The organism is Streptomyces sp. NRRL F-525, assembly GCF_000716605.1.
In the GTDB taxonomy this organism is placed as follows: Bacteria; Actinomycetota; Actinomycetes; order Streptomycetales; family Streptomycetaceae; genus Streptomyces.
The window spans coordinates 229,959-287,290 of the sequence record NZ_JNXE01000007.1 but is presented as its reverse complement, the minus strand read 5'-3'; the positions used below and the strand labels follow the sequence as shown (position 1 = coordinate 287,290).

Annotated in this window: 48 protein-coding genes (2 of these 48 cut by a window edge); 26 read left to right on the top strand and 22 right to left on the bottom strand. The window is 70.8% G+C overall.

What is annotated here, in order from left to right:
- Positions 1 to 973: the 5' portion of a LacI family DNA-binding transcriptional regulator gene (locus tag OO69_RS13615; RefSeq protein ID WP_033280815.1), read on the bottom strand. It extends 65 nt beyond the left edge of the window; 973 of the gene's 1,038 nt are visible here — the first part of the coding sequence; the start codon lies at positions 971 to 973; its stop codon lies off the left edge, out of view.
- 172 nt (positions 974 to 1,145) lie between these two features.
- Here OO69_RS13615 and OO69_RS13610 point away from each other — a divergent pair, with 172 nt between their 5' ends.
- On the top strand, positions 1,146 to 1,931 hold the full coding sequence (locus tag OO69_RS13610; RefSeq protein WP_033280814.1) for a TIM barrel protein: 786 nt from the start codon (positions 1,146 to 1,148) through the stop codon (positions 1,929 to 1,931).
- Between the two features lie 3 nt (positions 1,932 to 1,934).
- On the opposite strand, the gene OO69_RS13605 is transcribed toward OO69_RS13610, so the two are convergent.
- Entirely contained in the window at positions 1,935 to 2,816 is an 882-nt protein-coding gene (locus OO69_RS13605) for a universal stress protein (RefSeq protein WP_033280813.1), read from the bottom strand.
- A gap of 50 nt (positions 2,817 to 2,866) precedes the next feature.
- Here OO69_RS13605 and OO69_RS13600 point away from each other — a divergent pair, with 50 nt between their 5' ends.
- The 5 genes from OO69_RS13600 (at position 2,867) to OO69_RS13580 (ending at position 9,861) form a co-directional block, all read left to right on the top strand.
- A complete protein-coding gene (locus OO69_RS13600; protein ID WP_033280812.1) occupies positions 2,867 to 3,220 on the top strand; it encodes a VOC family protein in 354 nt (117 codons plus the stop codon).
- A 120-nt stretch (positions 3,221 to 3,340) separates the two neighbouring features.
- Entirely contained in the window at positions 3,341 to 5,017 is a 1,677-nt protein-coding gene (locus OO69_RS13595; RefSeq protein ID WP_033280811.1) for an FAD-dependent oxidoreductase, read from the top strand.
- On the top strand, positions 5,014 to 6,471 hold the full coding sequence (locus OO69_RS13590) for an ATP-binding protein (RefSeq protein ID WP_033280810.1): 1,458 nt from the start codon (positions 5,014 to 5,016) through the stop codon (positions 6,469 to 6,471). Before OO69_RS13595 ends, OO69_RS13590 begins: the two co-directional genes overlap by 4 nt.
- Positions 6,468 to 6,818, top strand: a complete 351-nt coding sequence (locus OO69_RS13585; RefSeq protein ID WP_033280809.1) for a UBP-type zinc finger domain-containing protein — start codon at positions 6,468 to 6,470, stop codon at positions 6,816 to 6,818. Before OO69_RS13590 ends, OO69_RS13585 begins: the two co-directional genes overlap by 4 nt.
- A 79-nt stretch (positions 6,819 to 6,897) precedes the next feature.
- Complete coding sequence (locus tag OO69_RS13580) at positions 6,898 to 9,861, top strand: helix-turn-helix transcriptional regulator (protein WP_033280808.1); 2,964 nt, start codon at positions 6,898 to 6,900, stop codon at positions 9,859 to 9,861.
- A 3-nt stretch (positions 9,862 to 9,864) separates the two neighbouring features.
- Here the strand turns inward: OO69_RS13580 and OO69_RS13575 are convergent, their stop codons facing one another.
- The 4 genes from OO69_RS13575 to OO69_RS13560 are packed head-to-tail and all read right to left on the bottom strand — an operon-like array spanning position 9,865 to position 16,539.
- Positions 9,865 to 11,121 (bottom strand): SGNH/GDSL hydrolase family protein, encoded by a 1,257-nt coding sequence (locus tag OO69_RS13575; RefSeq protein ID WP_033280807.1) that lies wholly within the window; start codon positions 11,119 to 11,121, stop codon positions 9,865 to 9,867.
- Positions 11,118 to 13,493, bottom strand: coding sequence for a glycosyl hydrolase family 95 catalytic domain-containing protein (locus OO69_RS13570; protein ID WP_033280806.1), 2,376 nt, complete (start codon positions 13,491 to 13,493; stop codon positions 11,118 to 11,120). The genes OO69_RS13575 and OO69_RS13570 overlap by 4 nt, the downstream gene beginning before the upstream one ends.
- A gap of 20 nt (positions 13,494 to 13,513) precedes the next feature.
- Positions 13,514 to 15,310, bottom strand: a complete 1,797-nt coding sequence (locus OO69_RS13565) for an alpha-galactosidase D (protein WP_033280805.1) — start codon at positions 15,308 to 15,310, stop codon at positions 13,514 to 13,516.
- Positions 15,311 to 15,366: 56 nt separating this feature from the next.
- Complete coding sequence (locus OO69_RS13560; RefSeq protein WP_033280804.1) at positions 15,367 to 16,539, bottom strand: ROK family transcriptional regulator; 1,173 nt, start codon at positions 16,537 to 16,539, stop codon at positions 15,367 to 15,369.
- Positions 16,540 to 16,674: 135 nt separating this feature from the next.
- On the opposite strand from OO69_RS13560, the gene OO69_RS13555 reads away from it, so the two are divergent.
- Positions 16,675 to 17,415 carry a hypothetical protein gene (locus OO69_RS13555; RefSeq protein ID WP_033280803.1) on the top strand — a complete coding sequence of 247 codons (741 nt, stop codon included), beginning with the start codon at positions 16,675 to 16,677 and terminating at the stop codon, positions 17,413 to 17,415.
- Positions 17,416 to 17,463: 48 nt separating this feature from the next.
- Here OO69_RS13555 and OO69_RS13550 read toward each other — a convergent pair whose 3' ends face one another.
- Positions 17,464 to 19,266 (bottom strand): M4 family metallopeptidase, encoded by a 1,803-nt coding sequence (locus tag OO69_RS13550; RefSeq protein ID WP_033280802.1) that lies wholly within the window; start codon positions 19,264 to 19,266, stop codon positions 17,464 to 17,466.
- Positions 19,267 to 19,573: 307 nt separating this feature from the next.
- On the opposite strand from OO69_RS13550, the gene OO69_RS13545 reads away from it, so the two are divergent.
- From OO69_RS13545 to OO69_RS13515, 7 genes are all read left to right on the top strand, one after another.
- Positions 19,574 to 20,833 (top strand): serine hydrolase domain-containing protein, encoded by a 1,260-nt coding sequence (locus tag OO69_RS13545; protein ID WP_033280801.1) that lies wholly within the window; start codon positions 19,574 to 19,576, stop codon positions 20,831 to 20,833.
- A 163-nt stretch (positions 20,834 to 20,996) separates the two neighbouring features.
- On the top strand, positions 20,997 to 22,358 hold the full coding sequence (locus OO69_RS13540; RefSeq protein ID WP_033280800.1) for a CAP domain-containing protein: 1,362 nt from the start codon (positions 20,997 to 20,999) through the stop codon (positions 22,356 to 22,358).
- Between the two features lie 66 nt (positions 22,359 to 22,424).
- Complete coding sequence (locus OO69_RS13535; RefSeq protein ID WP_033280799.1) at positions 22,425 to 23,102, top strand: AIM24 family protein; 678 nt, start codon at positions 22,425 to 22,427, stop codon at positions 23,100 to 23,102.
- 89 nt (positions 23,103 to 23,191) lie between these two features.
- Positions 23,192 to 24,151 carry a threonine/serine dehydratase gene (locus OO69_RS13530; RefSeq protein WP_033280798.1) on the top strand — a complete coding sequence of 320 codons (960 nt, stop codon included), beginning with the start codon at positions 23,192 to 23,194 and terminating at the stop codon, positions 24,149 to 24,151.
- Between the two features lie 340 nt (positions 24,152 to 24,491).
- A complete protein-coding gene (locus tag OO69_RS13525) occupies positions 24,492 to 26,129 on the top strand; it encodes a protein kinase domain-containing protein (RefSeq protein ID WP_033280797.1) in 1,638 nt (545 codons plus the stop codon).
- A gap of 124 nt (positions 26,130 to 26,253) precedes the next feature.
- The gene (locus tag OO69_RS13520) at positions 26,254 to 27,276 is read left to right on the top strand and encodes a hypothetical protein (protein WP_033280796.1); all 1,023 of its coding nucleotides are present in this window, start codon (positions 26,254 to 26,256) and stop codon (positions 27,274 to 27,276) included.
- Between the two features lie 105 nt (positions 27,277 to 27,381).
- The gene (locus OO69_RS13515) at positions 27,382 to 28,029 is read left to right on the top strand and encodes a DUF2238 domain-containing protein (RefSeq protein ID WP_033280795.1); all 648 of its coding nucleotides are present in this window, start codon (positions 27,382 to 27,384) and stop codon (positions 28,027 to 28,029) included.
- Here the strand turns inward: OO69_RS13515 and OO69_RS13510 are convergent.
- Positions 27,962 to 28,450 (bottom strand): DUF6328 family protein, encoded by a 489-nt coding sequence (locus OO69_RS13510; protein ID WP_199810935.1) that lies wholly within the window; start codon positions 28,448 to 28,450, stop codon positions 27,962 to 27,964. The two genes, OO69_RS13515 and OO69_RS13510, sit on opposite strands and share 68 nt — an antisense overlap.
- Positions 28,451 to 28,509: 59 nt before the next feature.
- Positions 28,510 to 29,493: an aldo/keto reductase gene (locus tag OO69_RS13505; RefSeq protein WP_033280794.1), complete on the bottom strand. Its 984-nt coding sequence runs from the start codon at positions 29,491 to 29,493 to the stop codon at positions 28,510 to 28,512.
- A 136-nt stretch (positions 29,494 to 29,629) separates the two neighbouring features.
- Here OO69_RS13505 and OO69_RS13500 point away from each other — a divergent pair, with 136 nt between their 5' ends.
- A complete protein-coding gene (locus tag OO69_RS13500) occupies positions 29,630 to 31,363 on the top strand; it encodes a cholesterol oxidase substrate-binding domain-containing protein (protein WP_051800988.1) in 1,734 nt (577 codons plus the stop codon).
- Positions 31,364 to 31,405: 42 nt separating this feature from the next.
- The gene (locus OO69_RS13495; protein ID WP_033280792.1) at positions 31,406 to 32,329 is read left to right on the top strand and encodes a phytoene/squalene synthase family protein; all 924 of its coding nucleotides are present in this window, start codon (positions 31,406 to 31,408) and stop codon (positions 32,327 to 32,329) included.
- Here the strand turns inward: OO69_RS13495 and OO69_RS13490 are convergent.
- The 4 genes from OO69_RS13490 to OO69_RS13475 form a co-directional block, all read right to left on the bottom strand.
- A complete protein-coding gene (locus tag OO69_RS13490; protein ID WP_033280791.1) occupies positions 32,326 to 32,913 on the bottom strand; it encodes a TetR/AcrR family transcriptional regulator in 588 nt (195 codons plus the stop codon). The two genes, OO69_RS13495 and OO69_RS13490, sit on opposite strands and share 4 nt — an antisense overlap.
- On the bottom strand, positions 32,910 to 34,403 hold the full coding sequence (locus tag OO69_RS13485; protein ID WP_033280790.1) for an MFS transporter: 1,494 nt from the start codon (positions 34,401 to 34,403) through the stop codon (positions 32,910 to 32,912). Before OO69_RS13485 ends, OO69_RS13490 begins: the two co-directional genes overlap by 4 nt.
- Before the next feature lie 120 nt (positions 34,404 to 34,523).
- On the bottom strand, positions 34,524 to 35,735 hold the full coding sequence (locus OO69_RS13480) for an FAD-dependent monooxygenase (RefSeq protein WP_199810934.1): 1,212 nt from the start codon (positions 35,733 to 35,735) through the stop codon (positions 34,524 to 34,526).
- Positions 35,736 to 35,862: 127 nt separating this feature from the next.
- Positions 35,863 to 36,558, bottom strand: a complete 696-nt coding sequence (locus tag OO69_RS13475; RefSeq protein WP_033280788.1) for a ribonuclease H family protein — start codon at positions 36,556 to 36,558, stop codon at positions 35,863 to 35,865.
- Between the two features lie 118 nt (positions 36,559 to 36,676).
- Here OO69_RS13475 and OO69_RS13470 point away from each other — a divergent pair, with 118 nt between their 5' ends.
- A complete protein-coding gene (locus OO69_RS13470; RefSeq protein WP_033280787.1) occupies positions 36,677 to 37,609 on the top strand; it encodes an SDR family NAD(P)-dependent oxidoreductase in 933 nt (310 codons plus the stop codon).
- A 17-nt stretch (positions 37,610 to 37,626) separates the two neighbouring features.
- Positions 37,627 to 38,841 (top strand): low temperature requirement protein A, encoded by a 1,215-nt coding sequence (locus OO69_RS13465; RefSeq protein ID WP_033280786.1) that lies wholly within the window; start codon positions 37,627 to 37,629, stop codon positions 38,839 to 38,841.
- A 13-nt stretch (positions 38,842 to 38,854) separates the two neighbouring features.
- Here the strand turns inward: OO69_RS13465 and OO69_RS13460 are convergent, their stop codons facing one another.
- Positions 38,855 to 39,328: a nuclear transport factor 2 family protein gene (locus tag OO69_RS13460; protein ID WP_051800972.1), complete on the bottom strand. Its 474-nt coding sequence runs from the start codon at positions 39,326 to 39,328 to the stop codon at positions 38,855 to 38,857.
- Between the two features lie 49 nt (positions 39,329 to 39,377).
- Here OO69_RS13460 and OO69_RS49395 point away from each other — a divergent pair, with 49 nt between their 5' ends.
- Positions 39,378 to 39,998, top strand: a complete 621-nt coding sequence (locus tag OO69_RS49395; protein WP_051800971.1) for a TetR/AcrR family transcriptional regulator — start codon at positions 39,378 to 39,380, stop codon at positions 39,996 to 39,998.
- A 13-nt stretch (positions 39,999 to 40,011) separates the two neighbouring features.
- On the opposite strand, the gene OO69_RS13450 is transcribed toward OO69_RS49395, so the two are convergent.
- Positions 40,012 to 40,806, bottom strand: coding sequence for a VOC family protein (locus tag OO69_RS13450; protein WP_033280785.1), 795 nt, complete (start codon positions 40,804 to 40,806; stop codon positions 40,012 to 40,014).
- A 121-nt stretch (positions 40,807 to 40,927) separates the two neighbouring features.
- Here OO69_RS13450 and OO69_RS13445 point away from each other — a divergent pair, with 121 nt between their 5' ends.
- The 4 genes from OO69_RS13445 (at position 40,928) to OO69_RS13430 (ending at position 45,567) form a co-directional block, all read left to right on the top strand.
- Positions 40,928 to 41,938, top strand: a complete 1,011-nt coding sequence (locus OO69_RS13445; protein WP_199810940.1) for a zinc-binding alcohol dehydrogenase family protein — start codon at positions 40,928 to 40,930, stop codon at positions 41,936 to 41,938.
- 210 nt (positions 41,939 to 42,148) lie between these two features.
- Positions 42,149 to 43,591 carry a family 2B encapsulin nanocompartment shell protein gene (locus OO69_RS13440; protein WP_033280783.1) on the top strand — a complete coding sequence of 481 codons (1,443 nt, stop codon included), beginning with the start codon at positions 42,149 to 42,151 and terminating at the stop codon, positions 43,589 to 43,591.
- Positions 43,592 to 43,607: 16 nt separating this feature from the next.
- The gene (locus OO69_RS13435) at positions 43,608 to 44,642 is read left to right on the top strand and encodes a family 2 encapsulin nanocompartment cargo protein terpene cyclase (RefSeq protein WP_033280782.1); all 1,035 of its coding nucleotides are present in this window, start codon (positions 43,608 to 43,610) and stop codon (positions 44,640 to 44,642) included.
- Between the two features lie 49 nt (positions 44,643 to 44,691).
- Complete coding sequence (locus OO69_RS13430; protein WP_033280781.1) at positions 44,692 to 45,567, top strand: geranyl diphosphate 2-C-methyltransferase; 876 nt, start codon at positions 44,692 to 44,694, stop codon at positions 45,565 to 45,567.
- A gap of 3 nt (positions 45,568 to 45,570) precedes the next feature.
- Here the strand turns inward: OO69_RS13430 and OO69_RS13425 are convergent, their stop codons facing one another.
- Entirely contained in the window at positions 45,571 to 46,017 is a 447-nt protein-coding gene (locus tag OO69_RS13425; protein WP_234444428.1) for an STAS domain-containing protein, read from the bottom strand.
- 232 nt (positions 46,018 to 46,249) lie between these two features.
- Between OO69_RS13425 and OO69_RS13420 the strand changes: the two genes are divergently transcribed.
- The 3 genes from OO69_RS13420 (at position 46,250) to OO69_RS13410 (ending at position 49,590) form a co-directional block, all read left to right on the top strand.
- A complete protein-coding gene (locus tag OO69_RS13420) occupies positions 46,250 to 46,924 on the top strand; it encodes a response regulator transcription factor (protein WP_033280780.1) in 675 nt (224 codons plus the stop codon).
- Between the two features lie 8 nt (positions 46,925 to 46,932).
- Complete coding sequence (locus OO69_RS13415) at positions 46,933 to 48,597, top strand: ATP-binding protein (protein WP_033280779.1); 1,665 nt, start codon at positions 46,933 to 46,935, stop codon at positions 48,595 to 48,597.
- A gap of 81 nt (positions 48,598 to 48,678) precedes the next feature.
- A complete protein-coding gene (locus OO69_RS13410) occupies positions 48,679 to 49,590 on the top strand; it encodes an SGNH/GDSL hydrolase family protein (protein WP_033280778.1) in 912 nt (303 codons plus the stop codon).
- Here OO69_RS13410 and OO69_RS13405 read toward each other — a convergent pair.
- The 6 genes in view from OO69_RS13405 to OO69_RS13380 are tightly spaced (at most 2 nt apart) and all read right to left on the bottom strand, a layout consistent with a single transcriptional unit that may run on beyond the window.
- Positions 49,553 to 50,245: a TetR/AcrR family transcriptional regulator gene (locus OO69_RS13405; RefSeq protein WP_033280777.1), complete on the bottom strand. Its 693-nt coding sequence runs from the start codon at positions 50,243 to 50,245 to the stop codon at positions 49,553 to 49,555. The two genes, OO69_RS13410 and OO69_RS13405, sit on opposite strands and share 38 nt — an antisense overlap.
- Positions 50,212 to 52,218, bottom strand: coding sequence for a CocE/NonD family hydrolase (locus OO69_RS13400; protein ID WP_033280776.1), 2,007 nt, complete (start codon positions 52,216 to 52,218; stop codon positions 50,212 to 50,214). Before OO69_RS13400 ends, OO69_RS13405 begins: the two co-directional genes overlap by 34 nt.
- Positions 52,215 to 53,945, bottom strand: a complete 1,731-nt coding sequence (locus tag OO69_RS13395) for a dipeptide ABC transporter ATP-binding protein (protein ID WP_033280775.1) — start codon at positions 53,943 to 53,945, stop codon at positions 52,215 to 52,217. The genes OO69_RS13400 and OO69_RS13395 overlap by 4 nt, the downstream gene beginning before the upstream one ends.
- Positions 53,945 to 54,832, bottom strand: coding sequence for an ABC transporter permease (locus OO69_RS13390; protein ID WP_033280774.1), 888 nt, complete (start codon positions 54,830 to 54,832; stop codon positions 53,945 to 53,947). The genes OO69_RS13395 and OO69_RS13390 overlap by 1 nt, the downstream gene beginning before the upstream one ends.
- A complete protein-coding gene (locus OO69_RS13385; protein ID WP_033280773.1) occupies positions 54,829 to 55,785 on the bottom strand; it encodes an ABC transporter permease in 957 nt (318 codons plus the stop codon). Before OO69_RS13385 ends, OO69_RS13390 begins: the two co-directional genes overlap by 4 nt.
- A gap of 2 nt (positions 55,786 to 55,787) precedes the next feature.
- Positions 55,788 to 57,332, bottom strand: partial view of an ABC transporter substrate-binding protein gene (locus tag OO69_RS13380; RefSeq protein WP_033280772.1) — the 3' portion only. It continues 39 nt past the right edge of the window; only the last 1,545 of its 1,584 coding nucleotides appear in the window; its start codon lies beyond the right edge, outside the window; the stop codon is at positions 55,788 to 55,790.

Genomic DNA, 57,332 nt, shown 5'->3' with positions numbered 1-57,332 from the left:
CCTCCGCCACAGCCTCCCCGTCCAGGCGGGCGATCGCGCGGCCGACGGCGAGTTCCGCGAGGCGCGGGACGTCCTGGGCGACGGTGGTCAGGTCGATGTGGGCGAGCCGGGACAGGCTGGTGTCGTCGAAGCCGACCACGGAGATCTCGACGGGCACGGAGACACCGGCGCGCAGGAGGGTGTCCAGGACCCCTGTGGCGCAACGGTCGTTGAAGGCAAGTACCGCGCTGGGCCGGGCAGTTGGGGCTTCGGCAAGCAGGGTGCGGGCGCCTCGCGCTCCGTCGTCCTCGGTGGGTCCGCCGGGCAGCACGTGGACGTGGTCGCCGAGGCCGTGGCGGTGCATCGCGGTGCGGTAGCCGCGGCGGCGGTCGGCGGCGCCGGGTGCCTTGCCGCCGTCGATGTGGGCGATGGCGCGGTGGCCGAGCGCGACGAGGTGGTCCACGGCCTGCCGGGCGCCCTCGTCGTCGGCGGTGCGGACGACGTCCACGGCGGGCGGGGCGGGCCGTAGCCGCCGGGCCACCGAGACGACCGGGACCTGGGTCGCGAGCTGCGCGAGGCGGGCGGCCGGGACCTCGGGGCCGAGCAGGACGAGGGCCTCGCACCGGTCGGCTAGCAGCGCCTCCACGGCCTGCCGCTCACCGCGCGAGGGGGCGACCGCGCTCAGGGCGACCTGGTAGCCGGCGGGCTCGGCGGCGGCGTAGATGCGCTCCACCAGGTCGGTGTGGAAGGGGTGGCGCAGGCCGAACTGCACGCCGAGGAGGCGGGAGCGGTTACTGCGCAGCACCCTGGCCCGGGTGTCGGGGCGGTAGCCGATCTCCTCGGCGGCCTTCAGCACGCGCTCGCGGGTGGTCGCGCTCGCGCCGTAGGCCCCGCGCATCACGATGGAGACCAGCGCGACGGACACGCCCGCCCGGGCCGCGACATGGGCCAGGGTGGGCCGCTTTCCGTCGGGGACCGCGGGGGTGGTCGGCACGGGGGTCCTTCCGGTCGAGGGGGCGTTCCGTTCCGGGATGGTAGCCGCTCCAAAGGTGCTGGTCCGAAGGTACTGCAACGTTCTAGAAACATGCCCGTCGAAGCCTTGACACGGGAATGCAGCAATGGCGTACTACTGCCATCTAGAACGTTCTAGAAGAGGGCGAGCAGTCATGTACACGTTGGCGGTCTGTGCCGAGATGGTCTTCCGGGATCTGCCGATCCACGAGCGGGCGCGGCGCATCCACGAGACCGGTTTCCAGGTCGAGATCTGGGACTGGACCCGGCACGACCTGGACGCGCTGACGCGAACCCCGGCCGAGTTCTCGTCGATGACGGGCTACATCCGGGGCAGCCTCACCGACGAGGACGGCGCCGCCGAACTCCTGCGCACCGCCGAGGAGTCGGTGAAGGCAGCCGATCAACTGGGCTGCCCCCGGCTGAACTTGCACGGCACGGGCCTCGACTCCGAGGGTCTGCCGGTGGTTCCGGTGACCGGCGAGCCCACGGGCGCGATGTGGATCGCCGCCCACCGCACCCTGACCCGCCTCGCCGAACTGGGCGAGAGCGCCGGGGTCACCTTCACGCTGGAGAACCTGAACGCCGCGGTCGACCACCCTGGCGTACCGTTCGCGACGGCGGCCGACACCCTGGCCCTGGTCCAGGCGGTGGACCGGCCAGGCCTGCGGATGAACCTGGACCTCTACCACGCGCAGATCGGCGAGGGGAACCTCATCGAACTCGTCCGCAAGGCCCACGAGTTGGACCTGATCGGCGAGATCCAGGTGGCGGACGTCCCCGGCCGCCAGGAGCCGGGCACCGGCGAGATCAACTACCCGGCGATCGCCCGTGCGTTGGCCGACATCGGCTACGACGGCACGGTCGCGATGGAGGCGTGGGCCTCGGAGGGCGACAGCGAACGCGCCCTGGACCGCTTCCGCACCGCGTTCACGGTCTGACCCTCAGGAGACCTCCGGCGCCGGCACCACGGCCACCGGGCACTCCGCGTGGTGCAGCACCCCGTGCGCGACCGAGCCGATCCGCGCGCCCACCGCCGTACGGTGGGCGCGCCGCCCCACGACCATCAACTGGGCCCGCCCCGCGACCGACAGCAGCACCTGCCCCGCGCTGCCGATCTCCACGTGCTCGACCACGGGCACGTCGGGGAAGCGCTGCCGCCACGGCTCAAGCGCCTCGGCCAGGCCCTTCTTCTCGTACGGCTCCAGGCCTCCGGCGTCGTCGAGGAGCTTCATCGAGGCGGGGCTGTAGGCGAACACCGGCGGCAGGGTCCACGCCCGTACGGCACGGACCGTGGCGCCGCGTGCCGCCGCCGTCTCGAAGGCGAAGCCCAGTGCGGCGGCGCTGTCCTCGGGGTTCCCGTGCTGGCCCACGACGATCTCGCGCCCGGCGACCTCTCCGGCGGCTTCGTCACCGGCGCGCACGAGCACGACGGGCCGTACGGAACCGGCGATCACCTGCTGGCCTACGGAACCGAGCAGGAAGCCGACGACGGGCCCGTGACCGCGCGAGCCGAGGACCAGGAGTTCGGCGTCGGCAGCGGCGGCGGTCAGGATGTCGACGGGGTCGCCCTCCAGGACGTCGGTGGTGATGTCCAGACCGGGGTGGCGTTCGGCGACCGTCCGGGTGGCCTCGGCGGCCGCGTCCCGTACCCAGCGGTCCTGGGTGTCCCGGTCCCCGGCATCGACGGCCTGATGCTCCTCGTACCGCCAGACATGCACGACCCGCAGCGCCAGCCCCCGCCGTACGGCCTCCCGGCCCGCCCAGGCGAGTGCGGCGAGACTCTCCGCCGATCCGTCGACCCCTGCGGTGATCGGGCGTGTCATTCGGTGGCCTCCCTGTGGTGCGATCACGTGCGTCGGCCTCAGTCTTCACTATGACCTTGGAGTGGGAGCAGGTAGTGGTGGACTCCTCCGACCCCGTCACGCTGGGGCGCTGGTGGGCCGAGGCGCTCGGGTGGGTCGTGGTGGGCGAGGCGCCGGACGAGTTCGAGATCCGGCTGGAGCCCGAGCGGCTGCCGGGGCTGCTGTTCGTGCCGGTGCCCGAGGGCAAGACGGTCAAGAACCGGCTGCATCTGGACTTCCGGCCCGATGACCAGGAGGCCGAGGTGATCCGGCTGCTGGCCCTGGGGGCACGGACGGCTGACGTCGGACAGGGCGAGGTGTCGTGGGTGACGCTGATGGATCCCGAGGGGAACGAGTTCTGCGTGTTGCGCTCCCGCCGCCCCTGAGGCCCCCGTATCAGGCGTAGCGGAGCGGACCGCGGCGATCGACCATACGATGGTGGGGAGCCGGCGCGGTGACAACGGCGCCGCCGTGCCGTGAAGCCGACCACTCGGGGTGGGAGACGTATGGCACAGGCCGCCGAAGCCGCGCGGACCGTCATCATGACCGTGGACGACGATCCGGGAGTGTCCCGTGCCGTCGCCCGTGACCTGCGGCGGCGCTACGGCGAGTCGTACCGGATCGTGCGCGCGGAGTCCGGGGAGTCCGCGCTGGACGCGTTGCGCGAGCTGAAGCTGCGCGGGGATCTCGTGGCCGTGATCCTCGCCGACTACCGGATGCCGCAGATGAACGGCATCGAGTTCCTGGAGCAGGCCCTCGACGTCTATCCGGGCGCGCGCCGGGTGCTGCTGACCGCGTACGCGGACACGGACGCGGCGATCGACGCGATCAACGTCGTCGACCTCGACCACTATCTGCTGAAGCCCTGGGACCCGCCGGAGGAGAAGCTCTACCCGGTCCTGGACGACCTCCTGGAGGCCTGGCGGAACAGCGACTACCGGCCCGTGCCCGCCACGAAGGTGGTCGGGCACCGCTGGTCGGCGCGCTCCTCGGACGTGCGGGAGTTCCTGGCCCGCAACCAGGTGCCGTACCGCTGGTACTCGGCCGACAGCCCGGAGGGGCTGCGGCTGCTGTCCGCCGCCGGGCAGGACGGGCAGCGGCTGCCGCTCGTGATCACCGCCGAGGGGAACGTGCTGGTCGAGCCGGAGGCGACCGAACTGGCCGCCGAGGTCGGGCTCGCGACCACACCGACCGCCGACTTCTACGACCTCGTCGTCATCGGCGGCGGCCCGGCGGGACTCGGCGCGGCCGTCTACGGGGCTTCGGAAGGCCTGCGGACCGTTCTCGTCGAGCGGTCGGCGACCGGCGGTCAGGCCGGGCAGAGTTCGCGCATCGAGAACTACCTCGGGTTCCCCGACGGGGTGTCCGGGGCCCAACTCACCGACCGGGCACGGCGGCAGGCCGGAAAGTTCGGCGCCGAGATCCTGACGGCCCGCGAGGTCACGGGACTTGAGGCCAACGGGTCGGCGCGGGTGGTGCATTTCGCGGACGGCTCGACGGTCGCCGCGCACGCCGTGATCCTGGCGACCGGAGTGTCCTACCGGCAGTTGGAGGCGCCCGGCACGCCCGATCTGACGGGCTGCGGGGTCTACTACGGCTCGGCGCTGACCGAGGCGGCCTCCTGCCAGGGGCACGACGTGTACATCGTCGGCGGCGCCAACTCGGCGGGCCAGGCGGCGATGTACCTGTCCAAGGGTGCCAAGTCGGTGACGCTGCTTGTGCGCGGGGGCTCGCTCGCCGCGTCGATGTCGTACTACCTGATCCAGCAGATCAATGAGGCCGAGAACATCTCGGTGCGCACCGGGACCGTCGTCGACGCCGCGCACGGCTCCGACCATTTGGAGCAGCTCACGCTGCGCGACACCGAGAGCGGAAACACCGAACTCGTCGACGCGCAGTGGATGTTCGTGTTCATCGGCGCGGCCCCGCTGACCGACTGGCTGGACGGGTCGGTGCTGCGGGACGAGCGCGGGTTCATCCTGTCCGGACCGGACCTCACCGCGGACGGGAAGCCGCCCGCGAGCTGGGAGTTGGACCGGGCGCCGTACCACCTGGAGACCAACATTCCCGGCGTGTTCGTGGCGGGCGACGCGCGCGCCGAGTCCGCGAAACGCGTCGCGTCCGCCGTCGGAGAGGGAGCCATGGCCGTGATGCTCGTCCACCGCTACCTGGAGCAGTCATGAGCGGGCAGGTGCTGCCGTGCAGCCCGCAGGAGATCGGCACGCTGTTCCTGTTCGAGAAGCTGACACCGGAGCAGCTCGGCCGGCTGTGCTGCGACGGGCAAGTCGAGCTGTTCGAGGCCGGACCCGTCTACACCGAGGGCGACCCCGCGACCTGCTTCTACGTCATGATCGAGGGCACCGTCGTGCTGTCGCGGCGGGTCGGCGGCGACGACGTCGAGGTCAGCCGGACCTCTCAACGCGGCGTGTACACCGGCGCGATGCAGGCCTACATCGGCGACCGGGTGCAGCAGGTGTACCTCAACTCGATGCGGGTGACGGAGCCCACGCGGTTCTTCGTGCTGCCCGCCGAGACCTTCGCGGCCATCATGAGCGAGTGGTTCCCGATGGCGGTGCACCTCCTGGAGGGCCTCTTCTTCGGTTCGAAGAGCACCCAGTTGGCGATCAGCCAGCGTGAACGGCTGCTGGCGCTGGGCTCGTTGTCGGCCGGGCTGACGCACGAGCTCAACAACCCCGCCGCCGCCGCCGTCCGGGCCACCTCGACGCTGCGCGAGCGGGTGGCGAAGATGCGGCACAAGCTGCGGGTCATCTCCTCCGGCCCGTACTCGCGCGAGGCCCTCGCGAACCTGATCGACATCCAGGAGCGCACGGCCGAACGCGTCGCCAAGGCACCGACGTTGAGCCCCCTGGAGGCCTCGGACCGCGAGGACGCGCTCACGGACTGGCTCGACGACCACGGCATCATGCAGGCCTGGCAGATCGCGCCCACCTTCGTGCAGGCCGGTCTCGACATCGACTGGCTGGACCAGGTCGCGGCGGCCGTGGACGAGGACGTGCTGCAGGCAGCGGTCGGCTGGCTCAGCTACACGGTCGAGACCGAGCTGCTGATGACGGAGATCGAGGACTCCACCACCCGGATCTCGAACCTGGTCGGCGCCGCCAAGCAGTACTCGCAGCTGGACCGCGCGCCCTACCAGGTCGCCGATGTGCACGAACTCCTCGACAGCACCCTGCTGATGCTCGGCGGGAAGACCGGCGACCGCATCAAGGTCGTCAAGGACTACGACCGGACGCTCCCGAAGATCCCGGCCTACCCGGCCGAGCTCAACCAGGTGTGGACCAACCTGATCGACAACGCGGTCTCCGCCATCAACAGCACAGGCGGGGAAGGGACGTTGACGGTAAGGACGGCTCTGGTGCACGACCAGCTGATGGTCGAGTTCCGTGACACGGGGCCCGGTGTGCCGCAGGAGATCCGTGGCCGTATCTTCGATCCGTTCTTCACCACCAAGCCGGTGGGCGAGGGCACGGGGCTCGGTCTGGACATCTCCTGGCGGATCGTCGTCAACAAGCACCACGGCACCCTCCAGGTGGAGTCGCTGCCGGGCGACACCCGCTTCCAGGTCCTGCTCCCGCTCACCGCCGTCGACAACGAGACGCCCGAGGAGTCCGCATGAGCGACATCACCGGAATCGACCCCACCGTCCCGCCGAGCGGCGCCGGTTGCGTGGAGTGCGACGCCGCCGACGGCTGGTGGTTCCATCTCCGGCGGTGCGCGCAGTGCGGCCACATCGGCTGTTGCGACGACTCCCCCGCCAAGCACGCCACGGCCCACTACCAGTCCACGGGACACCCGTTCATCCAGAGCTACGAACCCGGCGAGGACTGGTTCTGGAACTTCACCACCTCCGAGCTGTACGACTCCGGTCCCGAACTCGCCGCCCCGGTGAGCCACCCGAAGGACCAGCCGGTGCCGGGTCCCGCGGGACGCGTCCCGGCGAACTGGGCCGAGACCCTGCGCTGAACCCCGGCCCGCCGGGCGGAGAGCCGTCTCCCGCCCGGTGGCCAGGTGCGTTGTCAGTGGCGCGTGCCAGGATGGGTGCGTGACGTCATCCGTGGCAGCAGCCCCGCTCATCGGCCGGGACGAGGAACTCGCCCGCCTCGCCGGTGTGCTGGAGCGCGCCCGCGCGGGTACGGCGGGGGCGGTGCTGATCGCCGGGGACGCGGGCGTCGGCAAGACACGGGTGCTCGACGAGGTGGCGGCGCGGGCGGCGAGTGCGGGGATGACCGTCCTCACGGGCCACTGCGTCGACCTCGGTGACGTCGGTCTGCCGTATCTCCCCTTCACCGAGATCCTCGGTGTCCTGGCCGACGACGAACGCTTCGCCGCCGCTCTGGCCGCGCATCCGGCGGTCGACCGGCTGCTGGGCGCCGGTTCGGACGCGGCCCGGGACGCGGGCGGCCGGCTGCGGCTCTTCGAGGGCATCGCCGGACTGCTGGCCGACCTCGCCGACATCGCTCCCCTGCTCCTGGTCCTGGAGGACCTGCACTGGGCCGACCAGTCCTCCCGCGACCTGCTCCGCTTCCTGCTCAGCCGGGGCATTCTCCAGCGCCCGGCGGGTGGCGCGCCCACCCACCGCCTGGCGGTGTTCGCGTCGTACCGCGCGGACGACCTCCACCGCCGCCATCCCCTACGGCCCCTGCTGGCCGAGCTGGTGCGGCTGCCCGCCGTGGAGCGGCTGGAGCTGCGGCCCATGGGGGACGCGGAGGTCGCCCGGCTGGTGCGCGCGCTGCGTACGGACCCGGTGCCGGACGGCACGGTCCGCCGGATCGTCGAGCGCGCCGAGGGAAACGCCTTCTACGCCGAGGAGTTGCTCGCGGCGAGCGACATGGAGGCGGGCGGGGTACCGAGCGGTCTGGCCGACGTCCTGCTGATCCGTTTCGAGCAACTCTCCGACACCGCCCAGCAGGTGCTGCGCACAGCCGCCGTCGCCGGACGCCGCGTCGAGTACGACCTGCTGCGCGACGCGGTCCAACTCCCGGAGGACGAGCTGGAGTCGGCGCTGCGCGAGGCCGTCGAGCGCCAGCTCTTGGTCCCCGGACACGCCGACACATACTCCTTCCGGCACGCCCTCGCCCGCGAGGCGGTGTACGCCGACCTCCTCCCCGGCGAGCGCTCCCGGCAGCACGGCGCCTTCGCCCGCCTCCTCGCCTCGCGCGGACACCCGGCCGAGAGCGCGGCGGAGCGCGCCTATCACTACCGCGAGAGCCACGACCTGGCCGAGGCACTGGCCGCGTCCCTGGAGGCCGCCGACCACGCCCGGCACGTCGGCGCACCCGCCGAGGAGCTACGGCATCTCGAAACCGTCCTCGATCTGTGGTCGTCGGTGGACCCGGCCGCCCGGCCCTCGGGCGAGGGCATCGGCAGCGTGACCCTCACCCTGCGCGCGTCGGCGGCAGCGGCCCACGCCGGGGACGCGCACCGCGCGGTCTCCCTCACCCGCTCCGCGCTCGCTGGGATCGGCCAGGACACGGACTCCGAGCTGGCCGCCCGGGTGCGCTACACGCTGGCCGGCAATCTGATGGGCGTCGACAGCCTCACGGCCGCGTTCGCGTACAGCAGCGAGGCGTTGGAGATGATCCCCGCCGAGCCGCCCTCGCGGACCTGGGTGTGGGCGGCGGCCACGCATGTGCTGGCGGCCCGCCAGGTCGGCGACGACGAGACCGCGCTGCGGATCGCCCGCCAGGCCCTGCGCACCGCCGAGGAACTCCAACTGACCGATGCCCGGGCCGACTTGCTGATCTCGCTGGCCACGCTCGAAAAGGGCGGCCGACGCACCAGAGAGGGCCGGGAGCGGCTCGCGCAGGCACGTGAGCTGGCCCGGGAGGCCGGGCACTCGCCCGTGGAGATGCGCGCCCTGTTCCATCTCGCCATCGGCAGCTTCGAGTCCGGGGACCTGGAGGAGTCGCTGCCCTGGCTCGCCGAGGGTCTTGACCGGGCCCGCCGCGCCGGGCTGCTCTCGTCGCCGTATCCGCTGGAGATGCGCTATCTCCAGCTCCTGGTGCTGTACACGCTGGGCCGCTGGGACGAGTGCGTGAAGGCGGCCGCGAGCGACGCGGAAGTGCTGCCGCACGCGGGTGGCTTCACGATGGGGCCCGCGCTGTATGTGGCGCTGGCGCGCGGTGACTTGAGCGCAGTGGAGCGGGCCCGGGCCCTGCTGGACGGGCCGTTCGACTGGATGGCCTCAATGGTGGCGGCCCTCGTGCTCACCGACGCCGCCGCCGTCCAGGGCGACCCGGAGACGGCCGTCGAGCACCTGCGCACCGCGGTCGCCGCCCTCACCGACGACTCCGGCCGCCGTCCCGACCTCACGGTCCGGCTCGCCGCCCTCGCCCTGGCCGCGGTCGCCGACAAGGCCACCGCGCTACGGCTGAGCGGTGACGATGCGGGCGTGCGCCGCTGGACGGACACCGCGACGGAACTCGTCGAGCTGGCCCGGTCGGTGGCCGGCGCGGGTGGTGAGGCCCGACCGCAGGGGCCGGAAGGACAGGCATGGCTGGCCCGCGCCGAGGCCGAGTGGACACGGGCGGCCACCGGACCGGACGCGGCGGCCTGGGAGAAGGCGGTGACCGCGTTCGGCTACGGCGATGTCTACGAACGGGCGCGCTGCCAATTCCGTTACGCCGAAGCCCTGTTGGCGGCCGACCGCCGCGATGAGGCGGCCGACCAGGCCCGCGCGGCACGGGAGACGGCCGCCCGGCTCGGCGCCGCTCCCCTGCTCGCACGGTTGGACACACTCGTCCGCCGTGGCCGCCTGGGCGACCCGGCACCGGACGCCGGGGACCGCCCCTCGCCGCTGACGGCCCGCGAGCGGGACGTGCTGCGGCTGCTCGCCCTCGGGCGCAGCAACCGTCAGATCGGCGAGGAGCTGTTCATCACCGGCAAGACGGCTAGCGTCCACGTCTCCAACATCCTCGCGAAGCTGGGCGCCGCGAGCCGTACGGAGGCGGTGGCGATCGCCTACCGCCAGGGGCTGATCACCCCGGAGGCGACGGCGTCCGGCTGAGGTTCACTTCCCGCAGTCGAGGGCCTTGAGGTCGACCGCGTCGGCCATCGCCGCCATCCCCTTGTCGTTGGGGTGGATGTGGTCGCCGCCGTCGAAGAAGGGGAGCATCCTCTCCTGGTCGTAGGGGCTGCGGAGGATGTGGTCGAAGTCGGTGACCGCGTCCAACTCCCCGCTGCTCCTGATGAATTGGTTGACCTCCTGGCGTACCGCCTCGCCCGCCGCATCCCATTCGGGCCAGCCCTTGAACGGTCCGACCGTGGCACCGACGACACACTTCCCGGCCGCGTGCGCCCGCTCGATGATCTCGCGGTAGCCCGCGATCAGGTCCTGAGCGGTGACGCCGGAGTGTGCCTTGATGTCGTTGACGCCCTCGAAGAGGAACACGGTGCGGACACCGGGCTGCGACAGCACATCGCGCTGCAAGCGGTTCAGGGCGCTCTGCCCGGCGCCGTCGGCGAGGACCTTGTTGCCGGAGATCCCTTCGTTGGCCACACCCTTGACGGCCGTGTCGGCGCGCGCGAGCCGGCGGGCCAGGTAATCGGGCCAGCGCCGGTTGAGGTCCGACGTGGACGCCCAGCCGTCCGTGATGGAGTCCCCGAGCGTGACCACGGCACCGATGCCCGCGCTCGGCCGTACGGAGACGGCGTCGAGGTAGTACCAGGAGCCGGTGGTGTCCGTCCACGCAGCGGCGCCTTCCTCGCCGGTGTGGTCGCCCTGGGTGGCGTACGACGTCTGCATCGCCATGCCGTGGCCGGTCGCCGGGCCCGCCGCGTCCGGGCTGTGGATGCTGACCACGAGGTTGGTCGCGGCGGGCAGCCTGCCGGGGAGCGGGTCGCTGTAAGCGACCGCGCCCGCCGGGATGGTGACCGACTTCGCGCCGTCGAAGGTGAGCCGCCGGTTGGAGCCGGGGACGACCGCGGCACCCGCCTTCTGCACACCGGCGTAGGCGCTGTCGAAGGTCAGCGGCCGGTCGCCGAAGGCGTTGGAGAGCCGGATCCGCAGATCGGTGCCGGCCACGCTGGTGTGGACGATCAGCCGGTAGCTGCGGTCGGCGACGCCGTCGCCCAGGTGGTCGGCGCTCGATCCCCAGGTGATCACGCCTCTCGGGTCGTTCAAGGCCTTCACCTGTGTCTGTGCCTGTGCCTGTATCTGCGCGTGCGGTTGTGCTTGCGGTTGTGCGTGTGCGGGTCCGGCCTGGAAGGCGGCGGCGAGCAGGATCAGTGCGGCCGTACGGCGCAGTCGTGCCCGTCCGGCGCTCACCGGGCGAAGTCCCTCAACGTGACGGATCCGCCCGGCTTGACGCTCACGGTGCGGGTCTTTCCGCCGTGGGCGACGGTCGTGGTGCGACCGCCGACGCTGCGGAGTTTCACCTCGGTGGGCTTGCCGTTCTTCCAACTCAGGTCGACGACGAAGCCGCCGCGGGCGCCGACCCCAGTGATCGAGCCGGAGTCGGCCCAGGCGTCCGGGAGGGCGGGCAGGAGCTCCAGATGGCCGGGGCGGGAGTACAGGAGCATCTCGGTCACGGCCGCCGGGGTGCCGAAGTTGGCCTCGATCTGGAAGATGCCGCGGCCCGTCTCCACCTCGTAGATGTCGAAGAGGTTGAAGGCGGTGCCGTTGGTGCCGTTCTCGGACGGGCGGAGGTTGTTGACGACCAACTGGTAGGCGTTGTCGGCGTTCTTGAGGCGCGCCCAGCACAGGCTGCGCCAGGCGTTGGCCCAGCCGAAGCTGTTCATGCCGCGCGCGGTGAGCAGGGCGGTGGCACCGTCGACGATGTCCTTCGGGGTGGAGCCGTCGGGGCGGATGCGGTCGCCGGGGAACAGGTTGATCAGCGGGGACAGGTGGCGGTGGGTGGTCTCGCCGAGGTTGTCGGGAGACATCCACTCCTCCAGCCAGCCGGACTTCGGGCTCACCACGGGCAGGTAGAGACGCCTGCGCAGTCCGGAGACGGTGTTCGCGTACCCGCTGTCCCGCTTCAACTCCGCCGAAGCCGCCGCGTAGTTGCCGAAGAGGGTCCACACCACTTCCTGGGCGTAGGTGTTGCCCCTGCCGTCCTGCGGACCCTGCTCGGGCGACCAGTCGTGGTCCGCGACCAGTACCTCCTTGCCGTTGTCCAGGGTCGTGGTGACCAGCCGCGCCTCCCAGAACTCGCAGGCTCCCTTGAGGAGGGGGTAGATCTTCTCCAGGTGGGTGCGGGAGTGCGTGAACTCGTAGTGCTCCCAAAGGCTGTTGCACAGCCAGGCGTTGCCCGCCGGGTGCCACCACCAGCCAAGCCCGCCATAGGGGTTGGTGGAGAAGGCGACGGTCCAGCCGGCGACCTTTCCGCTGGTGTTGCGGAAGCGGTTGCGGGAGTCCTGGAACAGCCTGCCGGTCAGCTCGGTCCAGTCCTTCACCTGGGTGACGCAGTAGTCGGTGAACGCGTCGAAGCACGAGGACAGGCCCACCCGGTCGGCCATCCAGTAGTTCATCTGGATGTTGATGTCGGTGTGGTAATCGCCCATCCAGTCCGGGTCGTTGCCGTCCAGCCACACCCCCTGGAGGCCCATCGGCAGGCTGCCGCGCGACGAGCCGACCATGAGGTAGCGGCCGAACTGCACGTAGGCGGCCTCTAGTTCGGGGTCGGGCTCACCGCTCGTGGCGCGCAGCTGGATGCGCTCCCAGGTGTCGAGGGCACGCTGCTCGGCGGTCGACTCGCCGAGCGAGAGGCCGAACGTCCCGAACGCCGCACGGTGGTCGGCGACATGGGTGCGCAGCAGGGTGTCGGCCGAGTGCCCGGCGGCGGCGCGGACCTTGGCGCGGGCGAGCTTCTGCGGGTCGGCCTTGGGGTCGCGGTAGCCGTGGGCGGGGTCCGGCGCGTAGTTGGTGCCGCCGCTGACCACGACGGTCAGGTCCTTGCAGCCGGAGAAGGTGATGTTCGCGCCGCTGACCGTGACCTTGCCGCCGCTGCCGTAGGCGGTGACGGCGGCGCCGTACTTCAGGCCGTTGGCGAACGAGGCGCCGAAGGAAGTCGCGGCGGCCTCGCCGTGCGTCCCCTCCAGCGTGATCGTGCCGGTGTAGCGTCCACCGCCGTTCTGGCTGAAGTGAAGGACGATCGCGTCGTCGGGACGGCTGGAGAAGATCTCCCGCTGGTACGTCACTCCCGAGCGGACGTACGAGGCTCCCACCACGCCCCGGTCGAGGTCGAGGGTGCGGCGATAGCCGGAGACGGCGCCCAGGTCGTGGTCGGGGATGTCGACCGTGAGCTTGGCAAGCAGGGTCAGGGACCCGAAGTCGGCGCGGCCGTACGGGAATTGACCGTCGGAGTCGAGCGTGTCGTTCAGGCCGCCGGTCCACATCGTGGCGTCGGTGACGAGGAGGACCTCGTGGCCGGAGTCGTTGCTCGCGAGGGCGCCGAGGCGGCCGTTGCCGACGGGCAGGCCCTGTTCGATCATCGAGGTGTCGCCGGCGGGGGCCTGCCACCACAGCGTGTTCAGCGAACCGCCGCTGCCGTAGGCCGAGTTGTCGTCGGCCGAGGCGTCGGGACGCTGCGGCGCGGCGGAGGCGCTGAAGGTCGGGAGGGCGGCCAGGGCGCCGGTCGCGGTGGCGAGGGCGAGCAGGTCGCGTCTGGGCAGCAGAGGGGACGGTTCGGGGTTCATTGCGGCTCCTGGTGGCTCGGTCAGGCCGTGGTGGGGACGTCGATGCGGTCGATGTCCGGCGCGTAGCCCGAACCGCTGTCGAAGGTGATCGTGTTGGCGCCCGCCTTCAGGCTCACCGGCACGTAGACCGTCCCGACCGTCCCCCAGTCGCCGGTGGACGGGAACTTGTGGCTAGTGGCGGCATTGCCGTTCGAGGAGACGCTCGCCGAGCGGGAGTCGCCGCTGACGTAGGCGATCTTCACCTGGTAGGTGCCGGCCTTGGCGACGGTGACGTTGTTGACGGTGAGCTTGCCGCCGACGTAGAGGTTGCCGACCTTCTTGCCGCCGGAGCAGGCCGAGCAGTCGGCGACGACTGCGTTGCCGGACAGGGTGTTGGTGGTCGCCTCGGCCTCGTAGGCGGTCGTGGTGACGGCGCTGCCGTGCGGGGTGACGGTGAAGAGGCGGGAGCCGTGGGCGGGCAGGGCTTCGGTGACCTTGTTGGTGTAGGTGCCGAGGTCCTCGTGGTTCCAGAGGTCACGGACGGCGGCCTTGCCGGTGAAGCCGAGGGTCGACCAGTTCGCGGAGACGGCGGCGGGGGCGTCGGCGAGGTTGAACAGGGCGACTGTGTATGTGCCGTTGGGGTTCTTCGCGGCCCACACCTGCTGGGAGTCCGACGGGGTGACCGGGCGCGCGGGCGGTGCGTCGCTCTGGTCGACGCCGATGACTTCGCGGTTGGTGAGCAGCGAGAGGCCGTAGTCGTCGAGGCGGGTGAGGTCGTCACCGGTGAACAGCGGGGACTTGGCGACGGCCCAGAGGGTCGCGTAGCTCTGCCGCTCCGCCTTCGTCAGGCCGTCCATCGCGCCGCTGCCGACGTCGAGGGAGTCGAGGTCGTTCCAGCCGCCGGGGCCTGCCTGGCCGGTCCACGCGGGGGTGTCGTCCCAGCGGTCGTCGACCGAATTCTCCCAGCTGACAAGGGTGTTGCAGTAGCACTCGACGTCGGTGTCGATGCGCCAGCCGTTGGAGTACTTCTTCCAGTCGGCGGCGTGTCCGTAGTCCAGGGACCAGGAGAGTTCGAGGTGGATCGGGCGCCCGATGGCGGTGATGGCCTTGTTCCAGGCGGCGACATCGGCAACGTTGTCGTACTGGTCGCCGCTCTTTCCGGACCCCGGACCGACACCGTCGAGCTTGAGGAAGTCGTAACCCCAGTCCGCGATCAACTGGGCTTGCGAATCAATGTACTTCTGGGTGCAGGGCCGCGAGAAGTCGAGCTTGTACGAGCTGTCCCAGCCGTTCGTGGTGCGCAGGTCGCTGTAGACGATGTCGGCGGTGGTGCAGCCGTCGGCGTTCCAGATCGGCGTCTTGCCGTCGTTGTACGCCTCCTTCTCCAGGCCCGCCGGCAGATAGATGCCGGCCTTGAGGCCCTTGGAGTGGATGCGGTCGGCGACGGCCTTCATCCCGCTGGGGAATCGTTTCGGGTCGGCCTTCTGGCGGCCGTACTGGTCGTACTCCGGCGTCCAGTCGTTCGCGCGCCACCAACCGGCGTCGATATTCACGTAGTTGTAGCCGTACTTCTTCAACTTCGAGGCCAGCGCGTCCGTCTGCTTGTTGACGTTCGCCTCGGTCAGGTAGCTGTAGTCGCCGTCCGGGTTGAGGCCGGGGTACTTGGACGACTGCATGCTCCAACTCGACCAGCCCATATAGGGCTTGGCGGCTACGGCCGGGGCCGAGTCCGCCGTGGGGGTGGCCGCCTGCGCGGCGGGGAGGTAGGTGGCGAAGCCTGCGGTGAGGGCCAGGACCACCATGGCTCTCAGGGCGCGGACGGGCGTGAGGGAGTACATCGTCGGGCTCCTCGTGCGGGTAGGAGTGTGGCGGGGGTCGAGGGTGGTCGTGCGGGTTAGTCGGCGGCTCGGATGAAGGACTGGATCGCGGTGGCGGCGGCCCCGCGCGCCCATTCGTCGAAGGGCAGGGGACGGGTGTGTACGTCGCACCGGGCGGCGGAGCCGAAAGCGGCGGCGGCGAAGGAGTCACGGATCTGCTCGGCGAACAGGTCGTAGGCGGCCAGGCCCTCGCCGGAGATGATCACGCGCTCGGGGCCGAACAGGTTGACCACGGTCGCGATGCCCCGGCCGATCGCCTCACCGGCCCGCGCGTACACCTCGCGCGCTCCGGCGTCGCCCCGGTGAGCGAGGGCCAACGCCTCGGCGGTGTCGGCGACTTGGACGCCGGTGACCTCACGGACCCGGGCGACGATCGCGGCGTCCCCGGCGATCGCCTCGACGCAGCCGCGGTTGCCGCAGTGGCACAGGGGCCCGGCGGGGTCGACGACCACGTGCCCGATCTCCCCGGCCACCCCGTGGGCGCCGGCGACGACCTGGCCGTGCACGACGAGTCCGCAGCCGATGCCCGCGCCCACGGTCACCACGGCGAAGTCCGTGAGGCCCGCGCCGGCGCCGAACCACTGCTCGGCGACGGTCAGCGCGCGCACGTCGTTGTCGACGGTGACCGGCAACCCCGTTGTCATGGCGGCCAGTTCGGCCAGGCGTACGTCACGCCACTCCAGGAACGGCGAGTAGCGGACGACCCCTTCGCCGCGGTCCACGTCACCGGAGACCGCGAGGCCGAGGCCGAGCACCTGGATGCCCAAGTCGTCCGCCTCGGTGCGGAGTTCCTGGGCAAGGTCCGCGATCGACGACAGCACCGCCTTGGGATCGCGGTCGGTCAGCGGCACATGGCGGGCGACGCGGATACGGCAGCACAGGTCGGCGAGGACGCCGATGATCTCGTCGCCGGTGACCTTGACCCCGATGAACAACGCCCGTCCGCCGTCGACCCGGACGAGGTTCGCGGGCCGCCCGAGTGCCGGGGGCGCGTCCTGGTCGGCACCCTCCGCCAGGTATCCGGCCTCCATCAACGGCCGGACCGCCTTGGTCACGGCGGCCGCCGACAGCCCCGCCCGGCGGGCCACCTCAAGACGGGTGAGGGGGCCGTGGGACAGCACGGTCGTGAAGACCTGTGAGACGGCCGGCGTGTGTGCCGGGAACGACTCGGTACGGGGGATCGAGCGCATGGCGGGAACCTAGATCCCTTCTTTTCCGTCGTCAATAAAAGAAGCAGGATTTGTCGAAGCGAAGTTGTGAGTCGCCTGAGCAGAGCTGATGCCCGCCGAGGCCGCGTTGTCAGTGCCGGGCGGCACAATCGCCGTATGACGACGATCGATTGGTCCGAGCTGACCCACGCGTACGGCAGCGCCGAGGACGTCCCGGGCCTGTTCGCACGGCTGGGCGGCACCGAGGACGACGCCGTGTGGCAGGAGTTGTGGGGCTCGCTGTGCCACCAGGGCTCGGTGTACGACGCGAGTTGGGCGGCGATGCCCGTGCTCGTCGACATCGCGCGGGGCCGGGCGCCGGGCGGGCCGATACAGGCGGTCACCATGGCCGGGCTGATCACCACGGACCCGGACGAGGAGTGCCGGGCGCGGTACGCGCGCGAGATCGGCGAACTGCTCGATGTGGCACGGGTGTTGCGCGCCGATCCTGGGCAGGATCCGCACACCTTCGTCTACCTCCAGATGGCCGTGCTCGCCTTCGAGGACGGCGGGGTGTGGGCCGAGGCGCTGGAAGGGGTGAACACCGAGGAGTACGAGCTCGAGTGCCCCGAGTGCGAAGTGGGTCTGTTCGTCGCGTTCGGCGCGTACGGCGTCTTCACCTCGGCCGGCGACTATGTGACCGGCACCGACAAGGAGGCCACGGAAGGTCGGACGGAGCTCGTACCGGCCACACCCGACGGACTCGACGGCATCGGTGCGCGACTGCACGGCGAGGCGGTCGAGTTCGGGCAGAGGGAGGTCGCGAAGGCGTTGAAGTATGTGTTCGGAAAGGCGAGTTGCCCTTCCTGCGAGGCCGAGTTCACCGTGTCCGAGGAGATCGAGAAGCAGTGGATATGAGGCCCGGCGCCCGGGTGCCCCGCTCGTGGCAGGGCACCCAGCGGCTCATCAGTGCCTGGCGGCAGGGGTGTTGGCGACCGTGACGTTCACGGCGGCCCAGGCCTGGTCGACGGTCTTGTACGCCGCGCTGTTCGCGCCGTAGAGGTCCGCCGCCGCCTTCAGTGTCGCGATGCGCGCGTCGTGGAAGTCGGTGGTGGACACCATGTAGCGGGTGAGCGCGCGGTAGAAGATCGCCGTGGCCTTGGTGCGTCCGATGCCGGTGACCGTGGACCCGTCGTAGGTGGGCGAGTCGTAGGCGAAGCCGCCGATCGTCTTGCTGCCGCTGCCCTCCGCGAGGAGGTAGTAGGCGTGCGAGGAGACTCCGGAGCCGGCGTGCACCTCGGCGTCGTACACCTGCGGCGACCAGTAGTCGATCGTGCCCTCCAGCTTGTCGAGGGAGGGGTGGTCCAGGCGGCGCAGGAACTTCTGGGCGAGGCCGAGCTTCTCGCCGATCAGGTAGTTCGGCGGGTTCTTGGCGTTGTTGGCGCTGAACTCGACGTTGGAGCCGAAGATGTCCGCGAGCGACTCGTTCAGGGAGCCCGCCTCACCGTACTGGTTGCCGTCCGCGTCGACGCGCGTGGGCTCCAGCTTGGCGGTGGCGTCCACGACACCGTGGGTGAGTTCGTGGCCGGTGACGTCGAGGACGACGAGCGGCTTCTTGAACATGTCACCGTCGCCGTCGCCGTAGAGCATGCAGCCGCACGTCGAGTCCCAGAAGGCGTTGGCCACCTTGTTGCCGAAGTGGACCATGCCCCGGGCGGCCTTGCCGTTGTTCGCTATGCCCTTGCGGCCGAAGGTCTTCTTGTAGAAGTCCAGGGTCTTGGTGATGCCGTACTGGGCGTCGACGGCGGCGGTGTCGCGGTGCGAGACGGCGCCGTTGCCCCACTTGTCGGTGGTGCTGGTGAACTTCTTGCCCTGCGCGAAGCTCTCCAGTTCCTTCCCCTTGGCGTCGCGGGTCTCGGTGCCCCAGCGCGTCGGGTCCTTGAGGAGGTAACTGGTGCGCGCCGTGCGGGTGGTGGTCAGCGGCACCTTGCCGACGAAGAGGGAGGTGCCGGTGCCCGATGCGGTGACCGGGTAGTGGACCGCGCGGCTCGCGGCGGCGGCCGTGAGGGACTTCGGCGCTACGGCGGTACCGGTGGCGGGGTCCAGGGTCTCGCCGCGCTCGCGCAAGGTGTCGAGGAGCTTGGGCGAGAGGAACTCGTCGCTGTCGGGGGTGTTGCTGCGGACCTTGCCGGTGACGGCGTCGACGACGACCGTGCGGGTGCCGGTGGCCTCGGCGGTGCTGCTGTCGCTGACGGGTATCTGGTAGGCGAGGGCGGCTCCCCCGTCCCGGGCGTCCACCACGAGCTGGGCGGTGCCCGCGTCACCCTTGGCGACGGCGGCGGCCTTCGCCTCGGCCTGACCGGCCGTCAGCTTGGCCTGCGTGGTCACGGGCTTGATGCTCTGCCCGGCCGCCCGGGTGACGCCGGTGTAGGCCAGCTTGTGGGACAGATGGACGACGAGGTCGCCGCCGAGGACCGGCATGCCCTGGTGGGTGCGTATGAAGCGCACATGCCGTGCGCCCTCGGGATCGATCATCACGTCCTGGGCCCGGAGTTCATCGCCCCGTGTGACACCGGTCGCCGACGCGTGCGCGAACGCGGCGGCCCGCGCGGCCGTGACGACGGACGCGGCGCTGGTGCCGGTCTCGGTAGAGGCCGTCGCATGATCCGCCCCCGTGGCCGGTCCCGCGAAGGCCGTGCCGGCCAGCCCCGTGGCGGCCGTCGTCACCGCGACGGCGACCGCCAGGCTGCGTATGTGGGGTCCACGCATGAAAGAGGGCTCCTCCGTACGAAGACGGTCGGGATCACCAACCGCCTTGAGACAGGGCGCGGTTGAACGCACCCACGGGGCTGGTCGGGCCCCAGACCGAAACCCTCACGCATCCACCATGTACATGTAAAGCCGAAATGAACGGTTTTCGATCCTTTCATGGCAATACTTGGCAAATCCGCATCGCTCAGTGATCAGCGAATGACCAACTGTGCGTCAGCTGTGGAGATGTGACGGGGCGCGACAAGGTTGCCTCGCCCGACTGTGATCGATCTCGCATACCGAGAAAGAAACGGGAGAGAACCGGATGGTCTCAAGAACGGTGCGCAGGGCCACGGCGTCGGCGGCGGCACTGCTGACGCTCACGGCGGTACCGGCACATGCCGCGACCCACGAGTCGGACACCACGAGAACCAGCAGCGCAGCCGCACTTCCCGCCCCCGACATGGCGGGCCTCCGTGCCGTACTGCGCACGCTGACCGCACAGGGCGCGCCCGGGGCGATCGCCCGCATCGACGACCACGGCACCGTCCACACGGCCGCCGCGGGCATCGACGACCGCACGACCCGCCGGGCCATCGGCAACGCCGACCGCTTCCGCATCGGCAGCATCACCAAGTCGTTCTCGGCCGTCGTCCTGCTCCAACTGGCCGACGCCCACAAGCTGAACCTGGACGCCTCGGTCGACCGCTACCTGCCCGGACTGCTGCCCGACAAGCGCATCACCGTCCGCCACGTCCTGAGCCACCGCAGCGGCCTGTACGACTACACGAACTCCATGTTCGCCAACTCGGTCTCCGGCTTCGAGGCCGTGCGCGACAAGGTCTTCACCTACCGCCAGCTGGTGCAGCTGTCCCTGAAGCACGCGCGTACCAACGCGCCGGGCGCCGCCTACTCGTACTCCAACACCAACTTCGTCGTCGCCGGGATGCTCATCGAGAAGCTGACGGGCCACTCCGTGGGCACCGAGTACCGCGACCGCATCATCAAGCCGCTCAAGCTGCGCGACACCTTCTACGTCCACCCGGCCACGAAGATCCCGGGCCGCTACGCCCACGGCTACCTCACCCCGGACCGCGCGGGCGCAGAGTTCGTCGACGCCACCGACCAGACCGTCTCCTGGGCACAGAGCGCCGGCGCGGTCATCTCCACCACCCACGACCTGAACACCTTCTTCTCCGCCCTGCTCGGCGGCAGGCTCACGTCCGCCGCCCAGCTCGCGCAGATGGAACGGTGGACCCCGGTCAACAGCACCACCCGGTACGGCCTCGGACTGCGGCGCCGCGATCTGTCCTGCGGTGTCTCGGTGTACGGCCACACCGGCGCGGTCCAGGGTTTCTACACCTACTCCTTCACCTCGAAGGACGGCCGCCGCAGCCTCACCGCACTGGCCAACACCTCCAACAACGGCACGGTCCTGAACACGATGGCGCGGACGCTGGAGTCGGCGTTCTGCGGCAAGCGGACAAAGGCGATCCAGAGCACGCCGCTCACGGGCCGCGGCTCCTACGTCACCGAACGGAACGTGGCCTACGAGGACATCGCTCCGGGGGTCGCACGGGACTGAGGACGCGGTGAAGGTGGGGGCGGGCCGCATCGCCCTCCGGCCCCCACCTCCTCACGTGGGAACCCTCGCGCCCTGGCGGAACGTTGAGTGGAGGACGAAGTCCCCCACCGGAAAGTCCCCATGGGGAAGTCCCCCACCGGGCACGAACAGCGAGGGCGGTGCCATGAACGAGCTGGTGCCGGGCGGCAATCTGCCCCTTCCGGGCGGCGCCCTCACCCTGCGGGTGCCCGGCCCCTTCGACGTCTCGGCACTGATCACCGACGCGAGCGGCAAGGTCGGCGGCGACGCGGACTTCGTGTTCTACAACCAGCCGATGGCACCCGGAGCGCGGTTGCGGGACGACACCCTGACCATCGACCCGGCCCGTCTGCGCGCCGGCGCCGCGCGGGTCACCGTCGTCATCAGTCCCGCCGACCCCGGCACCCCCTTGGGCCGCCTGCCCGCACCCACCCTCCACGTGACCAACACCGGCGGCCAGCCCGTCACCCGCTTCACCCCACCCCGCCCCCAGCGGGAAACCGTCCTGCTCCTTGCCGAGTTGTACCGGCGCGGCACCGGCTGGAAACTGCGCGCGCTGGGGCAGGGGTACGCCGACGGACTCGCGGGGATCGCGCGGGACTTCGGCGTGGACCTCGTCGAGGACGCGACGCCGGCTCCGGCTCCTGCCGCTGTGCGATCGGCGTCCGCACCCGCACCCCGGTCGACACACTCAACCCGCCCCCGTATCAGCTCGACCTCCCCGACAACCGACCCCACCGGTTTCCTCGCCCTCGCCAACTCGGCCCGCGCCAATGCCGGTTCACCGCCCGTCGCCCTCGACCCCCGCCTCACCTCCGCGGCACAAGCCCACGCCTCCGGCATGGCCGCCGCCGGACACCTCAGCACCGAGAGCCGTGACGGCACCTCGGTGTACCAGCGGGTCACCCAGGCCGGTTACGCCTACCTCACCATCGGCGAGCACCTGGTCTCCGGGCCGCGCACCCCCGCCGAGTTCGTCGACTACTGCCTGCGCACCGAGAAGGCCCACCAGACGCTGCTGGAGCGGGACTTCACGCACGCGGGCATCGCCCAGGCCGTCAACTCCCGCTCCGGTGACGTCTACTGGACGGCGCTGTGGGCAACACCGCTCACCCCAGGCAACCTGGCCCGCACGGCGGCGGAAGTCGTCGAGTTGACCAACGCGGAGCGCGCCAGGGCCGGGCTGCCTGTACTCGCCGTAGACCCGCTCCTGGCCGCCGCCGCGCAGGCGCACAGCACCGACATGGTGGCCCGCGCCTTCTACTCGCACACCTCCCCCGACGGCTCGCAGCCCTGGGACCGGGCCGCCGCCGCGGGTTCGCGCCGACGCACGATCGGCGAGAACATCGCCTGTGGTCAGCGGTCGGCCGCCGAGGTCGTGGAGGGGTGGATGAACAGCCCCGGCCATCGCGCCAACATCCTCAAGCCGGACTTCACCCACATAGGCATCGGCTTCGCGGGTGGCGGACAGAACGGGACGTACTGGACGCAGCTCTTCGGCGCCTGACCTCGCGGGACGATCAACCTGCCCTCGATCTTGGCGGAATGAGATCTTCCGGGTCAGGATGCCCGCATGAAGGGTGATCTGTTTTCCAGTGAGCACATGGTGCAGCCGGCCACCGCGCCGGGCATGACCGTCGAGAATGCCAAGTGCATCAGGTACGCGGTCAACGGCGAGATGCTCGCCCGCCAGGGGGCGATGATCGCCTACCGCGGCAATCTCCAGTTCGAGCGCAAGGGCCAGGGCGTGGGCGGCATGCTCAAGCGCGCGGTCACCGGTGAGGGTCTGCCGTTGATGGCGGTGCGCGGCCAGGGCGAGGCGTGGTTCGCGCACGAGGCGCAGAACTGTTTCGTGGTCGAGATCGACCCCGGTGACGAGTTCACCGTCAACGGCCGCAACGTGCTGTGTTTCGACGCCTCGTTGTCGTACGCGATCAAGACGGTGAAGGGCTCCGGCATCGCGGGCGGCGGTCTCTTCAACAGCGTCTTCACCGGGCAGGGCAAGCTGGGCCTGGTCTGCGAGGGCAACCCGCTGGTCATACCCATCTCACCGCAGTACCCGGTGTACGTCGACACGGACGCGGTGGTCGGCTGGTCGGCCCACCTCCAGACCTCGCTGCACCGTTCGCAGTCCATCGGGTCGATGCTGCGCGGCGGTTCCGGCGAGGCCGTCCAGCTCATGCTCCAGGGCGAGGGGTTCGTCGTCGTACGGCCCAGCGAGGAGACCCCGCAGAAGGCACAGCAGCACTGAGTACTGAAACGTGTTGACCTGCGCGTCCTTTCCGCGTCAGGGTCGGACCGGCACGGGTCACCTGTCCCCGTGCCGGAAGGATGACTGCCTTGATCGGCATCTCGGAGATCGAAGCCGCCGCCGAGCGGATCGCCGGACACGTCGTACGCACCCCGACCGTGGAGAGCTTCGGGCTCTCCGAGCTGCTCGGTGTCCCGGTCACGACGAAGCTGGAGCTGTTGCAGCGCACGGGTTCCTTCAAGGCGCGCGGGGCGACGGCCAAGCTGCTGTCGCTCGGGGAGGCCGAGTTGGCCGCCGGAGTGGTGGCGGTCAGCGGCGGCAACCACGGGATCGCGCTCGCGGTCATGGCGGCGGCGCTCGATGTGAAGGCGACGGTGGTGATGCCGCGTTCGGCGCCGGCGCGGTCCGTCGCGCTGGTGGAGGCGGCGGGCGCGTCGCTGCGGCTGACCGACGACATGCCGAGCGCCTTCGCGCTGGTGAACCGGTTGCGGGACGAGGGGCTGACCCTGGTCCACCCGTTCGACGACCCGGTGGTGATCGCCGGACAGGGCACGGTCGGGCTGGAGTTCGCGCAGGACGCCGGTGACCTCACCGACGTCCTGGTCAGCATCGGCGGCGGTGGCCTGATCGCCGGCGTCGCCGCCGCCCTGCACGCCCGGCGGCCCGGGATCCGGGTCTGGGGTGTGGAGACCGAGGGCGCGGAGGCCATGTCCGAGGCGCTCGCGGTGGGCGGCCCGGTGCCGGTCACGCCCTCGTCGATCGTGACGACGCTCAGCGCGCCGGCCGTGTCGCAGCTGACGTACGACCACGTCTCGGCCCTCGTCACCGAGGTGCTGACCGTTCCCGACCGGGACGCCGTGCAGGGCTGTCTCGACCTCGCCGAGCACGCGAAGGTGTGGACCGAGCCCGCCGCGGGCTGTCTGCTGCCCGCCGCCCGGCAGGTGCTGGAGCGGGTCGGCGACGGCGCCCGGCTCGGCCTCGTGGTCTGCGGGGGCAACGCGACGGTCGGGGAGATCGCGGCCTGGTCGGAGGGCTTCGGGTTGCGCTGACTTCCCGTCAACTCCCGTCGCCGACAGGATCGTTGACAGATCTCTTGACTACGTTGTCGACAAACACCCGTGTATTCGTGGTCTTCACGCCTGCGTTTACCACCGGTTACCACCAGGTAGGGCACCGATATTCCACCGTGGAAGCCCCCGGGGCGAATTCCCCCGCCCCGGGACACGAGCGCCGACCTGGGACCTCCCCCGCGACTCGATTTTCTCGCACACCTGATCGCCGCCGTTGAATAAAAGGCAAGAAACGCAGGGGAATTGGGCTTCCATTGAACGCAGCCCATCACACCCGCCGTACTTCTGGGAAAGGTGAGAGCCCGGGGTTCAGCGAGGGATGGCCATGGTCGAGACGAACGTCTCCGTACACGAGTTGGTCGCCGGCAGATACCGGCCCATGGAGGTCGCGCACCGCGAGACCAGCCGTGTCTCCTGGTACGGCGAGGACATGATCGCCGAACAGCCCTGCCTCCTCACGGAGGTGACCCTCCCCTTCGCCCCGGACGCGGAGAGCGCCGGACGGATCACCGCGGGCATCCGACGCACCACCGACGTCATGGTGCTGCTCTGTCCCACCCGGGTCGCGCCGGTCGTCGACGCCGTCGAGGAGGCCGGCACGCTGTGGACCGTCACCGACTGGATCGACGGCACACCGCTGGGCCAAGTCCTCGCCCAGCAGGGCACGTTCCACTACGTACGGGCCGCCCGCATCGGACTCGAACTGCTCGACATCCTGGAGGCGGCGCACAGCGAGGGCATCACCCACGGCGAACTCAGCCCGGGCCAGGTGTTCGTGCGGGACCGGGGCGGGGTCGTCCTCACCGGCTTCGGACTCGCGGGCGCCACCCTCGCCCCGCGGATCACGGCACCGTCGTACGCCTCCCCCGAACAGGCACGGGACGAACGCATCGGTCCCGCCGCCGACTTGTGGGCGCTGGGCGCGATCCTCTACACGCTGGTCGAGGGACACCCGCCGTTCCGCGACCGGGGCCGCCCCGAGGCGACCATGAAAGGCGTGGACCGGCTCCCGATGCGCGGCCCGTCGCGCGCCGGACCGCTGGCGCAGGTCGTGCAGGGACTGCTGCGCAAGAACTCCCGGGAGCGGCTGACCCGCCCGGTGGTCCGCGACATCCTGACGCGCATCCTCAACGACGACCCGTACGCCGACCGCGATCCGGTCCCGCTCCCCCGGCTGCGGCGGGCCTACGACGCCGTACGCGGGGCGGGCACCACCTGGAGCGGCCGGGGCATGGCCGCCGGGACCGCCCTCGCCGTCGGCACCGTCACGGTCGCCGTCCTCGCCGCCACCCACCAACTCCCCGGCACTCAGACCTCGGCGACGACCGAGCCCTCCCCCCTGCCCTCCGCGTCCGCCTCGGTCAGCACCCCCGGCGAGAACGTCGACGGCCACGCCTACTCCCCGTCCCCCACCCCGTCGGCGACGTCCCCCGCCTCGCCGACCGCTTCCGCGTCCGCCTCGCCCTCCGCCACCGCGTCCCCCTCCCCCACCGCCTCGGCACTGCCCGCCGGATTCCGCGTGTTCAAAGCGCCGCAGGGCTTCTCCGTCGCGCTGCCCAAGGGCTGGAAGGTGGTGGAGACCCAACAGGTGTCCGGCGCCTACCGCGTCACCTTCGGCGCGACGGGCGATCCGCGCACGCTGGCCGTGACATACAGCACACAGGCGGGCCCGGACCCGGTGGCCATCTGGCGGGACGACGTCCTTCCCGGGCTCAAGCAGACCGAGGGGTTCCAGCAGATCGGCGACATCCAGGCCACCACGTACCAGGGCGACAAGGCGGCCGACCTGGAGTGGTTCTCCGGAACCGGCGACGACCGGGTGCGCACGCTCGGGCGCGGTTTCCTGATCGGCGGCGGGCGCAGTTTCTCGCTACGGTGGACGACGCCCACCGACGAATGGAACGACGCCGCCAACCGCCAGGCCCTGCAGACCTTCTTCAAGACCTTCCGGCGCTAATCGAACTGACGGCGCCGACGGCGACGCGAGGGTCGGGCACTCAAACCAGCGGCAATGGGTGGATATAGGCTGCGTGTTCGCACCGTGCCTCATCACAAGCCCAGGAGAGTCCGCCTTGACCGTAGTGATCGACCAGGCCGAGACGTCTTTCACCGCCCTCGACGACGCCGGCCTCGTCGCCCGGGACGCGCACGAGTTCGGAGCCTACGCCCGCACCGGCGGCTGGGCGTTCGGCCTCAAGGTGGCGCGCAGCGTGCGGCCCGGCGGGCAGAGCGCGGACGAGACGCAGAAGGTGTCCGCGAAGGAGTTCGCCGAACTCGCCGACTGCTCCCCCGAGCGTGTCATGCGTTACTACAAGGCCTGGGACCGGGCCGCGGACGACGGTCTCGTCCCGCACTTCGAGGAGCTGGCCCCCGGCCAGGAGGTCGAACTCCCGGACGCCGACGTGTGGTTGAACTACTACGTCTCCCGTTCCAGCGCCACCTCGGAGCGCGGCACCGCCATCACCGAGGCCGCCGAGGCCGAGGGCATCCGCCCCACCAAGGCGCTGGAGGTCGCGGAGAACCCGACCGCGCTGCGCGCCGCGATCCTCGCCGACCCGTCCACCGCGCGGGCGGCCCGGCAGGCCCTGCTGGACCGCGTCCGCGAGGACCCCGAGCTCCAGTCCGAGCTGGCCCGTGACGTCGTCCGCACCGACGACCTGAAGAAGGCCGTGGCGACCGAGAGCCGCTCCGCGGACCGGATCGGCTACGTCCGCCAGATCGCCGAGTCGGGCCAGATCAAGACCCCGGCGGGGCAGACCGTCGACGCGCCCGTCGACCTGCGCCAGGAGGCCGAGCGGCACCTCTCGCTCCTCGACGAGCTGGAGGACGGCGAGGACACCGGCGAGTGGGCCACCGAGGCCTACGACACGATGAAGAACCTGGTCGTCGAGGCGGTCGAGGCCGACCCCGAACTGCGCGTCCAGGAGAAGCGCACGAAGTTCTACAGCAGCCTGCAGAAGGCCACGAAGGCGTTCGAGGAGCTGACCTTCGACGACGCCCAGGACTTCTACGAGGACGACATGGTCCAGCGTCTGGAGGAGCTCCAGCAGGCCATCGACAGCTGCCTCAACGCGCTGCGCAAGACCACCACTCCGGCTGAGTAGCCGTACTCATGTAGCGCGTCGGGCCGTCGGACACGATGGGGCTCCCCACGACAAGGGAGCCCCATCGTGTCCGTTCCTGCTTCCCGGCGCCGACTGCCGGCCGCCATGGCCGCGCTCGTGGTCGTCGGCATGGCCGTCTCGGCCTGGCATCCGCACGACCGCACGACCTGGTTCCTGGAGACCGTGTGGGTCTTCGTCGGGCTGCCGGTGATCGTCCTGACCTGGCGCCGCTTCCCGATGACCGGCCTGCTGTGCTGTCTGCTCGCCGCGCACGCGCTGGTCCTCGCCGTGGGCGGCCACTACACCTACGCGGAGGTACCGGCGGGCGACTGGGTCCGTGACACTTTCGGACTCAGCCGCAATCCCTACGACCGTCTCGGCCACCTCATGCAGGGATTCGTACCGGCGGTCCTGGTAAGGGAGTTGCTCACCCGCACCTCACCGCTGCGGGGCAGCCGCTGGCTGGCGCCGCTCACGGTGTGCGCGTGCCTTGCCTTCAGCGCACTGTTCGAGCTGTTCGAGTGGGCGGCGGCCGTGATCGGCGGGCACAGCGCGGACGCCTTCCTGGCCACTCAAGGGGATGTGTGGGACACGCAGTGGGACATGTTCTGCGCGCTGATCGGCGCCACGGTCTCGGTGCTGGTGCTCAGCCGGGTCCACGATCGGCAGCTGGCGCGGCTCGGTGTCATCGGGTCGTATAGCGGTGCCGTGCCCACAGCGGCAGTACGAACCAGCACAGCAGGTACCAGGTGACCACCCCCGCGACCAGCCAGGGCACATACGCGTCGTGGGTGGCGACCCGGAGGACCAGCAGCAGCGCGGCGGTCATCGTGGCGAGGAGCAGCACGAGGCCGACGAAGGTCAGCCGGGACGCCCACCGCACCGCCTGCGGTTTCACGCTCCGGCCGGAGACCAGGCGATGCAGGGACACCGGGCCGATCAGCGCGCCGGTCGCGGTGGCACCGAGGACGACGGTCACGAGGTAGAGAACCTGGTTCGCGTGCTCCAACTGCGCGTACTTCGGGGTGAAGACGACGGTCAGCAGGAACCCGAACAGGATCTGTACGCCGGTCTGCGCGACCCTGACCTCCTGGATCAGCTCGCCCCACATCCGGTCGGCCCGCTCGTCCTCGGACTCGTCCCGCCCCGTCCGCCGCTCTTCCTCGTGGATCATGCGGTCCGTGTATCCGGACCGCCGACCCTTCAAACGGAGGACCCTTCAGAGGCAGGGGCCTACCAGCGACTCTCCACCTGGTCCTTGATCCGGCGGTCGTACAGGTCCCGGATCGCGGTGAGCGTGTCCGGGGAGACGGCGGGCAACTTGGCGGCCGCCGCGTTCGCGCGGGCCTGTTCGGGTGAGCGGGCGCCGGGGATGACCGTGGTGACACCGGGCTGGTCGATGATCCAGCGCAGGGCCAGCTGGGCCGGGGTGTACCCCTCCGGGGCGAGCGCGGAGAACTCGGCGGCGGCCTCGACACCGGTGGTGTAGTCGACGCCGGAGAAGGTCTCGCCCTGGTCGAAGGCCTCGCCGTGCCGGTTGTAGGTGCGGTGGTCGTTCTCCGGGAACACCGTGTCCTTGGTGTACTTGCCGGACAGCAGACCCGACGCGAGCGGCACGCGCGCGATGATGCCGACGCCCGCCTCCTGGGCGGCCGGGAGCACCTGGAGCAGGGGCTTCATCCGGAACGCGTTCAGGATGATCTGCACGCTGGTCACGTTCGGCCGGGCGATCGCGGTGAGGGCCTCCTCGCAGGTCTCCACGCTGACGCCGTACCGGGCGATGCGCTCCTCGGCGACCAGGGTGTCGAGGGCGTCGAACACCTCGTCCGAGGAGTACACCGGCGTGGGCGGGCAGTGCAGCTGCACCAGGTCGATGCGGTCGACGCCGAGGTTTCGGCGCGAACGGTCGTTCCACGCGCGGAAGTTGTCCAGGACGTAGTTCTCCGGGATCTGGTCGACGCGGCGGCCCATCTTCGTCGCGACCAGGACACGCAGATCGGGCCGCCCGCTCAGGAAGGCGGCGATGGTCTGCTCGCTGCGCCCGTCGCCGTACACGTCGGCCGTGTCGAAGAAGGTCACCCCCGACTCCGCCGCCGCCTCCAGCACGGCGAGGGCTTCCTTGTCGTCGACGTCTCCCCAGTCGGCGCCCAGCTGCCAGGTGCCGAGACCGACGACGGACAGCTGCTGATGCGACCTGCCGATTACACGTTCGTCCATGCCGTCAGTCTGTCATCCGCCACTGACATGCGCGGATCGGGCTCCTCCGGGCCGCGACCTGTGAATCTTTCACTCACACGAGTGAACCCATTCGACAGGATGCCTACTCGTGTCAACGGCCACCTAGCGTGTGCGCGTGACCGATCATGTAACGAACAACCTCCCGTCGGGGAACGGCAGTTCCGCTCCCTGGACCCGTCGCGGCTTCCTCCGCTCCGCGGCGGCCCTGGCCGTCGTACCCGTACTCCTGACGGCCGATCCGGCTCTCGCGGCGGCCGAGCTGCCCGACTTCCCGGCCGAGGTCGACCTCTACCGCTCGGCGTACCGGAACTGGGTCGGCGAGATCACCGCCGACGGGCTGTGGGCCTGCGCGCCGACCGACGCCGACCAGGTGGTGTCGGTCGTCAACTGGGCCTGGCAGCACGGCTGGCGGGTCCGCCCCCGCGGCTCCTCGCACGGCTGGTCACCGCTGACGATCGAGTCCGGTACGACGTCCGACGCGCCGGTGCTGCTGGTCGACACCGCCCCGCACCTCACCGGCCTGACCCTGGACTCCGCCTCGGCCGTGCGGGCCGGCACGGGCGTCACCCTGGAGGCGCTGCTCACGTTCCTGGAGGGCCACGGCCTCGGCGTCACCGCTTCACCGGCGCCTGGCGACCTGACACTCGGCGGCGCCCTGGCCATCGACGCGCACGGCACCGCCGTACCCGCGCACGGCGAGGAACGCACGGCCGGGCACACCTTCGGGTCGCTCAGCAATCTGGTGCTGTCGCTGACGGCGGTGGTGTGGGACACGGACACCGGTGCGTATGTGCTGCGGACCTACACGCGCGACGAGGCGGACTGTGCGGCGCTGCTCGCACATCTGGGGCGGGCGCTGGTCACCGAGGTCGTGCTGCGGGTCGGGGCGAACGCGAACCTGCGCTGCCTCAGCCGTACGGACATCCCGGCGAGCGAGTTGTTCGGGGCGCCGGGGTCCGGCGGGCGCACCCTCGCGAGCTTCCTGGACGCGTCGGGGCGGGCCGAGGCGATCTGGTTCGCGTTCACGGAGTTCCCCTGGCTGAAGGTGTGGAGCGTCGAACCCACGAAGCCGTTGACCTCGCGGCGCGTCTCGTCGCCGTACAACTATCCGTTCTCCGACAACGTGCCGACCCTGGTCGCGGATCTCGTCGGGCGGATCCTGTCCGACGCCGCGTGGTATCTGGCGCCGGTGCTCGGCAACGCCCAACTCGCCGCTGCGGCACTGGGGTTGACGGCAACGCTGTCGGCGGACATCTGGGGGCCGTCGAAGAACACGCTGCTCTACATCAAGCCGACGACCTTGCGGGAGACCGCCAACGGCTATGCGGTGCTCACCACCCGGGCCCAAGTGCAGCGCGTCGTCCACGAGTTCACCGACTTCTACCAGGAGCGGCTCACCGCGTACGCCGCGCTCGGCCGGTTCCCCGTCAACGGCACCGTCGAGATCCGGGTGACCGGCCTCGATCACCCAGCCGACACCGAACTCACCGGCGCCCGCGCCCCGTTGCTGTCCGCGCTGCGCCCGAGCACCGAGCACCCCGAGTGGGACACGGCGGTCTGGCTGGACGTTCTGACGCTGCCCGGCACGCCGTACGCGGAGGAGTTCCTGCGGGAGTTGGAGCAGTTCCTGCTGCGCTCGTACGACGGTACGGACGCGCTGGCCCGGGTCGAGTGGTCGAAGGGCTGGGCCTACACCGAGCAGGCCGCGTGGAGCGACGAGGAGGTTCTGGGCACGGCGATCCCGGGCTCGTTCGGGGAGACGGTGTGGGGGCAGGCGGCCGGGACCTTCGACCGGCTTGACCCGCACGGGGTGTTCGGGAACGCCTTCCTGGACCGGTTGTTCGGGTAGGACTGACTAGGCTGTCTCCGGGTCCTTGAGCTGGGGAGAGTCGTGAGCAGTTGGTCCACCGCGCTGATGAGGGCGGGCATCACCGATCCGCGACTGCGGCGCGCCTACGACGCCCAGCGCGGGATCGTCCGCAGGTACGCGCTGCACGAGTACGTCGCGGTACGGCTGCTGCTGCCGGCGCACCTGCACCCGGCCGTCGTCGCCGCGGTGGCCTACATGCACGCGACCGACGAACTCATCGACACCGGTGACGTGGACGCGCGTACGGCGGCCCTCGCCTCCTGGGACGCCGAGACCACGGCGGCCCTGGAGAGCAGCGAACCACCGGGCCAGGAAGCCCTGTTGGCACTGTGGGACACCGCGCGCCGTCACCCGCACATGGCGGCCCGGGTACGCGCCTTCCTCGACGGCGCTCCCGTCGAGGCGCGATGGACCGGCTTCGAGACGGAGGCCGACTTCCAGGCGTACGTGGACAGTTACTCGCTGCCCGCCCTGATGCTGACCGCGTCCCTGCTCGCACCGGCCGACTCCGACGCGTACGGGTCGTACGTCAAGGGGTGCCGGGATCTGATCGAGGGCTGGCAGCGCGGCGACTTCCTCGCCGATCTCTCCGAGGACGCCGAGAACGACCGCATCGGCATCCCGCGGGACGAACTCGCCCGGCACGGGCTGAAGTCCGAGGACCTGCGCGGCAAGTCACCGGCATGCGTACCGGCGTTGGACCACGTGGTCCGCGCGCAGGCCGACCTCGCGGAGTCCACGCTCGCGAGTTGTCGCACGCTGCCCACTCTCGTCGCGGCGGAACACCGGCCGTTCCTGGACGCGTTGATCGCCGTCCAGGAACTGCGGCTCGGCGCGGTGCGCCGCGAAGGGGGCAGGGTGCTGCTGCACGACACGGGGCCGGGGACGTTGGCCACGCTGCGGGTCCTGGCCCGGCAGTACCGTAAGGCGCGCCGCTACGCCTAGGGCGTCAACTGGGCCTGCACGGTGGGTCCGTAGCGGTCCACGATGGTGTCGATCGCGGTCACGCGCAGCCGCGTGCCGCGCGCGATGCCGTACATGACGCCGAGGCCGAGGATCGTCGCGACGGCGAGTTCGGCGCGCAGGGCGGTGTCGGGACCGGACAGGCGCTCGGCGAGGCGATCGACCACCTGGGCGCGGAAGTTGACGCGCAGGATGTCTCCGTGGTCGCCCTGGAGCGGTGCGAACGCGATCCGCAGCAGCGGGTCGGCGCCCCGCTCGCGCTGGCTGACCAGGACGTGCCGGACCATGTGGCGGCCGAGGTCGTCGAGCGGGGCGTCGAGGAGGTCCTCCGCGTCGGTCTCGAAGGACATGACGCGGGCGAAGAGGGCGTCCTTGTTGCCGAAGTACTTGAGGATCAACGGCGCGCTGACACCGGCGCGTTCGGCGACCGCCTTGAGGGTGATGTCGGCGTGCGCGTTGCGCGCGAGGAGGTAGCGGGCGGCCCTGAGGATGGCGGCCTTGGTCGCCTCGGCGTCCCGGCGGGCGGGCGGGGACGCGGTGGGTGGAGGGGTGCTCACGGCACTCATGCTCCCTCCAGCGCCTCGTCCCGCGTACCCTCGGCACGCTCGCGTGCGGGCCGCGTGTCGTCGGGAGCGGGGTCGCCCGGGATGGTCAGGGCGGCCGCGCTCGCGACCAGGGCGATCACGCCCGCGATGCCGAACGCCATCAGGTATCCGTGCAGCGTGGGCAGCGGGAGTCCGCCGACCAGGCTGGTGTGGTGCACCAGCACGGCGGCGACCACGGCGCTGGAGACGGCCTGGCCGATGGTGCGCATCAGGACGTTGACGCCGTTCGCGGACGCGGTCTGGCCGGCCGGAACGGCGCGCAGGATGAGCGTGGGCAGCGCCGAGTAGGCGAAGGTCGTACCGGTGGCCACGACCGTCGCGCCCAGGATGATCGTCCACAGGTCACGGCTGTCGGCGATGCGCACCACATACCCGAGCGCGATGATCGCGGCGCCGAGCGCGAGCGTGATGCGCGGACCGCGGGCCGCCGAGATCCGGGCGGAGACGGGTGAGAGCAGCAGCATGGTGATGCCGCCGGGCAGCAGACACAGGCCGGTCTGGACGATGGACAGCCCGAGCCCGTACCCGGTGGCCTTGGGCGCCTGCACCAACTGAGCGGTGACGAGCGAGTTGGCGTAGAACGCGAAGCCGGTCAGCAGGGCCGCCACATGCGACAGGCCCACCCTGGGCTTGGACACCAGCCGCAGGTCCACCAGCGGCTGTTCCACGCGGAGTTGGTGCCACCACCACAGGCCGAAAACGACGACCGTGGCGAGGAACAGCCCCAGGATCCGCGGACTGCCCCACCCCCACTGACCGCCCTGCGACACCCCGAGCAGCAGACACACCAGTCCCGCGGCGAGCCCCAGCGTGCCGAGCACGTCGAAGCGGCCCGGCTCACGGACGGGCGACTCGCGCACCGCCCACCAGATCCCCCACACACCGATCGCGCCGAGCGCGCTGGTCGCCCAGAACATCACGTGCCAGTTGGCGTACTGCACGATCAGCGCCGCGAGCGGCAGTCCGAGCGCGGCGCCGATGCCGACGGTGGAACTCATCAACGCGACCGCGCTGCCCCGGCGTTCCGGGGGCAGTTCGTCCCGCAGGATGCTGATCGACAGGGGGACGACGGCGGCCGCGGCGCCTTGGAGGGCGCGGGCGAAGATCAGGACGCGGATGTCGGAGGACAGCGCGCACATGACCGAGCCGACGGTCATCAGGCTCAGGGCGCCGGTCAGCACCCGCCGCTTGCCGTACATGTCGCCGGCCCGGCCGAGCACGGGGGTGAGGACGGCGCCGGAGAGCAGGGTCGCGGTGACCATCCAGGAGACGGCGCCCGCGGAGGAGTGCGTCAGCCGGGGCAGGGACGGCAGCAGCGGGACGACCACGGTCTGCATGACCGCCATGAGGATCCCGCCGAACGCCAGCACCGGAACGGTGAGCCGGTCCCGCAAGGGGGTCCGCCCGGCGAGGCCGCCGGACGGGTCGGGTATCGGGACGGGCTGGCCCATGGGCACTCCAGCTGGCATGAAAAAAAGAAGGTGAATGACTATTCACCCTAACTGGTGAATAGTCATTCACCCAACCTTCCCAGGCCGCTCACGGAAGCCGGACCGCTCCCGGCGGGTGCCCTACTTGCGGGACGCGAGCGCCCGCGCGTGCACGGTCCGCGCGACCTTGGGCCCGAGCCAGCGCTTGAACCGGCGCAGCGCCTCCAGCCGTCCGGCCGCCTTGTCGATGCCGTAGTAGACCTGCGGCGGGACGTACGGCAGCAGGGGCGAGTGGCGCTGGCCGAGCAGGGCGAACATGCGGTGCGGGGGCAGGTGGATGTAGCGCTGGAGGTTCTCGTACCACTGCGCGCTGTAGCGGGCCGCGCTCTGGATGGACAACAGGGCGGATCTACGGCGCTGTTCGTAGGCGGCGAGGGCCTGCGGCAGCTCGGTGTGCTCGCGCAGGGCGTCCGCGAGCGCGATGGCGTCCTCCAGGGCGAGGGTGGTGCCGGCGCCGATGGAGTAGTGGGTGGTGTGGGCGGCGTCGCCGAGCAGGACGAGGTTGTCGCGGTGCCAGGTGCGGTTGGTCAGCGTGCGGAAGTTCAGCCACTGGGCGCTGCCGTCGGCCGAGGCGCGGCCGATCAGGGAGTGGCCGTCGAGGAGGTCGGCGAAGAGCTTCTCCAGCAGGGCGAGTCCGTCGGCCTCGGCCGCGGTGTCGAGGCCCAGGCCGGTCCAGGTCTCGGGTGCGCACTCGATGACGCAGGTGCTGCCCTCGGGGCCGAACGCGTAGCCGTAGCACCAGATCCAGCCGTGGTCGGTCTCCACGAACGCGAAAGTGAAGGAGCCGAAGACCTTGCTGGTGCCGAGCCAGATGTACTGGTTGCGGCCGGGCTTGAGTTCGGCGCCGAAGTGGTCGGCGTGACGGGTGCGCAGCGCGCTGTTGACACCGTCGGCGGCCACGATCAGATCCGCGTCGGGCAGATCCTCGGCCGTGACCTCGCACTCGAACTCGAGCCGTACGCCCAGCGATCGGGCCCGTTCGGCGAGGATCTTGAGGAGGCGGTGGCGGCCGATGCCGTGGCCCTCGTCCCCGGGTTGAGTGGTCGTCAGGTCCCGGATGCGGGCGACGCCGTCGCTCCAGCGCACCGAGTGCTCGTCGACGGCCCGCGCGGACTCCGGGTCGTACTCCCGGAGTTGGTCGAGCAGGCCGCGCCAGTAGGTGACACCCCAGCCGTAGGTCGAGCCCTCGGGGTTGCGCTCGTAGACGGTGATGTCGTGGGACGGGTCCTGACGCTTCAGCAGGATGGAGAGATACAGACCGGCGGGCCCGCCTCCGACACAGGCGACCTTCACGCGCACACCCCTGGGGATTACTCAAAGTGGTCAAGTGGAACCGCAGAGTAGCAGGCCGACGGCACAAGAAAGTCCCATCGGCCTCGGGACCCGAAGACCGATGGGACGCGTCGAGCAGGTGAAGGACTCAGGCCTCGGCCGTGGCGCACTCCGGGTGGCCCCAGCCCTTGGGGTTCTTGCTGATGGGCTCACCGGCCGCGTAGGCACGACCGCACAGGCAGCGGCCGGGGAACTTGGCCTTGATCGTGCGGGAGGCCGAACTCGCGCTCTTCCGGGGCGACTTGGCGCCGCCCGCGCGGGCGGGCTTCTTCGGGGTGTCGGGCGAGGGGGGCGGTTCCGGGGAGCCGAGGTCGCTGCCCGCGGGCTCCTGGACGATGGCCGCCTGGCTGGCCGCGCGGTCGGCGAAGTCGTTCAGCGGGTCGCCGTCGACCTGGTGGGCGGGGACGTAGCGGAACTCGACCGAGCGGCCGTCGAGGAGTTCGTCGATGCGGACGACCAACTCCTGGTTGGCGACGGGCTTTCCGCCGGAGGTCTTCCAGCCGTTGCGCTTCCAGCCGGGCAGCCAGGTGGTGACCGCCTTCATGGCGTACTGCGAGTCCATGCGGATCTCCAGCGGTACGTCCGGTGCGGTCGCCGTCAACAGGCGCTCCAGCGCGGTGAGTTCGGCGACGTTGTTGGTGGCTTTGCCGAGCGGTCCCGCCTCCCAGCGGGCCGGGCTCTCCTTGTCGTCCGAGACGACCCACGCCCAGGCGGCCGGCCCGGGATTCCCTTTCGAAGCCCCGTCGCACGCGGCCACCACACGTTCACGCATGCGCCCGATCATGCCATGGCCGCGCGAGGGGCTCGGCGTCACCCTCGGCGAGCGGGACCGGTTCGAGAGGCGACATGCACAGCCACTGCTAATATACAGATGTCAATTAGTCCACCTTTTGGGGTTCCAGATGTTCAGTGCGGACACAACCGCCGCCGAAGTGATCGACGGCGTCGACCTGCACGGCCGCCGTGCCGTGGTGACCGGGGCCAGTTCCGGGATCGGGGTGGAGACGGCCCGCGCGCTCGCCGCGGCGGGTGCCGATGTCACCCTCGCCGTGCGGAACACCGACGCGGGCGCCCAGGTCGCCGAGCGCCTGGCGAAGGAACTGCCGCCCGGATCCGGGCAGTTGACGGTCGGGCGGCTCGACCTCGCCGACCGGTCGACGATCGCGGCGTTCGTGGCGGCCTGGCAGGGCCCGCTGCACATCCTGGTGAACAACGCCGGCGTGATGGCCACACCCGAGCTGACCCGCACGCCCGAGGGCCGCGAATGGCAGTTCGGCGTCAACCACCTGGGCCACTTCGCCCTCACCACCGGCCTCCACCCGGCCCTCGCCGCCGCGAGCGGCGCACGGGTCGTGTCGGTGAGCTCCATCGGCCACCTCTTCTCCCCCGTCGTCTTCGACGACCTGGACTACCGCTTCCGCCCCTACGACCCCTGGACCTCGTACGGCCAGTCGAAGACCGCCAACGCCCTGTTCGCCGTAGGTGCCGCCGAGCGCTGGGCCGGCGACGGCATCACCGCGAACGCGCTCATGCCGGGCAACATCGCGGACACCTCCCTGGCCCGGCACATGGACATGGACCAGGTGGCCGCCTTCATCGCCTCGGGCGAACTCGCGCTGCCGCCGCAGAAGTCGGTGGAGCAGGGCGCCGCGACCTCGGTATTGCTCGCCGCCTCACCGACCGTGCAGGGCGTCACCGGCGCCTACTTCGAGGACTGCGCCCGGTCCGAGCCGGTCACCGAGCGGGCCGGTGCGGTCGCCGGCGTCGCGCCGTACGCCCTCGACCGGGACAACGCGGCCCGCCTGTGGACCGTGTCCGAAGATCTCGTCCGCTAGCCCTCTACGCTGCGCGCATGACCACGCGACAAGAGCAATGGGCCCGGGTGCGCCACCAGTTGTGGCGCCCTCCGCGCCCCCATGGCGAGCAGCCGCGCGAGCGGGTGGTCGGACCGCTGGAACTCTTCTACGACCTCGTCGTGGTCGTACTGGTCGCGCAGGCCGCCCACCATCTGTCCGGGGAGCTCGACTGGCGCGGACTGGGCCTGTTCGCCGCGGTGTTCGCGCTGGTGTGGATCGCCTGGCTCAACGGCAGCCTGCACCACGAGCTGCACGGGCACGAGGACGCCCGCGGCCGGAGCATGTTCCTGCTGCAGATCCTCGTGCTCGTCCCGCTGGGCGCGTTCATCCCCGGCGCGGGCGACGAGCGCGGTGCCGCGTTCGCCGTCGACGCGGGGGTGCTCTTCGCGGTGCTGGCACTGCTGTGGCTGCTCGCCTCGCGCAGTGACACCCCCGAGTTCCGGCGCCCCAGCATGCTGTACGTGACGGGGACGGCGGGCTGCGCGGTCGTGCTGGCGGCGAGTGCGGCCCTGTCGGCGGATGCCCGCGTGCTGACGTGGGGTGCGCTGGCCGTCGTCTACCTGGTCGGGTTCGTGGCCGTCATCGGGCGGGCCATTCCGGAACAAGTGGTCGCGCTCAGCGTGACCGACGCGCTCACCGAACGGTTCGGGCTGTTCATCATCATCGTGCTCGGCGAGAACGTGACCGGGGTCGTCGACGGACTGGCCCACGAGTCGACCAACGCGCTCACCCTCGCCGTAGGACTGGTGGCCGTCGTCGTCGGATTCGGCGCGTGGTGGACCTACTTCGACTTCGCCGGACACCGGCTGCCGCGGCCCACGCGCGCGTGCGCCCTGCAGTGGATGGTGGTCCACCTGCCGATCACCGCCGCGGTGGCCGCCATGGGCGCCGCGATGGTCGGCCTCGTCGAGCACGCCCACGACAGCCGGACCCCCGCGGCCACCGCCTGGGTGCTCTGCGGGGGCGCGGCCGTCGTCCTCTGCGCCACGATGGCGCTCGCGGCCTCCACGCGCGCGTGGAGCGAGAACCTCGGGCTCTATCGCCCCCTGGCCCGCACCTGCGTCGCCATGGCCGTCCTGTGCGTGGGCGTCGGCGCCCTGCGCCCGGCACCCCTCGTCCTCGGCCTGGCCCTCGTCCTGCTCTTCGGTATCCCCTGGGGAGTCGCCGTGGCCAACCGCGTGGCCAACTACGAGGAGGAACCGGCCACTTGACCACACACCGGCGTCACGGCGTCGACGCGCGCGTCTCGGTCCAGTCGACCATCAGCCGGCGTTCGGCGAAGTACCAGTCGCCGTCCTGTTTGGTGAACTCGTCGAGGTAGCGGATGGAGGCGATCATCAGCGTGCGCCGCCCGGAGTCGTCGACCCCGATGTGATGGGCGATGCAGTAGCTCTCGCCCGTCGCCCGGTCGTCGCCGTCCAGGGTGACGGTGCTCTGGCCGTTGAAGTGTGTGGTCGCCCGGTAGGTGTTGAGGTTGTCGAACACCGGGGCCAGGGACTCGCGCCCGTGCAGGGTCTGCGTCGGCTCGGCGGCCGTGGTGGCGTCCATGAACACCAGGAAGCGGGTGTCCTCGGTGAACAGGCTCATCTGCCCCTTGGCGTCCCGCCGGTCCGCGCAGTGCGCGTAGGCGTCGATCAGCTCGCGGATGGCCAGCCGGTCGGCGGCCTCCTGGGGTGAGATCTCGGTGTGCGAGGCCATGGCCGTTCCTTTCGCCACACTATTTGACATGTGTATAAAATCACTCGACATGGCAGAGTGCAACGACAACCCCCGGGAGGGCAGAGCACTGAGCGACCGGATCGATCCCCGCATCACCCGTACGACGCGGGCCTTCGAGGAGGCCATCGTGGAGCTGGCCGGCCGACGGCCCGTCTCGCAGATCACGATCGGTGAGCTGGCCGACCGCGCCGGGGTCACCCGCGCCACGTTCTACAACCGCTACAGCTCCCCGCTGGACCTGCTCATCCAGGTGCTCCGCGCCGACCTGGACCGCGGCCACCTGCTGGAGGCCGAGCGCCGCGCACAGGGCGACCCGGCCCCCAAGCTGCTGCGCCTGGCCACGGCGGAGGTGGCCGACCACGTCGAGCGGTACCTGCCGATATACCGGCACGCCCTCGACGACCCGGCGGACAGCGGTGTGTACGAGGCACTCGTGCGCCACTTCAGCGACTACACGCTGGCCCTCATGGCCGACGGCCACCACCCGGGGCTCCCCGAGGCCAACCGTCACGTGATCGCGCAGTTCATGGCGCGCGGCTTCGCCGGAGCCATCAGGGCATGGCTCGACGACCCCTCCGTCACGAAGGAGGACCTGGTCGACGCGGCCGTGGCCTGCGCTCCCGCCTGGTGGGCGGCCGACGGGAGCTGACGCAGGGCCTCGGCTAGACGTCCGTGCTCGTGGGCATCTCGCCCTTGGTCGTCGTCACGTCGATCACCGTGAACGAGGCGCCCTGCGGATCGCTCAGCGCCGCGAACCGCCCGAAGGGGCTGTCCATGGGGCCGAAGCGGACGATGCCGCCGAGCTCGGTGGCCTTGGCGACGGCCTCGTCGCAGTTCGGCACGGTGAAGTACACGTTGACGTACGACGGCACCTCGGGCGGGAACTCGTCGCCCATCTGCATCCGGCCCAGCACCGGCTGGTCGCCGAGGCTGTACATCCGGTAGTCCATGTCACCGCCGTCCATCTGCTTCTGCGCGTACGGGAAGACGGCCGCGAAGAACGGGTCCGCCTTCTCGGGCTCGCGGGTGAAGACCTCGGCCCAGGCGTAGGCGCCGGGCACGCCGACGGCCTCGAAGCCCTCGTGGACACCGCCCTGCCAGACGCCGAAGACGGCGCCGCTGGGCTCGCTGGCCAGGCACATCGTGCCGAAGTCGCCGACCTTCATCGGCTCCATCAGCACCTGCCCGCCGTTCTCCCGGATCTTCGCCGCGGTGGCCGCCGCGTCCGGTGACGCGAGGTACAGGCACCACTGCGACTGCCCCTCCGCCCCGGGCATCGGCGGTACGACGGCCGCGACCGCCTTGTCGTCGACGAAGGCCTGCGTGTAGTTGCCGTACTCCGACGACGCGTCGCCGAAGGTCCAGCCGAGGACCTCGCCGTAGAAGCGCTTGGCCCCCTCCACGTCGCTGAACATCGCGTCGGCCCAACAGGGGGTTCCCTCAGGTTGTACGGCCATGATCGCGGCCCTCTCCGATAGGTCGGCTTGTCCGAATTCTCACGCTAGTCACCCGGAGAGCAGGGCGCGCGCCGAACGTCGCGTTCCGTTCCACACTGGACGCATGGCGGATGCGAGGACGATGCGCGCGTGGGCCGTGACCGCGCCGGGGCCGGTCGAGGAGGGCGGTCTCCGGTTGGTGGAGAAGCCGGTGCCGGTACCTGGGGATGACGAACTGCTCGTGCACGTGCGCGCGTGCGGGGTGTGCCGTACCGATCTGCATGTCACCGAGGGCGATCTGCCGGTGCACCGTCCCGGGGTTACTCCGGGGCACGAGGTCGTCGGGGAGGTGGCCGGGCTCGGGGCCGGGGTGAGCGGTTTCGCGCTCGACGACCGGGTGGGCGTCGCCTGGCTGCGGCACACCGACGGCACGTGTGCGTACTGCCTGCGCGGAGCCGAGAACCTCTGCCCGCGCTCCGAGTACACCGGCTGGGACGCCGACGGCGGCTACGCGGAGTACACGACCGTACCGGCCGCGTTCGCCCACCGACTCCCCGCCGGCCTCGACGACGTGGCCCTGGCCCCGCTGCTGTGCGCCGGGATCATCGGCTACCGGGCGCTGCGCCGGGCCGCATTGCCGCGCGGCGGACGCCTCGGTCTCTACGGCTTCGGGGGCAGCGCCCATCTGTGCGCCCAGGTCGCGCTCGCCGAGGGGGCCACCGCGCATGTGCTGACTCGGGGCATGGCCGCGCAGCGGCTCGCGCTGGAGCTGGGTGCGGCCTCGGCGCGTGACGCGTACGACGCACCGCCCGAGCCACTCGACAGCGCGATCCTGTTCGCGCCGGTCGGTGATCTCGTGCCGGTGGCGCTGCGGGCGCTCGACCGGGGCGGTGTCCTCGCGGTCGCGGGCATCCACCTGAGCGACACACCGCCCCTGGACTACGAGCACGAGCTGTTCTACGAGAAGGAGTTGCGCAGCGTCACGTCCAACACCCGTGAGGATGCTAGGGAGTTCCTCGATCTGGCCGCCCGGCACAACGTGCGCGCGACCACCCACACGTATCCGCTCTCGCGGGCGGCGGACGCGCTGACGGATCTGAAGGCTGGCCGCTTCGACGGGGCCGCGGTACTGGTGAACGACCTCAACGGGTAGGCGGCGCACGGAACTTCGCGCAGGCGAGGTGTTCGCGCGCCCCGCGCGCCGGGGCACGGGAAGGATCTCTTCCCCTCCCCGCCTCGATCGACGGTTTACACACTCCAGGGCGTGAACCCGCCCCTTGCGCGCGGTTACCGGTCCTGGGCAGGACTGTTTGGCTTGTACACCGACGACGCGCTCACCCCTGTTCACCTCCCGGGAGGGAATGTGTCCACTCCGGAAAGCGCCCACGGATCCGCCACCGACGAACCCGACCCCTCGGCACCCGGCAACGGTCAACTCACCAGTCTCAGCACCCTGGCGGCACGTCAGCTCGCCACGACCACCAAGTCCGAACCGCAGATGCAGGCCATCACCTCACGGTGGCTGCTGAAGATGCTGCCCTGGGTGGACGTGCGGGGCGGGGCCTACCGGGTCAACCGCCGGCTCCAGCTCAGCGTCGGCCGCGGCCGGGTGCAGTTCGAGCAGAACGGCGCCGACGACATCAAGGTCATCCCCGAGACACTCACCGAACTGCCGGTGCTGCGCGGGTACCCCGACACGGAGGTCCTGAGGGAGATCGCGGGCCGCTTCCGGGTCCGGGAGGTACGGGCCGGGCAGATCCTCTTCGAGGCCGGACAGCCCGTCACCGAGGCCTACTTGGTCGCGCACGGCCGCTTCACCCGCTTTACCGCCGGCAAGTACGACGAGGAGGAGATCCTCGGTGTCGTCACCGACGGCGACCAGATGGGCGACGAGGCGATAGGGCAGTCCGACCCCCTGTGGCTGAGTTCCGTGCGGGCCGAGACCGCGGGCGTCCTGCTCGTCCTGCCCTGGGACGTCGTAGCCGAATTCACCGACCGCGTACCGTCGTTGGCCGCACATCTGGAGGCGTACGCCGAGCGGCAGCGGCTGCCGATGAACCGCAAGGGCGAGGCCGACGTCCCGATCCAGGCCGGCCATGTGGGCGAGCCGACGCTGCCAGGCGGCTTCGTCGACTACGAACTCTCCCCGCGCGAGTACGAGTTGTCGCTCACCCAGACCGTGCTGCGGGTGCACACCAGGGTCGCCGACCTCTACAACGACCCGATGGACCAGACCCAGCAGCAACTCCGGCTCACCATCGAGGAGATCCGCGAGCGGCAGGAGTGGGAGCTGGTCAACAACCGGGAGTTCGGGCTGCTGCACAGCGTCGACTACACCCAGCGCATCAGCACCTTCACCGGCCCGCCGACCCCGGACGACCTCGACGAACTGCTCGCGATGCGGCGCAAGACGCGGCTCTTCCTCGCCCATCCGAAGGCGATCTCGGCCTTCTTCCGGCAGTGCAACCGGCGCGGTCTGGTGCCCGGCACGGTGAACGTCGAAGGGCACGAGATCCCGGCCTGGCGCGGTGTCCCGTTCTTCCCGTGCGGCAAGATCCCGATCACCCCGCAGCACACCAGCAGCATCATCGCGCTGCGCACCGGGGAGGCCGACCAGGGTGTCGTCGGGCTGTTCCAGACCGGTATCCCCGAGGAGTTTCAGCCCGGTCTGAACGTGCGCTTCATGGGCATCGACTCGGCCGCGATCATCCGCTACCTCGTCACCGCGTACTACTCGATGGCCATCCTGGTCCCCGACGCGGCCGGGATCCTCGAGAACGTCCAGATCGGCCGGACGGCCGAATGACGGCCTGGAGCACCTCATGACGTCCCTCTCGCTGCCCGGTCCGCCGAACCTGGCCGGCGCCGTACGAGCCCGGCGCACCGGCGCGATCCCCGGCCTCAAGTACCAGCCCGTGGCCCCCGCCGACCCGGAGAAGGCGGCGGAGATCGACCGCAGGCTGGAGGCCTGGGCCCGCGAGCTCGATCTGTTCCCGGCCGCGTGGGACGGGGACTTTGCCGGGTTCCAGTTCGGCCGGGCCGTGGTGCTCCAGCACCCGGGGGCGCTCGACCTCGAACGGCTCACCGCAGCAGGCAAGTTGCTGCTCGCCGAGAACATCGTCGACAACTGCTACTGCGAGGAGGACGAGGGCAAGGGCGGCTCGCACCGCGGCCTGGGCGGACGGCTGATCTTCGGGCAGTCGGCGCTCGACCCGTTCCACTCCACCCCCGAGTACGAGGAGGAGTGGCGGCACGGCGTACAGGCGGACGGCCCGCGCCGCTCGTACCACTTCGCCCTCAAGGACTACGCCCTCCTCGCCACCCCCAGCCAGACCGACCGGTTCGTGCACGACATCGCCCGGCTCCACCTCGGCTATCTCGCCGAGGCCGCCTGGGCCGAGACCCGGTACAAGCCGCGTGTCTGGGAGTACCTGGTGATGCGGCAGTTCAACAACTTCCGCCCCTGTCTGTCGATCGTGGACGCGATCGACGGCTACGAACTGCCCGAACCGGTCTACGCCCGGCCCGAGATCCAGCGGGTGACTGCCCTGGCCTGCAACGCCACCACGATCGTCAACGACCTCTACTCCTTCACCAAGGAACTGTCCGAACCCGACCACCTCAACCTCCCCCAGGTCGTCGCCGCCAACGACCGGCGCGGCCTGAAGGCGGCCTACTTGAAGTCGGTCGAGATCCACAACCGGATCATGGACGCCTTCGAGGAGGAGTCCGCGGTCCTGTCCGCCGCCTCGCCCCTCGTCGAGCGCTACACCCAGGGTCTGGCCGCGTGGGTGGCCGGCAACCACGAGTGGCACGCGACCAACAGCCACCGGTACCACCTGCCCAACTACTGGTAGCAGAACGGCCCCTGACAACTCGTCAGACGTACGACGCTAGGAGTCACCGTTGACCACTGCCGACGCCGGCCCCACCACAGCCCCGGTGCCGACCCAGTCCACGTACCAGAACCGTGTCGCGGACTACTGGAACGCCGAAGAGAACCCGGTCAACCTCGACCTCGGACAGATCGACGACCTGTACCACCACCACTACGGGATCGGCGGGGCCGACGAGTCGGTACTCGACGAGCCCGACCCCGTCCGACGCCGTGAGCGGCTCACCGCCGAACTGCACCGCCTGGAACACGCGCAGGCCGACCTCCTCGCCTCGCACCTGGGCCAACTCACCCCGGACGACCGGGTGTTCGACGCGGGCTGCGGGCGCGGCGGCGGCAGTGTCGTAGCCCATCTGCGGTATGGCTGCCGGGCCGACGGGGTCACGATCTCCGCCAAGCAGGCCGAGTTCGCCAACGCGCAGGCGCGTAAGCGGGGCATCGACGGCAAGGTGCGCTACCACCACCGGAACATGCTCGACACCGGCTTCCCGACAGGTGAGTTCGCCGCGTCCTGGAACAACGAGTCCACGATGTATGTGGAGTTGGACCTGCTGTTCGCCGAGCACGCCCGGCTGCTGCGCCGGGGCGGACGCTATGTGGTGATCACCGGCTGCTACAACGACACCTACGGCCGGGCCTCGCGCGAGGTGTCCCTCATCAACGCCCACTACATCTGCGACATCCACCCCAGGTCGGAGTACTTCCGTGCGATGGCCCGCAACCGGCTGGTGCCGGTCCACGTCCAGGACCTCACCGAGGACACGATCCCCTACTGGGCGCTGCGCAAGCAGGCCGACCATCTGGTGACGGGGATCGAGGACACCTTCCTGGACGCCTACCGCAACGGCAGTTTCCAGTATCTGCTGATCGCGGCCGACCGGGTCTGAGGCTCAGCGTCCGGCGATCCTGGAGGCCGCCTCCGGGAGACCGGGTACCGGATCGAGTACGTCCAGCGTGCCGTGCGCCCGCAACAGGCGCACGGTCCGCGGGGCACACACCACGGCGAAGCCCGCCTCGGACTCCCGCACCCTGCGGCGGAAGCGCAGCACCAGGTTGAGCCCGGTGGAGTCGATGAACGTGGTGCGGCGCAGATCGACGACGTAGGCGGGCGCGCGCAGCGCCACCACCGAGTCCAGCCACTCGCGCAGCGGGGTCGCGGTCGCGAGGTCGACATCCCCGTGCAGGTCGACCACCAACAAGCCGTCCCGCGCGCCCAGCAGGGCGTGTTCGCCGGGTGCGGGCCAGGCCGGGGTGGGCACCGGCTCCAGGCCGCTCTCGTGCAACAGGCCGCTCTCGTGCAACAGGGTGTTCTCGGGCAACAGGCTGTTCTCGTACAAGGTGTTCCGTCCCCGTTCCGTGCCGTCCGCGCGCGGGCGCGCGATCCGGCGCGGGTCCGTGCGGCGGCTTCGACATCCCCGCACCGCACGAGCCCGCGCCGGAACTCCCCCCGAGCGGCTCCCCCTTGAACCGTGGGTACCAACTGTTCTACCTTCGCCACATGGTCGGGGCATCAACGCCCGCTCATCAGCGACACAACGAGCGGGCCGCAGTTGGGCCAGGTGATCCGGAATGCGTCCGCACCTCGCCCTGATCGAGGACGAACCCGATTTCGCACTGATGTGCCGTTCCTATCTGGAACGCGAGGGATTCACCGTCACCTGGGCCATGGACGCCCGCGCCGGCAAGTCCGTCCTCTACGAGAGCCGCGTCGATCTCGCCGTCCTCGACCTGGGCCTGCCGGACGGCAGCGGCCTGGAACTCCTGCGCGCGCTGCGGTCCACCAGCCGCCTCCCGGTCATCGTGGTCACCGGACGGGGCGCGGAGGCCGACCGGGTGGCGGGACTGGAGATCGGCGCCGACGACTACCTGGTCAAGCCGTTCTCCCAGCGGGAGTTGGTGGCCCGCATCCGGGCCGTGCTGCGCAGATCGCAGCCTCCGGAGGTCCCGGCGGTGTTCCAGGTCGGTTCGCTGCGGATCGACACGGCGGCCCGCCAGGCGTCCGCCGACGGCGTCTTCCTGACGCTACGGCCCAAGGAGTACGCCCTGTTGGAGATGCTCGGCGAGGCGCCCGGCCGGGTGTTCTCCACGGAGCAGGTGCTGGAACGGATCTGGGGCGCCTCCTGGCAGCAGCCCGCGACCGTGATCGAGCACGTGTACCGCCTGCGCGTCAAGCTCGCGGCACTCCCCACGCCCGCACCCCGGATCACCACGGTCCGCGGCTACGGCTACCGCCTCGACCCCTGAGAGCCGTCATGCCGCCCCTCGCCACCCCGGACTTCCGGCTCCTCTTCGACTCGGCGCTGTCCCCGTTGCTGGTGCTCAGCCCCGACTTCACGATCGTCGAAGTCAACCGCGCGTACCTCGCCGCCACCCGTACGAGCCGCACGATTGTCGGGCAGCGCGTCTTCGACGTCTTCCCCGACAACCCGGAGGACCCGTCGGCGGACGGAGTCGCCAATCTGCGCCGCTCGCTGGAGTCGGTGGTGTCGACGGGCCGCAAGGACACGATGGCCCTGCAGCGCTACGACATCCCCGGCAGCGAGGCGGGCACCTTCGACGAGCGGTACTGGAGCCCCGTCAACTCCCCCGTCCTGGACGCCGATGGACGCGTCACGCACATCATCCACCGGGTCGAGGACGTCACGGACTTCGTGCATCTGCGCCGGGTCGGCCGCGAGCAGGAACGGGCCGCGGCCGAGGCGCAGATGCGGGCGGAGGGCATGGAGATCGACCTGTTCGTCCGGGCCCGGGAGATCCGCGAGGTCAACGAGCAGCTGAGCCGTGCCAACGCCGAACTGGACGCGGCCGGCCGGCAGTTGAGGGAGGAGCAGCGGGCCAAGGACCGCTTCATCGCCACGCTCTCGCACGAGCTGCGCAACCCGCTCGCCGCCGCGACGGCCGCCGTAGAACTGCTCGCACTCGACCTGCCACAAGGCGGCCACCCCGCACTGTCCGTCCTGGAACGGCAGTTGGGCACGCTGGTCCGGATGAGCAACGATCTCCTGGACGGGACACGGGCGTTGACCGGCCGCCTGGAGTTGGTGCCCGAGCGGGTCGACGTACGGTCCGTGGTCGAGAGCGCGTGCGCCGACATCCGCAGCCTGTTCGGACACGAGGAGCGTTCCCTCCAACTCACCTTGCCCGACACACCCGTTGTGGTCGACGGGGACCGCCTGCGGCTGGCGCAAGTGCTGACGAACCTGCTGTCCAACGCGCTCAAGTACACCCCGCCCGGCGGCCGTACGGAGGTCCACGTCACGGCAGCGGAGGGACAGGCACGGCTCACCGTGCGGGACGACGGCATAGGTTTCCAACCCGCCCAGGCCGAGGACCTGTTCGGCGTGTTCACACGGGCGGCCCCGGCCGGCCCCAACACACCCGAGGGCCTCGGTCTGGGGCTCGCGGTCGCCCGCACGGTGGTCGAACTGCACGACGGCCGCATCACCGCGCACAGCGAAGGCCCCGGCAAGGGAGCGGAGTTCACCGTGCTCCTGCCGCTGGCCGACGTAGCGACCCCGGAGCCGCTACGGCCGTCCGCGCCCCCACGTGCCCGGCGCCAACTGGCCATCCTGATCGTGGAGGACAACATCGACCTGGCCGCGACCTACCGCACCCTCCTGGAGCGCCAGGGCCACCACGTCACCGCCGTCCACACCGGCGCCGACGCGCTCACCGCGACCGAGTCCGACGTCTTCGACGTGGTCCTGTGCGACCTGGGCCTGCCGGACACCGACGGCTACACGGTGGCCCGTACGGTACGCGCCCGCCCGCACGGCAACCGGCCGCGTCTGATCGCGGTCTCCGGGTTCAGTCAGGGCACCGACCGCTCGCTGTCCCGAGCGGCCGGCTTCGACGCCCATCTCGCGAAGCCGCTCCCGCTGACCGATCTGCTGGAGTTCCTGGAGAGTCCCGAGTAGTTGGTCGGGCGTCTTCCTCCCGTCGCTCGGCTGTGCTTGCCTGAGGGGCCGTTTTCCGGTGCCCGGGGCGGGAGTTGGCGTATGTCGAAGCCATGGATCGTGGGTGTGGCAGTGGCCGCGGTGTTGCTGCTCGGCGCGTGCACGGACCCGGCGTCCGGGCCCGAGGTCGCCCCGCCCACCCCGTCCGTGCCGACCACCACACAACGGCAGGCGCCGGTCTCACCGAGCAGTGCCCCGGTGGTGAAGTCGGCGCCCAGCGTGCTGTATCTCGGCGACTCCCTCGCCATGGAGAGCCAGAACGTGCTCGGACGGGAATTACGCGGCGAGTTGGACGCGACGTACACGAGCGCCCCGTACTCCGGGACCACGCCGTGCGACTACCTGGAAGGCGCCAAGGAGGGTTCGCTGGTCCCGGCCGGGGACAAGGCGGCCGTGCTGGTGCGTGCGCTGCACCCGGACTTCGTGGTGCTGCAGTTCTGGGGCAACGCGTGGGGCTATACGCCCTGCATGGACGGGATCACGTACGACGCCGACCGGGAGGCGTACTTCGACCGGTACGCGGCCGACCTCAGGAAGCTCACCGCGCAGATCGCGACCGCCGGAGGGGCCCAACGGCCCACGATCGTCTGGGTGTTGCAGGGCCCCGACCCGATCACGCCCGAGCGCGTCCGGAACGTGAACGCGCTCTACAAGTCTCAGGCCAGGTCAGCGGGCGACCTCGTCGCCGACGCGGGGAAGACCGTGAGCCCGCCCGACGCCCGCTACACCTGGACCCAGTACCTCCCCTGCACCGCCTACGAACGCGCCCACCCCGACTACTGCACCCAGCCGGGCAACGGCCGCACGGCCCTGCACCTCGACTCGGACTACCTGCACTTCTGCCTCGCACCGACGACCTCGACGCCCAGGCCGTGCCCGGTCCCCTCCCCCGGCATTCTGCGGATCGCCCGGGAGATCACTCGGGTGATCGGCGCCCAAGCTCCGTCTCGATGAGCCGGTTGAGGTGCCGACGGGCGTCCTGGGTGCTCAACGGCGGCGCCTGGCGCAGCCGTTGCAGGGCGAGGCCGTCGGCGAGAGCGGCGAAACGGACCGTGAATCCGTCGAGGTCGTCGGCGTCGAACTCGCCGTCGGTGACGCCCCGTTGGGCAAGGGCACGGATCTGCTGGTGCCAGGTCTCGTAGCGGTGGGCCTGGCCGCCGCTGAAGGCCGCGTCCGTGCCCTGTTCGCCCGCGTTCCAGTAGTCGAACCACATGCGCCAGTGCCGGTCGGTGTCCTCGGTGAAGAGCGCGTCGACGAGCAGCCGCAGCGCCTCGGCCCCGCTCGTCGCCTGCTCGGCCGCCTCGCTCAACTCGGCGTAGTAGCGCTCGATATGGAGGACCATCGCCTCGGAGAGGATCTCCTGCACACTGCCGAAGTGATACGTCACGGTGCCGACGGAGACCCCGGCCGCCGCCGCCACGTCCCGCACCCCGACGGCGGCGTAGCCACGTTCCGCTATCAACGGGACGGCCGCCTCGACGATGAGCCGACGGCGCACCTCGGTGGGCTGCCGGGTGCGGTCGGCGGCGGCGACCGCACGTCGCGGAGACTTCGCTGCCGGCTGCTTGGCGGCCGTCATCCCGACGTCCTCGGGGTGGTGCGGTGCCATGCTCGCTCGGCCACTGTCTCTCCGTTCGCCCGTGCTTCGACGCGACTGTCCATGACGAAGTCCGCGGCCGTGGCGCGCAGCTCCGTCCGCGCCATGATCTCAGCGTCGTAGCCGTCTCCGCGGCGCAACCGGATCCGCCACTCCGACACGGCGTGCGCGGACAGCGGGTCGTCACTCCGGATGCGGTACGTCTCCCGCGCGCTCTCCTCGTAGCGCAGCCCATCCGGATACGTCCGCGATCCCCCGTAGTTCGGGTCCACCTCCAGCGTCCACTCCCCCTTGGCGACATCCTGCGTGACGAGCCGCTCGGGGGTCGCCTCGGCGGGCCGGTCGTAGGTCACGTCGAGCGGTGTCGCCTGTTCGGGCTCCTCGAAACGGATCTCCGGCTCAACTCCGCTTTCACGCAACGGCAGTTGGACGGCACTCTCGGCCGGTACGACCCGCAGCTCGCCGCGCTCGCCGTGCGGCCAGACCCACGGCCAGTAGGTGTCGGAGACGGCGAGCCGGATGCGGTGGCCGGGCGGGACGGCGTAGCCGATGCCGGTCAGCTCGAACTCGACGTCCTCGTACGTCCCCGGTGTCCACGCGACGGCCCGGTCACGGCCGTGCCTGCTCAGCAGGTTGAGCACGCCCCGGGTGACGAGCGTGGACGAGCCGTCCGGCGCCACGTCGCACAGCCGGGCGATGACATGGGCGCGCGGGGTGCTGCTGTCGAGGCGGAGCCGCACGCGCGGTCGGCCGAGGATCTCGACGCGTTCGGTGAGCGGCTCGGAGTCGAAGCAGACCGAACGGCCGTCCTCCTCCCGCTGGTCCGGCGGCAGGTCGCTCGCGTTGCCGAAGGGGAAGAAGCGCCCCGCGTCGAGGCCGGTGTGCTGCGGAGAGCGTACGAGGACGGGCTCCGCACTTGCGCCGAGGGGACGTGAGTCCCAACTGACCTTCTGGCTCGGCCACTTGTCGTCACCCACCCAACGGCCGGGCAGCACGTCGTACGACGTCGCCGGCGGGACCGGGTCGGTGATCCAGGCCCGCAGCAGGGGCTCCGCCATGGCGCCCGTGTCGATGTCCTTGAGGTGCTGGTCCCACCAGCGCAGGGTCTCCTGGAGGAAGCCGATCGCCGGGCCGGGCGGCAGGCCTCGGTCGGGGTACTGGTGCGACCACGGGCCGATGATCCCCCGGACGCGGTCCTCGGGCAGGTGCTCGACGAGCCGCAACACGGCGTCCCGGTACGGGTCGTTCCAGCCGCCGACCGCGAGGACGGCCGCGTCGATCGCGGTGTAGTCCTCACAGACGCTGCCGCGCTTCCAGTATTCGTCGCGCTGTTGGTGTTCGAGCCAGGTGTGGAGGAAGGGTTCAAGGGCGTCGAGGCGTTCGCGCCACATCGGTACCCAGCGGTCCGCTCCGACGCTCGCCGGGTCCGGCGGGCGGGAGGCGAAGGCGAGCATGGTGCCGGCCCAGGCGAGCATGTCAATGCCGAGGATGGCGCCGCCCGTGTAGTGGACGTCGTTGTCGTAGCGGTCGTCGGTCGAGCAGACGGTGACGATCGCCTTGAGGGGCTCGGGGGCGAGCGCGGCGATCTGGAGGGAGTTGAAGCCGCCCCAGGAGATGCCGAACATGCCGACCTTGCCGGTGCACCAGGCTTGCGCTGCAAGCCAGTTGACGACGTCGACGCCGTCGGCGAGTTCCTGCGCGTCGTACTCGTCGCCGGGCAGGCCCTCGCTGTCGCCGTGGCCCCGGATGTCGACGCGGACGGAGGCGTAACCGTGTCCGGCGTACCAGGGGTGGCGCTGGGCGTCGCGCGGTGCGGTCCAGTCGCTCTTGCGGTACGGGAGGTATTCGAGCAGCGCGGGCACGGGATCCGACTCGGCGTCATCGGGCCGCCAGATGCGGGCGTGCAGCCGGGTCCTTCCGTCCCGGGTGGGGATCCAGACGTCCTCGCGGACGACCCGGCGCTCGAACTGCTCGCGGTACTTCACAAAGCTCCTTCCGCCACGGGGGCGTTGAGGGGACGCCAGCGACGGACGCGGTGGCCGTCGTCGCCCTGGTCGGTCCAGATGTCGTCCCCGTCCGCCGCGTCGGCCCAGTCGGCGGTGTCGTCGACGTAGGGCTGCGCGTCGGGGTCGGGTTCGAGGGCGGCGGCCATGAGTTGGCGGGTGTAGGGGTGCTGGGGGTCGGCGAACACGGCTTCCGTCGGGCCCTCTTCGACGACGACTCCGTGGCGCAGGACGACGACCCGGTCCGCGATGCCCCGTACGACGGCCAGGTCGTGGCTGATGAACAGGCACGCCAGGTCGCGTTCGCGCCGTAGGTCGTCGAGGAGTCGGAGTACGTCGGCCTGGACCGATACATCCAGTGCGGTGGTGATCTCGTCGGCGATCAGGACGTCCGGTTCGCCCGCCAACGCCCTTGCGATGCCTATGCGTTGGCGCTGGCCGCCGGAGAGCTGCGCGGGCAGGCGGTCGGCGAGGGCCGGGTCGAGGCGTACGTCGGCGATGAGCCGGCGGGCCCGCTCGGTCGCCTCCGTGCGGTCGGTCACCGTGCCGAAGAAGCGCAGGGGGTGGCGGACCGCGTCGCCCACGGAGCGGCGGGGGTTGAGCGAGGTGTCGGCGTTCTGGAAGACGAGCTGCACGCGGCGCCGCAGGGACAGCGGGCGTTGCTGCGCGGAGCGCGCGAGGTCGCCGTCCGCGTGCTTCAACGTGCCGCCGGACGGGGTGCGCAGTCCGGCCAGGGACCACGCGAGGGTGGACTTGCCGCTGCCCGACTCGCCCACCAGGGCGAGGACTTCGCCGCGCCGGACATCGAAGGAAACGCCGTGGACGGCACGGGTGCTGCCGTAGTCGATGGTGATGTCCTGCGCGGAGACGGCAACGGGGGCATCGGCGGGGACTTCCGCCCGGGGCCTGACCTCCCGCTCCCCCGCGTCTCCGACGACGGCGAGCCCGACGTCGTCGAGGCGCGGCACGCTCGCCAACAGGCGCTTGGTGTACGGGTCTTGGGGCTGCGCGAACAGCTGCCTCGTGGGCGCCGACTCCACCACGCGGCCCGAGCGCAGGACGGTCACCTCGTCGGCCATGTGGGCGACGACGCCGAGGTCGTGGCTCACCAGGACTGCGGCCAGACCGAGTTCGTCGCGGAGGGCGGCGATCAGGTCGAGGACGCTGCGCTGGGTGACGACGTCCAGGCCGGTGGTCGGCTCGTCGAGGACGAGGACCTTGGGGCGGGCCGCGATGGCCATGGCGATGGCGACGCGTTGCTGCTGGCCGCCGGAGAGTTCGTGCGGGTAGCGGCGGGCCAGCTCCGCCGGGCGCGGCAGCCGGACCTGTTCGAGGAGGTCGACGACGGGCACGTCACCGCCCGCCTCGGCGATCTGTCGTCCGATGCGCATGGAGGGGGTGAGGGCGTGGCCGGCGTTCTGGCCGACCATGGCGACCGCTCCGCCGCGCAGTCGCCGCAACTCCCGTGCGGGGAGGGCGAAAACGTCGGCGCCGGACACCTGGACCGAGCCCCCGGTGATCCGCGATCCGTGGCGCAGATGGCCAAGCAGGGTCGCGGCGATGGTCGACTTGCCGCTGCCGGACTCGCCGACGAGGGCGTGGGTCTGCCCCTCGGCGACGTCCAGCGAGACCTCGTGGACGACGGGCACGTCCTGGCCGCCCGAACGGTAGGCCACGGACAGGGAGTTGACGGACACGATCGAGGCCATCAGGAGCCCTCCCTGATCCGGTCGACGCCCCACGCCTTGGACAGGCCGTCGGCCGCGAGGTTGAGCCCGACCACGAGCGTGGCCAGGGCGATGATGGGGGCGAGGCTGGCCATCGGGACGACGGTGATGGCGGTGCGGTTCTCGGCGACCATCAGGCCCCAGTCGGGAGTTGGCGGGTCGGCGCCGAAGCCGAGGAAGGACAGCGAGGAGATCAGCAGCACGACCCAGGAGGCCCGCATCGCGAACTCCACGCACACCACGTCGGTGATGTTCGGCAGGATCTCCCGGCGCAGGATCGACCAGGTGCTCTCACCGCGGGCGCGGGCCGCGGTCACGTAGTCGGCGGGGACCACCGCGAGGGCGGCGCCACGCACGACGCGGACGACCTGCGGGACGTAGGTGATCGCGACGGCGAGGACGATGACCGCCGGGCCGGTGCCGAGGGCGGTCACGACGACGAGGAGTGCCAGGACGGACGGGATGGACAGGATCGCGTCCAGGACCCGGCCCAGTACGTCGTCGAACCAGCCGCCGCGCAGGGCCGCCGCGCAGCCGATGACCGTGCCGAGGGCGACGGTCAGCAGGGTCGCGGTGACGGAGATACCGAGTGCGTACCGGCCGCCGTAGAGGACGCGGGCGAGGACGTCGCGGCCGTACTGGTCGGTGCCGGCCCAGTGGCTCCAACTCGGGCCGAGCAGGGCGTGGTTGGCGTCGTTGGCGATCGGGTCGTAGGAGGTGAGGAGGGGGGCGAGCAGCGCGATCAGGACGTGGACGGCGACGATCGCGAGGCCGACGAGGGCCGTGCGGGAACTGCTCACGGTGCGCCAGGCGCGGACGGTGCGGGCGCCTCGTACGGTCGTCGGCGCGGCGGTGTCGAGCGTGGTCATCGGGTCCTCCCTCGGGTGCGGAGCCTGGGGTTCAGGGCCATGGTGGCGAGGTCGGCGGCGAGGTTGCAGACGACGTAGACGACCGCGCTGATGAGGGCGATGGCCTGGATGGTGGGCAGGTCGCGGTTCTGCACGGAGGAGAGCATCAGCTTGCCGATGCCCGGGTAGTTGAAGACGTTCTCGACCACCGCGACCCCGCCGACCAGCCACGCGACGTTGAGCGCGATGACGTGCAGGGTGGGCAACAGGGCGCTGGGCAGGGCGTGTCGGGTGACGACCCGCCAGGTGGAGAGGCCCTTGAGGCGGGCGGTGGTGACGTACTCGGTGGCCATCACGTCGATGACCGAGGTGCGGGCCATGCGCACGATGTACGCGGCCATCACCACCGCGAGGGCGAGCGCGGGAAGCCATACGGCGGGCAGGAGTTGGGAGACGGTGGCGTCGGGGCCGTAGAGGACAACCGCGGGGAACCACGGGAGGGCGACCGAGAAGCACAGGACGAGGACGGTGGCCACGACGAACTCGGGGACGCTCATGCCGACGAGGCTGACGGTGGAGATGACGTGGTCGGGCCAGCGGTCGCGGTAGAGGCCCGCGAGGATGCCGAGGGCGATCGAGCCGGTGACCGCGAAGAGGACCGTGACGACGGCGATCAGCGCGGAGTTGCCGAGATACATGGACACTTCGCCGCCGACGGCCTTGCCGGAGACGAGGGAGGTGCCGAAGTCGCCGTGCAGGGCGCCCCAGACCCAGTGGCCGTAGCGCTCCCAGGCGGGCTGGTCGAGGTTGAGCTTGGTGCGCAGGGCCGCCACCGCGTCCGGGGTCGCGTCCTTGCCGAGGATCTGGGTGGCGACGTCACCGGGCAGCGCCTGGACGGCGAGGAAGACGAGGATCGAGGAGAGGAAGAGGGTGCCAACTGCGGCCGCGATACGGCGGGTTATGAAGGAGAGCATGGTCAGGCTCCCTTCAGGCCGATGTTGAGGTAGTCGAACTCGAAGCCGTGCTCGGCGTATCCGCGCACCTTGCGGGAGATACCGACGAGCCGGTCGGCGAACATCGGGGTCATCGCCCCGCCTCTCTCGATCACCAACGTCTGCGCCTCGCCGTAGAGTTCGCGCCGCTTGGTGTCGTCGATCTCGGCACGGGCCTTGTCGAGTACGGCATCGAAGGTCTTGTCGGACCAGGCGGTCTCGTTGTAGGAGGAGCCGCTGCGGAAAATCTGGGTGAAGAGCTGGTCGACGGGCCGACCGGTGAACCAATAGGTCGCCATCAGCGGCTTCTTCATCCAGATCTGCGTGTAGTACGAGTCCGCCGAGGCCGTCTTGACCTTGATCCGGATACCGGCGCGCTTCGCCGAGTCCTGGTAGGCGAGCGCCATCGGCGTGAACAGCGGGTCGTAGGAGGAGGTGTAGAGGTCCATCGCCAGGCCCTCGTGACCCGCCTGCTTCAGCAGGTACTTGGCCTTCTCCGGGTCGTGCTTCGGATGTGCGGAGATGTAGGCGGGGTCGCTCGGCGGTACGGGGTTGTCCCAGCCGGCCGTGCCCGCGCCCTGGAGGGCGACCTTCACCACGTGCTCGGGGTCGTAGGCGAGCTTCATCGCCTGGCGGACGCGGACGTCGGTGAAGGGCTTCTCGGTGGTGAGCATCGGGAGCACGTACCACTGGGCGTTCTTCACGCGGGCGATGGTCGCGCGGTCGGAGGCGGCGACCACGCGGGCGGTCGCGAAGTCGAGGTTGGTCTGGGAGAGGAGGTCAACTTGGCCTGCGAGCAAGGCGTTTGAGCGGGCGGACATGTCGGCGACCGAGTAGAAGGCGATCGCGTCGAGGACGGGGCGGCCCGCGAAGTGGTCCTTGTACGCGGTGACGCGGCCGGGGCCCGCCGGTGCGAACGACTCCAGCTTGAACGGGCCGGTGCCGATGCCGGTGCGGCCGATCGACTTCGCGCTGCCGTCGGGGATGACGTAGCAGTTGTAGTGCGTCAGTAGGCTCGGGAACTCGGCGTTCGGGCTCTTCAGCGGCACGACGAGCGTGTGGGCGTCGGGCGTGCCCAGCTTCGCCGGGTCGATGAGCGGGGCGAGGACCGCGGCCTGCGGGGACGCCGTCGCCTTGTCGAGGATGTGGCGCAGGGTGTAGGCGGCGTCGGCGGAGGTGAAGGCGCGGCCGTTGTGGAAGGCGACGTCCTTGCGGAGGCGGAAGGTCCAGGTGCGGGCCTTGGCGTCGGTCTCCCAGGACTCGGCGAGGTCGGGAGCCAGCTCACCGTTCGCGGCGACGCGGACGAGCCGGTTGTAGAGGGCGCCCAGGTACTCGTACGCGGACAGGGAGCTGGCCGGGTCGAGGGTCTCGGCGTCGGAGGCGGGCGGCCGGGCGATGCGCAGGGTGCCGCCGCGGTCGGGCGCGCCCTTCTCGGCGGCGGCCGGCAGGACGGGGGCGGCCTGTGCCCCACTGCAGCCGGTCAGCAGCCAGGACCCGCCGAGCGCGGCGGCCGAGGCGACGCCCGCGGC

Excerpts from the sequence above, each read along its gene's own strand:
- OO69_RS13460 (WP_051800972.1), bottom strand. The coding sequence starts at position 39,328 with ATGGCCTCGCACACCGAGATCTCACCCCAGGAGGCCGCCGACCGGCTG.
- OO69_RS13390 (WP_033280774.1), bottom strand. The coding sequence starts at position 54,832 with ATGACCACGCTCGACACCGCCGCGCCGACGACCGTACGAGGCGCCCGC.
- OO69_RS13515 (WP_033280795.1), top strand. The coding sequence starts at position 27,382 with ATGGCCGCGCTCGTGGTCGTCGGCATGGCCGTCTCGGCCTGGCATCCG.
- OO69_RS13445 (WP_199810940.1), top strand. The coding sequence starts at position 40,928 with ATGCGCGCGTGGGCCGTGACCGCGCCGGGGCCGGTCGAGGAGGGCGGT.
- OO69_RS13485 (WP_033280790.1), bottom strand. The coding sequence starts at position 34,403 with ATGGGCCAGCCCGTCCCGATACCCGACCCGTCCGGCGGCCTCGCCGGG.
- OO69_RS13395 (WP_033280775.1), bottom strand. The coding sequence starts at position 53,945 with ATGGCCTCGATCGTGTCCGTCAACTCCCTGTCCGTGGCCTACCGTTCG.
- OO69_RS13595 (WP_033280811.1), top strand. The coding sequence starts at position 3,341 with ATGGCACAGGCCGCCGAAGCCGCGCGGACCGTCATCATGACCGTGGAC.
- OO69_RS13465 (WP_033280786.1), top strand. The coding sequence starts at position 37,627 with ATGACCACGCGACAAGAGCAATGGGCCCGGGTGCGCCACCAGTTGTGG.
- OO69_RS13510 (WP_199810935.1), bottom strand. The coding sequence starts at position 28,450 with ATGATCCACGAGGAAGAGCGGCGGACGGGGCGGGACGAGTCCGAGGAC.
- OO69_RS13490 (WP_033280791.1), bottom strand. The coding sequence starts at position 32,913 with ATGAGTGCCGTGAGCACCCCTCCACCCACCGCGTCCCCGCCCGCCCGC.
- OO69_RS13405 (WP_033280777.1), bottom strand. The coding sequence starts at position 50,245 with ATGGCACCGCACCACCCCGAGGACGTCGGGATGACGGCCGCCAAGCAG.
- OO69_RS13470 (WP_033280787.1), top strand. The coding sequence starts at position 36,677 with ATGTTCAGTGCGGACACAACCGCCGCCGAAGTGATCGACGGCGTCGAC.
- OO69_RS13560 (WP_033280804.1), bottom strand. The coding sequence starts at position 16,539 with ATGCGCTCGATCCCCCGTACCGAGTCGTTCCCGGCACACACGCCGGCC.
- OO69_RS13565 (WP_033280805.1), bottom strand. The coding sequence starts at position 15,310 with ATGTACTCCCTCACGCCCGTCCGCGCCCTGAGAGCCATGGTGGTCCTG.
- OO69_RS13610 (WP_033280814.1), top strand. The coding sequence starts at position 1,146 with ATGTACACGTTGGCGGTCTGTGCCGAGATGGTCTTCCGGGATCTGCCG.
- OO69_RS13535 (WP_033280799.1), top strand. The coding sequence starts at position 22,425 with ATGAAGGGTGATCTGTTTTCCAGTGAGCACATGGTGCAGCCGGCCACC.
- OO69_RS13550 (WP_033280802.1), bottom strand. The coding sequence starts at position 19,266 with ATGCGTGGACCCCACATACGCAGCCTGGCGGTCGCCGTCGCGGTGACG.
- OO69_RS13525 (WP_033280797.1), top strand. The coding sequence starts at position 24,492 with ATGGCCATGGTCGAGACGAACGTCTCCGTACACGAGTTGGTCGCCGGC.
- OO69_RS49395 (WP_051800971.1), top strand. The coding sequence starts at position 39,378 with ATGGCAGAGTGCAACGACAACCCCCGGGAGGGCAGAGCACTGAGCGAC.
- OO69_RS13420 (WP_033280780.1), top strand. The coding sequence starts at position 46,250 with ATGCGTCCGCACCTCGCCCTGATCGAGGACGAACCCGATTTCGCACTG.
- OO69_RS13385 (WP_033280773.1), bottom strand. The coding sequence starts at position 55,785 with ATGCTCTCCTTCATAACCCGCCGTATCGCGGCCGCAGTTGGCACCCTC.
- OO69_RS13475 (WP_033280788.1), bottom strand. The coding sequence starts at position 36,558 with ATGATCGGGCGCATGCGTGAACGTGTGGTGGCCGCGTGCGACGGGGCT.
- OO69_RS13450 (WP_033280785.1), bottom strand. The coding sequence starts at position 40,806 with ATGGCCGTACAACCTGAGGGAACCCCCTGTTGGGCCGACGCGATGTTC.
- OO69_RS13600 (WP_033280812.1), top strand. The coding sequence starts at position 2,867 with ATGACCTTGGAGTGGGAGCAGGTAGTGGTGGACTCCTCCGACCCCGTC.
- OO69_RS13605 (WP_033280813.1), bottom strand. The coding sequence starts at position 2,816 with ATGACACGCCCGATCACCGCAGGGGTCGACGGATCGGCGGAGAGTCTC.
- OO69_RS13590 (WP_033280810.1), top strand. The coding sequence starts at position 5,014 with ATGAGCGGGCAGGTGCTGCCGTGCAGCCCGCAGGAGATCGGCACGCTG.
- OO69_RS13570 (WP_033280806.1), bottom strand. The coding sequence starts at position 13,493 with ATGAACCCCGAACCGTCCCCTCTGCTGCCCAGACGCGACCTGCTCGCC.
- OO69_RS13540 (WP_033280800.1), top strand. The coding sequence starts at position 20,997 with ATGAACGAGCTGGTGCCGGGCGGCAATCTGCCCCTTCCGGGCGGCGCC.
- OO69_RS13415 (WP_033280779.1), top strand. The coding sequence starts at position 46,933 with ATGCCGCCCCTCGCCACCCCGGACTTCCGGCTCCTCTTCGACTCGGCG.
- OO69_RS13505 (WP_033280794.1), bottom strand. The coding sequence starts at position 29,493 with ATGGACGAACGTGTAATCGGCAGGTCGCATCAGCAGCTGTCCGTCGTC.
- OO69_RS13410 (WP_033280778.1), top strand. The coding sequence starts at position 48,679 with ATGTCGAAGCCATGGATCGTGGGTGTGGCAGTGGCCGCGGTGTTGCTG.
- OO69_RS13435 (WP_033280782.1), top strand. The coding sequence starts at position 43,608 with ATGACGTCCCTCTCGCTGCCCGGTCCGCCGAACCTGGCCGGCGCCGTA.
- OO69_RS13545 (WP_033280801.1), top strand. The coding sequence starts at position 19,574 with ATGGTCTCAAGAACGGTGCGCAGGGCCACGGCGTCGGCGGCGGCACTG.
- OO69_RS13585 (WP_033280809.1), top strand. The coding sequence starts at position 6,468 with ATGAGCGACATCACCGGAATCGACCCCACCGTCCCGCCGAGCGGCGCC.
- OO69_RS13555 (WP_033280803.1), top strand. The coding sequence starts at position 16,675 with ATGACGACGATCGATTGGTCCGAGCTGACCCACGCGTACGGCAGCGCC.